Source organism: Flavobacterium sp. (assembly GCF_043756175.1).
GTDB lineage: Bacteria > Bacteroidota > Bacteroidia > Flavobacteriales > Flavobacteriaceae > Flavobacterium.
This window is the reverse complement of record NZ_JAYURN010000065.1, coordinates 1-45,861: the sequence shown is the minus strand read 5'-3', so window position 1 is coordinate 45,861 and position 45,861 is coordinate 1. Positions and strand designations below refer to the sequence as shown.

Below are 45,861 nucleotides of genomic sequence, written 5' to 3'. Positions count from 1 at the left end.
GTGGAAAGCCCACAGTCTCGTCTTTTGGGACGAGACGAGGACTTGTAACGAATAGCCCGACCCGAAGCTTTTCGCGGAGGGACACGCCATAATTTGACAATCCCAAACCGATGCCTTTAACTAAACTTAATGGCTTTTACTGGAGATATTTTAGTTATTATATAGGAAGGTATTAGTAAAACTAGTAGACATACTGTAATTGTCCCTAAATTTAATAACAAGATTGACCATAAATTTATATTGACAGGAGCTTGGTTTACATAATAATTTTCGGGATTAAGTTTGATTATACCCGTATATTTTTGAACAAGTAATAACCCTATTCCTATTATGTTCCCCCACAACAGCCCTTTTATAATTAAATGTGCTGCATTATAAAGGAATATTTTACGAACTGCCCAGTTATTTGCACCTAATGATTTTAATATCCCAACCATTTGTGTTCTTTCGAGAACTAAAACTAACAATGCTACAACCATATTAATAGTAGAAACAACTATCATGATAACGAGTATGACTATAATATTAAAATCGAATAGTTTGAGCCACTCGAATATGTAATAGTATTTTTGAACTATGGTTTGGGTATCTAAGGTTTTTGAAGCATCGGTTTTGTTTTGTGAGTTATTATATACTTCAGCTCCTTTTTCTTCTATCTTGTCAAAATCATTTATAAATACTTCGAAAGCGCCTACTTCGGTTGGCTTCCATTTGTTGATTCGTTGTATGTGTCGAATGTCTCCTATTATATAGGTAGCGTCGAATTCCTGAAATCCTGAATTATATATTCCAACAATTTTGAATACTCGAAGGTTTGGGAGTTTGTTTTCTCCTTCTTTCATAAAGAAAGTATTGCATTTGTCACCAAGTTTTAATTGAAGTCTGTTTGCTAAATATTCCGAGATCAGTATTTCGGAGTTAAGTTCCGATTTTAAGTTTGGAATTCGGCCTTGTACTAAATACTCAGTCATATTTTCCCAACGGTATTCTTTTCCTACGCCTTTGAAAACTATTCCTTCAAAAGCTTCTTCGGTTCTAATAATCCCTGCTTTGCTCGCTACGGCCTGAATATGCTGTATTCCTTCAACAGAAGTAAATTTGGGATAAAAATCTTGATTAGTCGATATTGGAGACAAACTAACTTGAGATTGATTATCATCGAAATTTGAAATAAGTATATGTCCGTTGAAGGCAGCTACTTTTTGGCGTATTTTTTGTTGTAATCCTGTTCCAGTGGCAATAGAAACAATCATCATAATCATACCAATGGCAATTGCGGTTATTGCAATTTTTATAATTGGTGCAGATATACTACTTTTATGATCTTTAGCGTTGGTTAATCTCTTTGCTATGAAATATTCTAAATTCAAACAGTTATGATTTATAAATTGATGTCCAAAAATACAGTTTTATTCCTTTTGATGGTTGTTTTTTCTTGCGGAAGTGCTAATAAATCGAAAGCCGAAAGTCAAAAGTCGAAAGAAAACGAAATAACAATTCAAAAACCAATTTTTGGCTTGACAATATTGACTGGAGCCGATAATTATAACACCTATTTACCTTTATTGAAAGACAAAAAAATAGGAATCGTTACGAATCAAACTGGAATTTTGACTGACAAAACCCATTTGGTCGATTTTCTTATTCAAACGAAAATCAATCTGACGAAAATATTCGCTCCAGAACACGGATTTCGTGGTACTGCCGATGCTGGCGAACATGTAATTGATGGAAAAGATGCTAAAACTAGCTTGCCTATTATTTCACTTTATGGTGATAACAAAAAACCAAAACCCGAACAATTAGCAGGAATAGATATTATGGTTTTCGATTTGCAAGATGTGGGTGCAAGATTTTATACCTATATATCATCATTACATTATATTATGGAAGCTTGTGCCGAAAACAATATTCAGCTTATCATTTTAGACAGACCCAATCCTAACGGAAGTATTGTAGACGGACCAATTCTTGAAAAAGAGTTTACCAGTTTTGTAGGAATGCATCAAATCCCAACGTTGCACGGCATGACGATTGGCGAATATGGCAAAATGATAAATGGTGAAAAATGGCTCAAAAACGGAATTCAATGCAAACTCACCGTCATTCCTTGTTTGAATTACAATAGAGAAATGACATATAGCTTACCTACAAAACCATCGCCAAATTTACCAAACGACCAATCGATAAATTTATATGCAAGTTTGTGCTTTTTTGAAGGAACTAATATAAGTGTAGGTCGAGGAACTGAAAAACAATTTCAGATTTATGGTTCCCCTTATTTACCAAAAAGTGGCTTTAGCTTTACTCCTATTCCGAATTTTGGAGCAAAAGAACCAGTATATAAAAATATTGAATGTTACGGAGACGATTTATCGGCTGTTGCCAAAGTAAAAAAATTGGAAATAAAATGGCTCATTGAAGCATACCAAACTACCTCAGACAAATCGAAGTTTTTCAATTCCTTTTTCACAAAACTTGCTGGGACTAAGAAGTTACAAGAACAAATTGAAGCTGGAATATCTGAAATAGAAATTAGAAAATCTTGGGAAAACGGATTGATTGCATTTAAAAAAATGAGAGCGGAATATTTGATATATTAGTCGAATGTCATAAAGTCGAATGTCATAAAGAAGTATCAGGCTTTATGACTTTAGACTTTAAAACTTTATGACTATAATGGCATTTTCAACTTCATTTTCTCAACAATATTAAAGGCTGCAGGACAAATCGCAACGTTTTTTAGGGTTAAATCTGTAATTTGATTAAACTTCTTTCTATCAGTATGCGGGAATTCTCGACAAGCTTTTGGGCGAACATCATATATAAAACAAGAATTGTCTTGGTCTAGAAAATTGCAAGGAACGGTTTGCAAAACATAATCCTGATCTTCGTCCATTCTTAAATACTGGTCGATAAACTGTTGTGGTTTCTGGCGTAGGTGTTTCGAAATACGTTCGATATCGGCACTGGTAAAAAGCGGCCCAGTTGTTTTACAACAATTAGCACAATCTAAACAATTGGTTTTTTTAAATTCGGCATCATGCAAATCTTGCATCACATAATCTAAGTTTTTGGGCGGCTTATTTTTTAGCTTTACAAAATACTTTTTGTTTTCGATATGCTTATCTTTGGCTTCTTTAGGAAGTTGTTGTAAAATTTGTTTCATAAGGAAGTTTAAAAGTTTATGTGTTTAGAAGTTTAGTTTCAAATGCTTCAACAATTGGCGAAATTACTAAACTTTTTAAACTTCTAAACATCCTAAACTCTAAATAATAAATTTTGTCCCGATAGTTATCGGGAAACGAATGTTGAATTTTGAAAGACAAAAAAATGTTAGACCTTTTCGGAAAAGCCATACTCGATTATCAAACAAATAATTCGCCAGAAGACCTTATCACTGAAACTTCTATTTCTGATGCTGACGAAATGAGTGTTGCTTATTTGTTTCGATCTTATATCGAAATGCCAAAATTGGAACAAAAAGCCTTACAATTAGCAAAAGGAAAAGTTCTCGACGTAGGATGTGGCGCAGGAAGTCATTCGTTATCGCTACAAAACGAACGAAATCTTACGGTTACTTCAGTAGATATTTCCGAAAAAGCAATTGAAGCTTGTCAACTTCGTGGTTTAAAAAATGCTCGTGTCGCTAATATTTTGGATATTGAAAATGAAAAATATGATACCATTATTTTATTAATGAACGGAACTGGAATTTTTGGAACATTAAAAGAAACAACTAAATATTTAAAGAAGCTAAAATCTCTTTTAAATCCAAACGGTCAAATATTAATTGATTCTTCCGATATTATTTATATGTTCGATGAAGACGAAGATGGAAGTTTTCTTATTCCTGCCGATGGTTATTATGGGGAACTTACTTTTACAGTTCAATATAAAGGAGAAACCGAAGATACATTTCCTTGGTTGTATTTAGATTACAACACGCTTCAAAATGCCGCAAATGCAAATGGTTTGCAATGCGAATTAGTTATGGAAGGTGAACATTTTGATTATTTAGCGAGACTTTTTTAGGAGCTAATCCCGTCTCGTCCTAAAAGACAAGATTACAATCTTTTGCTTTTTAAAGAAAAAATCAAAAAGATTTCCACTATAATCAGGGCTATTATCAAACTTACACTTCAATCAAATTTGTAGTTTTTATAATATCTTGTAATGCAGCATACAAAATATCTAAATCTTCTTGCGAGTTATACCCATTTATAGAATATCTGATATAAACATCTCCGTTTAGTGGCATTACTGGAATTTGAATTTTGTATTTATCAAACAACAAATCTTTCAATTCTTGCGGATTATTTGTTTTTACAGGAACACTCGCCATTTGCCCGAGAAATTCAGAAGTTATAGGACAAATAGGATTTGTTCCCAGCAAATCGCAAAAACGCTGATAATTATCTAAAACGATTTGTTTGCAATCCTCAGATTTTTGTTTCCAATTATTTTTTTCTAAAAAACTTACCACGGTTGGTGTACATAAAAAAGCAGAAATATCACGAGTTCCTTGGTATTCATGATAATCTAAAAATTGACTTTCTCCAGGAATCAAACTTTCATATCCCCAACTCACTACTAGCGGTTCTAAATCGTTTTGCAATTCTTTTTTTACATATAAAAACGAACTACCTTTTGGAGCAAGCATCCATTTATGCAAAGTTCCCGTATAATAATCTGGGTTTAATTCTTGAATATTTAAATCGATATGACCTGGGATATGCGCTCCATCTACAATTGTTATTAGTCCTAATTCTTGGGCTTTATCGCAAATTTCTTTTACTGGAAAAAGTAAAGCTGTTGCACTTGACATTTGATTTATGAAAACAATTTTAGTTTTACAGGAATATCCTTTCCAAAACTCTTCTATAATTTGTCTCTTGGAGACAATTGGTAAAGAGATTTTTTGTCTTATGTATTTAGCGCCTGATTTTTTACAATAAAAATGCCAAGTTCTATCCATAGCTCCATATTCGTGATTGGTAGTTAGAATTTCATCATCTTCTTTCAAATTTAAACTACGCATAATCGTGTTAATAGCAAATGTCGGATTTGGTGTAAAATACAGATCTTGAGCATCGCAACCTACATATTTTGCTAAACTTTCTCTTGCGGTTTTTAAATATCCTAGTTGCTTTTTCTGGATAAACTGTACAGGCTCACTTTCTAATTCTAATTGAAATCGTTGAAATTCTTCGAATATTGGTTTCGGACATGCTCCAAAAGAACCATGGTTTAAAAAAGTTATTTTGTTGTCGAGTAGAAATTGTGACTTCATTGTTTATATTTTAAAACTAATGTAAATAAAAAATCCCATTCACATAGCGAATGGGATTCTAAATTATACTTTTATTATTATTTAATTGTAATAGGAAAATTATAAACTACTGGGACATTTATCCCGTTTTGGCTACCTGGAGTCCATTTTGGGCATTTTGTTAATACTCTTTTTACTTCTTTTCCTGCATTACCAACTTCTTTAATGATATTAACTTTACTAATACTACCGTCGACATCTATAACTATACTCACTTCAAGTACACCAGTTGCAACTTCTTCTTCCTCTGTTACTGGCGCTTGATAATTTTTCATCACAAACTTCATAAACTCGTTAATTCCTCCCGGAAAAACAGGTTTCGTCTGTACCGTTTCATACAGAACCGGTATTTCACTTTTTTGCCTCGTAGCTGTTTGAGACAATAATATGTTTGTACACACGGTAAAAACAAATAAAATCAAAAATTTTTTCATAACTCATTGTATTTAATCAATTAACAAACATTACCGGGGCTAGTAATTTAAGTACAATTATATAATAACATCGCTGAAGTGCAAAATAAAATCGATGAAATGCATAAAAAAAAAATTTACATATAAATATTCCTACGTAAATAGTGCAAAAAACATATTGTTATTTTCAAAAATAAAATTAACTATTTGACTTTTAGAAACATAAAAAAACTCATTCGAAATCCACGAATGAGTTTTTTTATTATGACATGTAAGATAGAATTATTGCCCTCTTATGATAATTGGTAATTGAAATGCGACTCTTACTGGTTTTCCCCCTTGTTCTCCAGGTGACCAATTTGGTGATTTAGATACTACTCTTTTTGCTTCTTCTCCAGTTCCTGACCCTAAATCATTTAGTATTTTTATTTCAGTAATTTTTCCTGAAACTTCTACAACAAAGCTAACTTTTATAGTCCCAGCTAGCCCTTCCACTTCTGGAGTATTAAAATTTTGACCAATAAATTTCATGAATTCATTATATCCCCCTGGAAATTCAGGTTTAACTTCAGCATCTTCATAACTAATTGGAAGACTTTTAGCAACACTTAATGGTGCTTGTGCAAAAATAAATTGTGTCGCAAGCATAACCATTGCTAGGAGCAGAATTTTTTTCATAATTGCGTGGTATTTTAGGTTAAATTTTAAAAAAAAAATCCAAATACAGTTTTTAAGTTATTTTCATTGGGGCGAAAATAAATTTTAACATTTTGATTATTAAAACTTTAGCAAGTGTATTGTAAATATTTTTAATAGCGAAATAAAATCGACTAAACGCATATTTTATAGACGAAATACTCGGTGTGTAGTAAAAAACTTAATACTTTATATTTATTTTAAATTTATAGCAATTGGTAAAGAATACCTTACTCTAACAGGTTTGCCATCTTGAATTCCAGGCGACCATATTGGGCAATTCTTCATTAACCTTACAGCTTCTTCTCCCGTTCCGTATCCAATATCTCTAATTACTTTTATATCTCCAACACTTCCATCTTTTTCGATAACAAATTGTACAAAAACTCGTCCTTTTAAAAAGGGAATATTTGGGTATTTGTAATGTCGCTGAACATAATTTCCGAATTCTTTGAAACCTCCTGGGAATTCTGGTTGTTTTTCTATACCAGCCGAGCTATAAATTGTTTCAATATTTGATTCTTGTGCAAATCCTCTTGCTTGAAAGGTTAATATAAGAATTAAAACAACAAAATACTTTTTCATACTTAGGGAATATTCAAATATTTGTGTGTTTGTAAGGATACTCTCCATTTTGGGTTATTCATAACATAATCGACAATTAGTGGTGTCATTTCTTCCTTTTTACTCCATTCTGGTTGGAGAAAAAGTATGGCATTTTTATTTACTTTTGTGGCTTGTTCTTCAGCAAAAATAAAATCATGCTTGTTGTAAATAATTACTTTTAACTCATGGGCAATTTCATAAGCGTCTGCTACTGGGAGTTTGTTTTTTTTTGGTGAAAGACAAAACCAATCCCAATTTCCTGTTACAGGATACGCTCCAGATGTTTCGATGTGTACTTGTAGGTTTTCTGCTTTAAGTTTTTGGGTTAAAACTTTCATGTCCCAGGTAAGTGGTTCTCCACCAGTTACGACAATAGTTTTTGCGTATTTTTTTGCATTTTCGACAATCACATCAGTCTTTGTTGGTGGATGAAGTGTTGCGTTCCAGCTTTCCTTAACATCACACCAATGGCAACCCACATCGCAACCGCCTATTCGGATAAAATAAGCTGCTGTTCCTGTATGATATCCTTCTCCTTGTATGGTATAAAATTCTTCCATAAGCGGAAGCATTTCTCCTTTTTCAACTGCAATTTGTATTTCTTTTGTGAGCATTGTATATTATATAATTTACAAAGATAGTGTTTTCGGCAATTTGTTTATTCTGTAATTTGTTTATTATTTAGGGATTTAACCCCCGAGATAAAAACAAAAATCCTAAAATAGCCCCGATTACTATGACTTAAACAAGTAAAAAAGTCATTTTTTTTCAAAAAATGCCTTTAGGTTTTTTTAGGCATAGGAAGCATCTGAATAAGAATTAAAAGGAAGGATTTTACGCCTTCCTTTTTTGCTTTGACTTATTCGTCGGCACCAAAGGTTTATTCCTGATAGGTTACTCCTCAGCAGAGCCTGTTTCCGCTTCGCCTTGGTAAAACAAAGCTATAAAAAAAGAACTATTCTATGCCGCTTTTCTGATTTCAAACATTTTGTTTTCTCTAATTCATGCACAAACACGATGTATTAATTTGTTTCTTACATTATTGACTACTAACATTTTGTTTTTCCCTTGGGCAACCTTACGATTAAAATACAGCTTTGTTTCTGGGTCATGAGCAATTGCAGATAATGCACACATATGTAATTGCTTTTTTAGTTTTTTATTTGCCATGTGATGTACTTTTGGTTTGGCTCTAATACTTTTTCCAGAAGTGTATTCAAAGGGTACAACACCAGCATAACAAGCTAATTGACGTGGGGTTGAATACTTTTCAAATCCATTTGTAAAACAAATTAAAAATAGCGTTGTTACCTTTCCAATTCCTGGAACTGACATAGCTTTTTGATATACCATATCAAGTTTTTCATCTTGTTTAATCAACTCGTCTAATTGTTTTTCTATAGCTTTTAAATCTTTTTCTAAACCTTTAATTGAGTTTGTTTGATGTTTTACAACAAGTTTGCAAACTTCCGGCTCAAAAGATTTTAATTCATTAGAATTGCGTTTTAATGTCGATTTATACATTGTGAGTTTTTCTCGAAGCATCAACAAACCTTTAATTTTTTCGACACAAAGTTTTTTGGGTATATATAAGGTTGCTTCATCCTTATTTTTCATCGCATAAAATGCAATTCTTTCAGAATCAACTTTGTCATTTTTACCTCTCTGAATACCCATACTTCGGATGATTTTCAAGGACATTTCTAACCAAATCGAAAAGTCAAAAGCCATTAAATGTTTTAAAATCAGTTTACTATACATTCCAGTATGTTCAAGACAAACTAATGTATTCTCTGAGTTACCATCAAATGTTTTTAACCACTTACAAAGTAATTTTATGCCTTTTGAATCATTAATAAACTGATTGTGAACTAAATGTTCTTTTTTGCCTTCAACAATAATTGTTGCGTCAAAATATTCTTTAGACACATCAATTCCAAGAAAATGTTTAAATTTGCTCATAGGATAAGTTTTTAAAGATTAGCAACTAAACTACTGAAACAATCGAAACCTTGATAATAGGCCATTATGCCTGAATTACTATTCTGATGCTTTTCAGTAAAAACCGACAAAGTCCTAATCGGGGGATAAGTCGTTAGCTTTGATAGCGCGCTGGTTCACTTTGTCGGTTAAGTTGTTTAATCAAATTTAAAGAAATATTCTTTGATACAAATCTAAAGGATAGATGTGAAAATCCTATTATTGCGATTATTAAGATTCTGATTTGAAACAAAATACTCATCGCAAGAATAGATTGGAACGATAGCGGGAATATAATTGACAAAAGTACCCGTAACTTTCGCTCATAAAAAAACCGTCTCGTTTTTTAGAACTAGACGGTTTTTAGTAATTTTCAATGTACTATTTAAGTGCTTTTTGAATGTTTAAACTATCAGAGTTTGTTGGCTCAATCGCTAACGCTTTTGTAATATATTCGGTAGCTTTTACTTTATCCTTTTTGTTATGCAAAGCTAAATTTTGATAAGCTTCTACAAATTTTGTTTTGTTTGCTGGCTTGTCTAATTCGATAGCTCCTTTTTCGGTTACTACTCGAATATAGTCTGCGTAGCTTTTGGCCATTTGTTCTTCTGCTAATGCATCATTCTGCAATAAACTATTTACTCTTGCTCTATATATGTATGCATCTTGGGTTGTTGGTGAAGCGATTGATACATTATCGAATGCTTTGTCAGCCTTTTTTAGAGCTACAACATCAACTTTTGCTACATCTTTGTCTGAATTATCAAAATACAATGCATATCCTAAATAAAAATTATCATATAAATAATTTTTAGAGTTTGGGTTAGATGTTGCTACTTCGTATATAGCCGCTGCATATTTGTAAAGTTTTTGTTCAAAATATTTTTTCCCAATTTCGTTTAAATCGTTTGCCATTGGCTTGTCTAAATCTACCGCTTTACGAAAATTAGATACTGCTGTTTGAAATAAAACATCATTTATTACTGGTTTTGTTTCTGGTGTTGCTGGTACTGGTGTTGAATTTTTTAGTTGTGCTAAACCTAAATACAAATAATCACGACCAATAACTTTGTTTCTTGGGTTTGTTGTGTAATCCGTTAATGCTTGTATTGCTGCGTCAGAATTTCCATTTTCGTATAAAGCATAACCTAGATAACGGAAAATTCTTGGGTTTACTTTGTCTAACTTTTTCATTGCTTCAGCTTCTTTTTCAAGAGCTTTGTAATCTTTTGCAAGGATTAAAAACTCTGCGTGACGAAATCGTGATGCTAATGAATAATCTGTTAGACTCATATATTTTTCGTAATACTCTAATGCTTTTGCAGTGTATTCTTTGTATTTTGTTTTGTCGTTAGCTCCCCATTGATAATAAGTTTCAGCTAGTTCTCGGTACACTGGCCCGTAATTTGGATTGATAGCGACAACTCCGTCGAAAGCCGATTTTGCTTCAGCAAATGCTTTTGCTCCTTTTAATAAAACACCCAATTGCATTTTTGCTTTTAGCAAAGTTGGATCTGCTTCGAATGCATTTCTATAAGCTGCATAAGCATCATTTTGATTTCTATCTCCATAATAAGCATCACCCAAAGCCATTTGTGTTTGTGCATCATTAGGATTTATAGTTTTTGCTTTTGTTAAATTAGCAATTGCTTTCTTGAAATCTGGCTTTTCAGCATTTGTAAATGCTTTACCAATATAAACAAATTGCTCTATATCTTTCTTTTTGATGTCTTTTGTAGCTTGATCAAAGTTAAATTGGGCAGCATCAACATTACCAATATTTAAATCTAATTGACCTAAACCAATATAGTTAAAGTTTGCAAATTCTTTAGCGGTTAATCCTTTTTGAAAAAACATTTTAGCAGAATCTTGCTGACTTTGTTGTAAGTAAACGTTACCCAACAAAAAAGCGATTTTTCCATTATCTGGCTTTGCTTGAATACCAGCTTTTAAAATAGATTTTGCTTTTTCATACTGCTCAGCATCGATTGCTTTTTTAGCTAATTCAACTTCCTGTGCGTAAGTAGAAAAACCTAAGGCTACTATTGCTATGCTGAAAAATTTAACTTTATTCATTTTATATTTGTGTTTATTATTTTATATTTATCTCTTTTCGAATTTTTATATTTCTGTTTGGTATCTTAGCAGGAACAAGCCCTGATTTTAAAATAATACGTTGTCCTATATCTCCTGACACGAATGAAGCAAAACCCATGCCTAAACCTGGAAATGGTTGATAATTTAACATTTTAATTTCTCGAGTAAGGGGATACAAACCGCTTGCTATATTGTCTTGACTTGGTTTTACGAAAGTTTCGGTCATTAAAGATTTAACACTTAATACTTTAATTTTACTTACCGATTCTTGCATTGCTGGTGATGGTTGTGATAACCAATTTACTCCAACAATACCTATCAATCCTTTATTTTTAGATACAAACTGAATAACTTCATTATTGGTTTGAAAAGAATATATCTTGTCTTTTGGCAAATTATTAATTTTTGCTAATTCTTTAATATAACGAACAGTACTCGAATTCGGATTATCGAAAACCATCCCTTTGAAATCGTTTTGATTTTTTCCTTGCACAAAAGTAATCACTTTTTCTAAATCGATGATTGTATCGCTGTTATTTTTGTGTGAAATAAAAGCAATAGCATCCGTACCAAGTGATGTTATTCTGGGAGTTATTTTTTTAACTCTAAAGATTTCGGCTTCATTTTCTGTTAATTCTCTAGACAAAATGGCTAATTGCTGTTTGTTTTTTGACAATAATTGTACAATTTCTAATTCAGATTTTCCAACCAAAGAAATTGATGCATTGTATTGATTTTCGAAAACTTGTTTCTGATCTTCAATTACTGGAAGCAAAGTTTCATCAACAAGAATAGTCGCTTTCCCTTTTAGGATAGTTTCCTCTTCTTGACTTTTTGTCTTTTTATCACATGAAAACACAACGATAAACAAACAACTTATTAGAACTAATAAACTAGTTTTTCTCATAATTCTGATTTTTGAAAGAAACGAATGAATCGCAAAAATGCATATACAATAACTATGACACCTAACGCTATTCTGTAACCATTAGATATGTTAAGAGGCAAACCTTTCCAGAAGATCACCGCTAAGCCGAAGGCTAGATACAAAACAAAAAACAATATTCCTATAACGAGAAGAAACCGCTCTTTGAGCGATTTCTTCTTGGCATTATTTGAGTTATCAATATGCATTATTCCGTTGTTATACTAATATTTATTGGTAATGAAAAACTAGCTCTAACTGGTTTTCCGTTTTGGATACCTGGAGTCCATTTAGGCACTTTACGAAGCACTCTAATAGCTTCCTCCTTTGTCCCGTAACCTAAATCCCTAATAACTTGAATATCTGTTAAAGTTCCGTCTTTTTCTACGACAAATTTAACAAATACTTTTCCGCTAAGGTCTCTATCTAATTTTTCTCTGATACCATCGATATCATAATTTTTTTTGATAAAACCATAAAACTTTTCCATACCACCTGGGAAACCAGGTTGCACTTCGATACCTGCAGAGTTGTAAATAGTATTGTCTACAATTTCTGCTCCTTGGTCACCATCACCCGTTGGCTGATCGATTACAATTTTTGCGTTTGGATCTCCTTTTTGATCTTTTTCAGCAATAGTTTTATCTTTAAGCTCTTCGATAGTCTTAATTTCCTCTACTACTTTCTCTTTTGCAACAACTTTAGGAGCAACAAATTTCACTTCGTCAATCTTTGGTTTTGGCGGCTCTGGAGGCGGTGGCGGTGGTTTTATAATGTCTTTTGGTTTTTCCATATCAACCAAAACCACTTTTTCGTCGAGTGTGTTTTTTGCTTCGCTTTCAGGAATCATATCTAGAAGCATAGGCAAACCTAAAGCAAAGGCAAAAACAAAGGCACCGCCTAATAATGCTTTGATAGATGTTTTAGGATTCTCTTTTCGCAACTCATAAGCACCATACTTTTTGTTACGACCTTCGAAAACTAAATCTAACCATTGTGGTTTAAATAAATCTAATTTCATTTTCTTATTTTTTTGGTTAAAAAAAACCTATTCTTTATCTAATAAAGCGACCTCCTCTTTTGTAATATCTACAATCGCATAAGTTTTCACTTTACAAATAGCCATCTCGTCAAGAATATCAACTAAATTTCTGTAAGTTGATTTTTTACTTGGTTTGATTATTACAATTAATCCTTTTTTAGGATCTCCAGTTTCAGCAATTACAGATTTAACTCTGGCTAAAATTTCTTTACGAATTCCTTCTTTACCATAAGTTACTTGTTCAGGTCCAGCTAAGGGAGTTCCAAATTGACCCAAATACCATTTCACTTTATCATTTTCTCCTAAAAGGACAGTCAATGATCTGTTGTCAGCAACAAGCACCTCATCTTGCGGCTTATCTTTATCTTGCTTATCCGGCATACCCAAATCCATAGATTGAGGTTTATTCAGCGAAGTCGTAAGCATAAAGAAAGTGATTAACAAGAAAGCCAAATCTACCATTGCAGTTAAATCTACACGTGAGTTTCCTTTTTTACTTCTTACTTTTTTATCACCTTTTCCACCGCCGTCGCCAGTATTTAATTCTGCCATCGTTGTATTTTTTTAAATATTAAAAATCGTCGCCACGTAATCCAGTCACCAAATTGAAACTGTTTATTTTCTGGTCTTGTAAAATATCCATTACTTTTTTAATTTGAGGATATTCTTGTTTTGCATCACCTTTTATAGCCACTTTAAGTTGCGTACCTGCAATTTCTAAAGTAGCCGTTCTTGCGTTGAAAATCCAATCTTTCAATTGGTTGTCTAGAGAATCTTTAGGGATTCCTGGCTGCAAGTTTTTTTGGTTTCTTTCGGCACTACTCTTAGCAATTAAACTTTTTAGCTGCGTCATTGGCACACCAAAACCGTCCATTTGCGAGAATTTTTTCATTTCTTCTGGAGTAAATGTCATACCATATTTGGTACCCATTAGCTCTAGTGTTCTTTTTCTAACATCTTTTCCTGTTACTCCAAAAAAAACTTTACCGTTACCTACTGTTAACATGGCTAAATCTTTTTCAGGCAATTTTGTTTGCACTGTAGAACTTGGCGTATCAACTGGTAATGGCTCTGGTTGCTTTGCTGTAGCGGTCAAGATAAAGAAAGTTAGCAAAAGGAAGGCTACGTCACACATTGCTGTCATGTCGATAGCGGCTGCCTTTTTTTGCGATTTTGCTTTAGCCATAATTTTATTTTTATATATAACGAAGAAAGAAGATTATTCTTCTCTCTTCATTACACTATTTTGATATTATTTTACACTTCCTTTGAAACGTCTGTAAGTATTCACGATAGTATTTGCAGCTTCGTCGATAGAATAAGTTAACGTGTCAATTTTTGAAGTAAAGTAGTTGTAAACAACGATTGCTAATGCTGAAGTTGCGATACCTGTTGCAGTATTGATAAGTGCTTCAGAAATACCATTTGCTAATTCAGCAGAATCTGCTCCACCACCACCTGCTAATCCAGCAAATGCTTTAATCATACCTGTTACAGTTCCCAAAAGACCTGCAAGAGTTCCTAAAGATACTAACGTAGAAATGATTGTTAAATTTTTCTCTAACATTGGCATTTCAAGAGAAGTAACTTCTTCAATTTCTTTGTGAATAGTTTCTGTAGCATCTTCACTGTTAAAACCTTCTGCTTTTACTGCTTGGTATTTTACCAAACCTGCTTTTATTGTATTTGCAACCGATCCTTTTTGTTTGTCGCAAGCATCGATAGCTCCGTCAATATCTCCAGAAGTAACACTTGCTTGAACTTTTGTCATAAATTTATCTAAGTTACCTTTTCCAGCAGCTTTAGATATAACCATAAATCTTTCGATTCCGAAAACAACAACCATTAATAATAATCCCATCAAAACTGGTACAATAGGACCTCCATTATAAACCATTGCACGGTAGTTTCCTGGTAATGGCGTTCCTCCTGAAATTCCTCCAGCAAAATTTGCCCCAGAACCCATCACGAATTTCCAAACTAAAATTCCAACTACAATACATGATACGATAACTATTCCTGAGAACACATCTCCTCCATTTGAACTACTTTCTTTTTTAACGTTTGCCATTTTCTTAAAATTTAAATTTTCTTAATTGATTATAATTTCTTTTTAATTATTAAATAGTGAACGCAAATTTAATTTTTTAGTTCTAATAAAAAAACTTTTTTCAAACTTTATAACCATTTATAACAATAATAATATAATGAAAATATTTAAAAAAAAACATTAAACACAAAATACATTCAAAAACAAACTGATTACTAACTATTTAATACAAAAACCTCTTGTTTTGTATGATAATCACAAAATCCGCAGAAAAAGTATATATTATAGACAATTTACAGAAAAAGCCGATACTTTAAATACAATACCAAAAACTAAGCCATATTTAAAGAAAAAAATAAGAGTTTTATTAAATGAAAAATTAATAACTTGCAAATCTATAATTATATATAATGAGCACAATAGAAAAATTTAAAACCCAAATAACCCAAGGTTACACTTGTAAAGGCGAAAGTATTATTCTTGGCGGGGCCATGCTAGACGGCGAAGCTTTAGATCTGCATGTCACAATTCCATTAAAAACCTTAAACCGTCACGGATTAATAGCTGGTGCTACAGGAACTGGAAAGACAAAAACTATTCAGGTTTTATCTGAACAGTTATCTCAAAAAGGAATTCCAGTGTTAATGATGGACATAAAAGGTGATTTTTCGGGTGTGGCGAAAGCGGGCGAAGAAAAACCATTTATCACCGAAAGACATACTAAAATAAATATTCCTTTCTCACCAAAAGCATTTTCGGTCGAGCTATTATCCCTTTCGGAACAAGATGGCGTTCGTTTGCGTGCTACTGTTTCGGAATTTGGTCCTGTTTTGTTTTCTAGAATTTTAGATTTAAATGATACGCAATCTGGTGTAATATCGGTAATATTTAAATATTGTGATGACAAAAAAATGCCTCTTTTAGATCTGAAAGACATTAAAAAAGTCATGAATTATATTACCGAAGAAGGAAAAGACGAAATCTCCGAAGAATATGGTAAAATTTCGACTTCGACAACGGGAACTATTTTAAGAAAAATTATCGAACTCGAACAGCAAGGCGCTACTACTTTCTTTGGTGAAAAATCTTTCGAAATAGATGATTTGATGCGCATTGACGAAAATGGTCAAGGTTATATAAATATTGTTCGATTGACTGATATTCAAGACAAACCCAAATTATTTTCGACATTTATGTTGAATCTTTTGGCAGAAATATACCAACAAATGCCTGAAAAAGGCGATTTAGATCAGCCCGAATTAGTCATTTTTATAGATGAAGCCCATCTTATATTTAATGAAGCAAGCAAAACTTTGCTAGACCAGATAGAAACTATCATCAAACTAATTCGATCTAAAGGAGTTGGCGTTTATTTTATAACCCAAAATCCCATGGATATTCCCAAAGGCGTTTTGGCACAATTGGGATTAAAAATTCAACATGCTTTAAGAGCATTTACTGCTAATGACAGGCAAGCAATAAACCAAACTGCCGATAATTATCCGACTTCCGACTTTTATAAGACCGAAGAATTATTAACTTCGTTAGGAATTGGAGAAGCATTGGTAACAGCACTTAACGAAAAAGGAATTCCTACGCCGTTAGCCGCAACTATGATGCGTGCTCCAGAAAGTAGAATGGATATTTTGACCGAAGATGAAATTGCTACAATAAATTCGAAGTCAAAATTAGTAGCAAAATATGCCGAAGAGATTGATCGTGAAAGTGCTTACGAGATTCTGACTAAAAAAATTGAAGACATCTCGGAAGAAGTTGCAGAAAAAGAAGAAGAAAAACGAGAAAGTAAAGAGCCTGGAATGGGAGAAGTTGTTGGAAAATCAGTTTTGAAGGTTGTTACGAGTGCAAGTTTTATTCGTGGTGCTTTTAGCGTTTTAATGAAGGTGTTGAGAAAATAAATTAAGATTAAATCTCTCCTAATTAAATTAGATGTTCTTCTAACTCACAATAACAAAAAATAATGAAAAAATATACAATTCAAAAATCCCCTTTTGTAGTCCCTACAACTGACGGAAAATTCATTGAAGAACACCATGGAAAAGCCACAACTGGTAATTCTGAAATTTCAATCGCACATATGATTGCACCTTCTGGCTGGAGTGAACCTTTTCAAACACCGGAATTTGATGAATATACTTATATAATTTCAGGCAAAAAACAATTTATTATTGAAGATGAAATTGTAATCCTAGAAGCTGGACAATCTATAAAAATAGAAAAAAACACACGAGTTCAATATTCGAACCCTTTTGATGAAATTTGCGAATATATTGCAATTTGCACTCCTGCTTTCGATTTTACGAAAGTGCATCGAGAAGAATAATTTCAATATCAAGAATCAATAGCAGTGTCAAAAATTAAATTTAAAAATTGAAATTGTTATTGATTTTTTATTTTTGATAATGCTATTTCAAAAGTTCAATGATTTTATTTTCAACTTCATCTGTTTGCCAATTTGTTTCAATATTATTCATTTTCAAAACTTCTTGCATAATTGTTTCTTGAAAATCACCAATAGCAAGGGCTTCCGAATACGGGCGAGTAGAAAAAGTTACTCTGTCGTATAAAGGAATCCATTTCTCTGAGTGTTTTGAGGCAAACCATTTTTCGATTTTCTTTTGAAGCAAGAATTTTTCGTCGGCAGTTTTTGTACTCATTTCCATAAAATTACGATAAGAAAGTTCCGCAATAGCATCGGCATTAGGTTTTCTGGATTTTTCATATTCCGAGAAAATTGTTTTCCAATCGTTTCCGTATTGCTGCATCTTTTCGTGCAAAATGGTAATATCTTCGAAACCTGCATTCATTCCTTGTCCATAAAATGGAACTATAGCATGTGCTGCATCACCAATTAAGGCTACTTTATCACTATAAGTCCAAGGAAAGCATTTCATAGTAACCAATGTACTGGTTGGATTTTTAAAGAAATCTTCGGCTAAATCTGGAATTACATCTATTGTATCTGGTAAGTTTTCTGCAAAAAAAGCTTCTACTTTTGGACGATCATTTAGGGATGCAAAAGAATTTTCACCTTCAAAAGGCATAAAAAGTGTGCAAGTAAAACTTCCGTCGAGATTAGGCAATGCGATGAGCATATATTTTCCTCGTGGCCAAATATGTAAAGAATGTTTGTCTAGTTTGTAACTACCATCGGCATTCGCTGGAATATGTAATTCTTTGTAACCTGTATTTAAGAAATTTTGCGAATAGTTAAACATGCTTTGGCGTTGCATACGATGACGGATTCTAGAAAAAGCACCATCGGCACCAAAAACCATATCATATTTTACGTCAGTCCATTCACCACGTTCGGTTTCTCCCATTTGTAGTGTGGCATCGGTAAGATTTACGTCCCAAATTTTTTGTTCGAAAAAGAATTCGGCACCAGCTTCTTCCGCCAAATCAATCATTTTACGATTTAAAACACCTCTAGAAATAGAATAAATACATTCTCCTTGCAAGCCGTAATGTTGAAAATTTAATTGATTACCAACGTGAATTGCTCGTTTTTCCATGGCAATGGCGATATGGCGTACTTTGTCACCAACACCAGCACCATCGAGCGCTTTCCAACCACGATTAGACATCGCCAAATTGATAGAACGTCCAGAAAACTGAATGGTTCTAATATCCGGACTTCGATCATAAACATGAACCGTGTGACCTTCTTTTTTAAGATATATTGCTAGTAATGAGCCAACTAAACCAGATCCTACAATTGCAATTTTTTGAGATTTCTGCATTAAATAATTACGAATTACGAATTAAAAATTACGACCCGAGCGATAGCGAACGGATGAAGCAATGAAAGCTGTAATATTAATCATAGTTTTAAGTCTGCAAAGATGCGGCTATTTATTTAGCTTTGAAAACCAATTTGGTAGAAGTTTTTATGATTTCTTCTTTATTAAGTTTCATTTTTCTGAATTTTCCTTGCAAATACATTTCGGCTTGATCGTTATAATGAGCGCTCATCGGATTCCCAGATTGCCCAGTCGGCAAGATACTCCAGCTATTTTCTACATCAGAAAAATCGATAATTCGTCGGGTTGATGGACCAGCTTTTACAATATGTTCTATTTCGTCCGAGTAATCGAACATCGTGTTATTTATAACTTCATTTGTTCCCGAAATTTCAAATTTTCCAACATTAAAAAATGGTTTAAATAAAGCCACACTTCCTAGTGGATGTTTGTATTCTACTTTGTGAACTTTGTTCCAAGTCCAAGAATTCACATCGGCTCCTAGTTGGGTATTTAAACTCGAAATGGCTTGTTTGAATGACAAATTTAATATCTCGCTTCGGGTTTCTTTTTTGTTATTTGTATCAATATTGTCCCACCAAGGCGAATTTATATTTTTGGTTTGAAAAGCTATACTTTGTTTCATAATATGGGTTTTCAGAAATTGTTTGAATGAAATTTCGCCCATTTCGTCTTGATATGTGTTTTTTAAATAAAAATAAATCAATTTGGTGTAAATAGTTGGCGCAACATCGGTCAAATTGTTTGTTCCTTTCCAGTTTTTTAATAGATTAATTGCTATTTTTTCTTGGTTTGAAAGATTTTCATTATCGATTATTGGTAACATTCCATTTACAATTTCTACCGAAACTGGCGACGTATTATCGGTAAGCATTTTGCTTACATCGTCTTTACTCCAATCACTTTTATTATCTAATAAATTTGTTATTCTTCTGGCTCTATCTTCTGGCAAATAATAACCCGGATAATTGTAACCATCAATCGCTTCGGGCATATTGTTTGAAGAATATACATAATTCCAACTTGGATTTATAGCCGATGGATTTTTGGAATAATCTAAAAACTGTTTTTTATCATCGATGCCATTGGTGCCATTCAAAATAAGATTTGCATTGACACCTTTTTCTAATTTGTATAATTTTCCAGAAGTAAACCAAGCAATATTATTTTTAGCATCGCCATACATAATATTAAGTCCTGGTGCCACAATGTAGGAAACGCCTTTTTGAAATTCAGCTATGTTTTTTGCTCTACTTAAGCTATAAACTGCATCGAGGATTTGGTTGGGTTGTTGCGTGTAAATCCAAGAGAAAGAAACAGGTTTTTGGGTTTTAAAATCGGCAATTAAGTCATTTATTATTGGTCCGTGTTGTGTTTCTTTTATTTTTAAAATTACTGATGTAGAATCTTTAACTTTAATGGTTTTGGTTCTGATTTTATAATTTTCGAAACCATTAGCCGATTTGTATTGATTTTCGTTTTTTGGATTGTTTTCTTCTTGAAACAAATCGGCATCATCGTTTTCGAACATGGTTAATCCGTAAGCATAATCACGATTATGACCTAACAACGGGAATGGAGTTCCCGCAAGATAATAACCATACATTTCATATTCTGGGGAAGTAACATGTGCTTCATACCACGTTCCTGGCTGCGAATATTCGATGTGCGGATCGTTACAAAAAAGCACTTTCCCTGTTTTACTTTTCTTTGGCGAAAGCACCCAACTATTACTTCCAATAAATGGTGGTACTGGAGAATTTTCTAATAATGCAGTTATCGATTTTGAAATTTCGGCATATTGTTGTGTTTGTTCTTTAGAAATTTTTAGTCTTGTTGGGTTTAATGAATAATCGATTCCTAAATCTTTTAAATATTCATCACCATATTGATTTTTAATATCTGTCAATAACGGATCTGTTTTTTGAGCCATAGCAAAACTAAAAGCCATGTATCCAAAAGTATTGTATACATCCTTTAAGGTAAATTTTTCTTTTTTAATCCCCAAAATAGTGAACTCGATTGGTGTTTTTCCGTTTTCCAAATATTGATTTACGCCATCTAAATAAGCCATTGCCATTTTGTATGGTTTCCCGTTTTTGTCTAACTCTGCTATTGCTTTTTCAGAGTTTTCTTCGATTCCTAAACCAATAAAAAACTTATCGTTTTTAAGCGCTCTGGTTCCAAATATTTCAGATAATTTTCCAGGTGCAATACGACGAATAAGTTCCATTTGCCATAACCTGTCTTGTGCATGAACATAACCTAATACTATCATCGCATCTTTTTGATTTGCGGCATAAATATGAGGCACACCATAATCATCAAAATACACAGTTGTTTCTTTTGATATGTTTTTTATAGAAATTTCACCTTCGTAGTTAGGTTTTGTATATAATAAACAACCTGTAATCATTATCCCTACAATGATTAAAAGAGAAGCTACAACTAAAAATAATTTTTTAAGTTTTTTCATTTTAGATAAATCAATATCCAAATCTAATTAATTATTTACAGTTTTAAATAAAAAAGAGGTGTTTAAATAAATTCAAACACCTCTTTCCCTTAAAAATAATTTATTATTTCACCTTACTATCATCAATTATGGCTCCAGTTCCTGCTCCTACTCCTGCCCCTGCTAATCCGCCTATAATTGCACCTGTTCCTTTTTTCTTACTAATAATAGCTCCAGTAACAGCGCCAACACCAGCTCCAATTACAGCTCCTTTTGCTGCACCACTCCATTTTTTCTTCTTCGTTGTTTTGGCATCAGATACAGCTGTGTGATTTACTACAACCACTTCTTTTTGTTTTTCAATTTGAGCCATTTCCACCTTCATCGAATCGATAATTCTTTGCTTTTCTATTACAACTTTCATCGAATCAATACTCTCTTGCTTCTCTTTTTGAATATCTAGTTTAACTTGATTTTGACAAGAAAAAAAAACCACAGATACAACCATTAAACTTATCATTTTCATAACTAAAATATTTAAATTAATATGTTACAAAGAAACGTCAAAAACCCATTAGGATTATAATAATTTAATTTTTATTAAACATTATTTTATTCCCCACTTCCATTCCGTTATTTTTTGCTAACATTCCGCACATATGATACAACATCCTTGCACCTACGTTTCCGTCCCAGTCATCATTTTCTCCCGGCGCTACTTCAACTAAATCGAAACCAATTATTTCTTTACCTGAATTGGCTAATTTACTTAACAGATAGGTCGCTTGTTCGAAAGAAAAACCTCCCGGAACTGGTGTACCTGTGTTTGGACAATACCAAGAATACATTCCATCGATATCAAAAGAAACAGTTACTTTTTGTGGTAAGGCAGCAATGATATCGTCGCATTGTTGTTTCCACGTTTTACCTTCAAAAGTTTCGGACTTCATATCCATATCGGTATGCACAACGACTTTATTTGATTGCGCAACTTGAACTTCTTGTTCACAAAAATCACGAATTCCTACTTGCACAATTTTTGAAATTTGGGGAATTTGCAAAGCATTATACATGATTGATGCGTGCGAATAAGTAAACCCTTCGTAGGCAATACGCAAATCCATATGGGCATCAAGATGCAAAATCCCGTATTCGTCGTGAATAGTTGCCAATGCTTGATAATATCCTAATGGAGTAGAATGATCGCCTCCTAATAAGACAACTTTTTTACCTTTTTTCATCCAATGCAGAACGCGCTCTTTTACTTCGGCATGTAATTCAGCACAAACTTTATTTATTTTATCTAAATCAGCTTTTAATACTGGGAAATTTTCTATTATTTCACCGTTTTCTAAAGCTTCGATAATAGGTTGCGCAAAGCTTTTGTATTTATCTGAATTTTTTTTCCAATGTGTTGGTGCTTCGTCATAATACATGCCTAGTTTCCATAATTCAGGAAATTCTTGGTGTTGCAAATCGACTTGAAAAGAAGCTTCTAAAATGGCCTCTGGGCCTTCCGATGCTCCCGCACCATAACTTACGGTTACTTCCCAAGGCACAGGAATAATAATTATTTCACTTTCTTCGGCTGTAAATGGCAATCCAAAAATGGTAGCGTCTGCTAATCCTGGCTGTGATGGGTCGAAAGATTCTATTTTTTGTTGTTTGTTCATTTTTTAGATATTCTAAGGTTCTAAAACTATAAAAAGCTCAATTAATTTTCTAAAATTCCTTTTTTCAATATTTGACCAAAATTATACATGTCTTCAAAAGAGCAATACAAAGGAACTGGTGCTAAGCGAATTACATTAGGTTCGCGCCAATCAGTTATTACTCCATTTTTCATTAAATAATCAAATAAAGGTCTACCTTCTCCATGTAAAAAAACAGAAAGTTGGCAAGCTCTTTCTTCTTGATTACTTGGTGTTAAAATTTCGAAATGACCTTTTACTTCTTTGTCAATTTCATGAAGAATAAACTCGAGATAAGCCGTGATTTGATTTCTTTTTGTGATTAATTTATCCATTCCAACTTCATCAAACATTTCGACTGATGCTAAATAGGGAGCTAATGATAAAATAGGCAAATTGCTTATTTGCCAACCATCGGCGCCATGAACTGGGTCAAAATTTGGTTCCATTTTAAAACGCCTCTCTTTGTTGTGTCCCCACCATCCAGCAAATCTTGACAAGTCTGAATCATTGTGGTGCTTTTCATGTACAAAACAACCTGAAGCATTTCCTGGTCCTGAATTCATGTATTTATAAGAACACCAAGCGGCAAAATCGACATTCCAATCGTGTAATTCTAATTTGATATTTCCTGCGGCGTGAGCTAAATCGAAACCAACTTTAGCGCCTTGTTTATGTCCTGCATCGGTAATGGTTTTCATATCAAAAACTTGTCCTGTATAGTAATTTACGCCTCCAAACAAAACCAACGCCAACTCATCTCCTACTTCTTCTATTTTTGCGAGAATATCCTCTAATCGGATATTGTGTTCACCTTCTCTTCTTTTTATTTCGACAATCGCATCTTCAGGTTTATAACCATGAAAATTAACTTGACTCTGGAACATATATTGATCTGATGGAAAAGCTTTTTCTTCGCAGATAATCTTATAGCGTGTTTTTGTAGGACGATAAAAGGAAACCATTAGTAAATGAAGATTTACCGTAAGTGTGTTCATCACAGTTACTTCACTTGGTTTTGCTCCTACAATTTTACTTAACGGATTAGCAAAACGCTCGTGGTAATCCCACCATGGTTTATCAGCATAAAAATGACCTTCTACAGCAAGATTTGCCCAATCGTTCATCACTTCATCAACATAAGTCTTGGCTGATTTGGGTTGCAATCCTAATGAATTTCCCGTAAAATAAATTACATTTTTGTTTTCATGTTGTGGAAAAATAAATTCGTTTCTATATTTTTTTAGTTCGTCTTGCGAGTCAAGCTGTTGTGCAAATTGTAATGTATTTTGAAAAGTCATGATTTGGTTTTTGATTTTGTAAAAATAAGGAAAATTATTTCACGAAGATGCACAAAGTAAACACATAGATTTAAGAAATTTTTTTGAACCCGATAAGGTATTTAAGTTAGAATATTCTAAATCGAAAATATTGAATTTTTAAATACTGCCCGCGTGAGGGATTGAAGTGGAAATCCTTTTTGAGGCACGAAAAAAAGATTATAACAAAAAGCCCGACCCTTTTCGGGTCACGCCATAAAAAAACCTTTCATTACTGAAAGGTTTTATATTTAAGTCTGAAATAAATTATGTTTAGATAATTAACATCGCATCACCATAAGAATAGAATTTATACTTTTCTTTGATAGCTTGCGCATAAGCTTCTTTCATTAAATCGTGTCCGCAAAATGCTGATATCATCATCATTAGCGTCGATTTTGGCGTATGAAAATTGGTAATCATACAAGTTGCCAAACTAAAATCATGTGGTGGAAAAATAAATTTATTTGTCCAACCATCATAAGGATTTAGCGTTCTTGCTGAAGAAACTGAACTTTCGATTGCTCTCATTGAAGTTGTTCCCACTGCACAAATTCTGCTTTTTCTTACTTTGGCAGCATTTACAATATCGCAAGCTTCTTGTGTGATTTTTAACTCTTCAGAATCCATTTTGTGTTTAGATAAATCTTCTACTTCTACTGGATTGAAAGTTCCTAAACCTACGTGAAGTGTTACTTCAGCAAACTGAACTCCTTTTATTTCCAAACGCTTCATTAAGTGTTTAGAGAAGTGTAATCCTGCTGTTGGAGCCGCTACTGCTCCTTCTTCTTTTGCATAAATAGTTTGGTAACGATCCGCATCTTCTGGTGTTACTTCTCTATTTATGTATTTTGGAATTGGCGTTTCACCTAGTTCTGTTAGTTTTGCTCTAAACTCTTCGTATGAACCATCGTAAAGAAAACGTAATGTTCTCCCGCGTGAGGTTGTATTATCTATTACTTCAGCTACTAACGAGTCATCATCTCCAAAATATAATTTATTCCCAATACGAATTTTTCTTGCAGGATCTACTAAAACATCCCAAAGTCGTTGTTCTGCATTTAGTTCTCTTAATAAAAAAACTTCGATTCTTGCGCCTGTTTTTTCTTTGTTTCCGTATAAACGTGCTGGAAAAACTTTAGTGTTATTTAAAACCAAAACATCTCCTTCGTCGAAATAATCTAAAACGTCTTTGAACATTTTGTGTTCGATAGTTCCTTTTTGTCTATCAACAACCATTAAACGTGATTCATCACGATTTTCGGCTGGATATTCGGCTAATAATTCGGCTGGCAAATTGAATTGGAAATGAGATAACTTCATAGTAAAAGTTTAAATGTTTATGAGTTTAGAAAGTTTAGTTTGTGTACTTTCTTAATTCGTGTGCAAATATACGATTGTGAGATAGGCGTTGTCAAGTGTTTTGGTGTTTATTTTTAACGAACGCGGATATTACGGGTGTTCCAACGCAGTTTTACAGGGATTTTTGAAAAAATTATATCTTATCAATTTGAAAACCTATGCTTTGCAAATCATTCCAAAAATTAGGATATGATTTTGAAACTACCTTAGCATCTTCAATAATGATCGAAGTTTTTAAGGCTAATGGCGCAAATGCCATTGCCATACGATGGTCTTGATAGGTTTTAATTTTTATATTAGAATTAATTTTAGAAGAATTTTCTAAAGTTAAACTATCATTGGTAACAGAAATTGTTGCCCCTAATTTTGTTAATTCAATTTGTAAAGCTTCTAACCTGTCAGTTTCTTTTATTTTTAAAGTATGTAAACCTGTAAGATGACAACTTAGTCCTAGTCCGAAGCAGGTCACGGCAATGGTTTGGGCAATATCTGGAGAATTATTCAATTGATAATTGACAGTTGATAATTGCTCCGCCTGTTCACTATCGTTCGAGTGACAATCACTGACTTTTTGAATTGTAATTAAATTATTTTCAAAAATTGTTTGAACTCCAAAATCTCTGTAAATTGTTGCCAATACGGAATCTCCTTGTAAACTATTTTGTTTGTAGCTTGACAATGTGATTTGTGTTCCTATTTCTGACAATGCAATTATTGAATAAAAATAAGACGCTGAAGACCAATCACTTTCAATTAATAATTGATAATTGACAATTGATAATTTTGGTTTTACTGTGACAACATTTTCCAAGAAAGAAGTTTCGACTCCGACTTCGTTGAGTAAAGCCAAAGTCATTTTTATATACGGAATAGATGTTATTTCACCTATTAATGTCAATTCCAATCCATTTTCTAGTTTTGGCGCAATGAGTAATAATGCCGAAATGTATTGGCTACTTACATTGGCCGGAAGTGATACTTTATTTTGAGTAATTCTTTTTCCTATTATTTTTATAGGTGGAAAACCTTCGTTTTCTTCGTATGAAATTTCTGCTCCAAGTTGTTTCAAAGCTTCGACTAGAATTTTTATTGGTCGCTCTTTCATACGAGAGGAACCAGTAAGAATAACTTCTTTACCTTCTCGAATTGAAAAATAAGCCGTTAGAAATCGCATGGCGGTTCCTGCATGATGAATGTCGATTACAGTTTCATTTGAAATTAAAGCTTTAATCATGACTTCAGAATCGTCTGAATTTGATGTGTTTTCTAATGAAATATTTGAATACAAAGCCTGTAACAATAACAATCTATTGGTTTCCGATTTGGAACCAGAAATTTTGATTGACGATTGCAAATTGCAAATTGATTGATTGAGTTTTAGATTCATGTTTTTTTATTTCACAGAGATGCACGAAGAAGACACGAAGATGCACAAAGTTTTTAGACTATTTTAACTTGTCATTGTCTTTATGACGATTTTTGTCACGAATTGATTTTAAATCTAGTTTTTTATCAAATGCTTCTTGCAAATCGATTCCTGTTTGATTGGCTAAACACAATACCACAAAAACCACATCGGCTAATTCTTCGCCTAAATCTTTGTTTTTATCTGATTCTTTTTCGGATTGTTCGCCATAACGACGCGCAATAATTCTGGCCACTTCTCCTACTTCTTCGGTAAGTTGTGCCATATTTGTGAGTTCGTTAAAATACCGAACACCGTGGTTTTTTATCCAATTATCTACTTCGAGTTGGGAGGTTTTTAGGTTCATTTATTCCTTATTTTTACTATCAATAATTATTGTTACTGGTCCGTCATTGATTAAAGAAACCTTCATATCTTCCCCAAAAATACCAGTTTGCACTTTTTTACCTAATTCAATTTCTAATTGTGAAACGAAACTTTCGTACAATGGAATGGCGGTTTCTGGTTTGGAGGCTTTAATATAACTTGGTCGGTTTCCTTTTTTGGTCGAAGCATGAAGTGTAAATTGAGAAACCACAATAATTTCTCCCTTTATATCTTTTACCGAAAGGTTCATCACCTCATTTTCATCAGCAAAAATGCGAAGATTAATTATTTTTGATGTTAGCCAACTAATGTCTTCTTGATTGTCTGAATCTTCAATACCAACTAAAACTAACAACCCTTTTTGAATTTCGGCGACAATTTTAGAATCGATTGTAACTGATGCTTGAGAAACTCTTTGGATTACTGCTTTCACAATTAATTTTTATTTCTCGTTTCATCACTCGCAATTCGGTCATCATTATAAATATCCGTGCGATACGTTTCGTCGTCACCTTCTAGTATTTTTAAGTAACTATTGTATCGTGAATAGGAAATTTCGTCTTTCTCTAAAGCATCTTTTACAGCACATTTTGGTTCGTCTTTATGTAAGCAATTATTAAACTTACATTGGTCTTTGAGTTTGAAAAATTCCGGAAAATAACCTGAAATTTCTTCCTTTTCCATATCTACAATTCCGAAACCTTTTATTCCTGGTGTGTCTATAATTTGTGCTCCAAAAGACAAATCGTACATTTCTGCAAAAGTCGTTGTGTGTTGTCCTTGCTTACTTTGCTCAGAAATAGTTTTTGTTTTTAAATGTAAACTAGGCTCCATTGCATTGACTAAAGTTGACTTTCCAACGCCTGAATGTCCCGAAAACATGGTTACTTTGCCTTTCATAATGTCTTTTAGTTCTTCGATTCCTTTTCCTTCGGTCGATGAAACTCTCAAACATTTATAACCAATTTGCTGATAAATATATTGCATAAACAATTGCTCGTCGAGCATCGCTTCGTCGTAAGTATCTATTTTATTAAAAACCAAAATTGTTTCTATTCCGTAAGCTTCAGCTGTAACAAGAAAACGGTCGATAAAATTGGTTGTTGTAGGTGGATTATTTATCGTAATTAACAAAAAAACATAATCTAAATTGGAGGCAATTATATGCATTTGATGCGATAAATTGACCGATTTACGAACTATGTAATTTTTCCTTTCATGAATATTATTTATCGTTCCAGTTATAACATCGGAATTTTCATCTAAATCATAATCGACAACATCACCCACCGCAATTGGATTGGTACTTTTTATGCCTTTCATTCGGAATTTTCCTTTTATACGACATTCCATAAAATCTCCTTGCAAAGATTTTACGGTGTACCAACTTCCTGTAGATTTATAAACGATTCCTGTCATTTAATTTATTATGAATTTTGAATTATAAATTTTGAATGACAAAATTACAATTAATTCTAATTTAGAATTTATAATTCAACATTTAAAATTATTTATTTATAATCTTCTCTTGGTGTGTAATACTTTCTTGGTGAATGGCTTTAAACATTTTTAATATAAATTCTTCACTTAATCCTTTTTCTTCACCATCTAGAATCATTTTTCCTAAAATTTCGTTCCATCGTTTGTTTTGTAAAACTGCAACATTATTTGCTTTTTTAAGCGCTCCAATTTGTTCAGAAACTTTCATTCTGTTACCTAAAACTTCTAAAATTTTGCTATCATAAACATCGATATTAGCTCGTAATTTTATCATTTCGGTGTTATAGCCATCTTCTTCAACGGTAATTTTTTTAACTTTCAAATCCTCAAAAATTTGCTTCAAAACAGTTGGCGTTACTTGTTGTGCAGCATCGCTCCATGCATTATCTGGATCGGTATGGGTTTCAATTATTAATCCATCATAATTTAAATCGAGTGCTTGTTGTGACACTTCCTGAATCATATCTCGTCTTCCTGTTATGTGAGACGGATCGATTATTAATGGTAAATCTGGAAAACGACTTTGTAGTTCGATTGCAATTTGCCATTCGGGAATGTTTCTATATTTTGTTTTTTCGTAAGTAGAAAATCCTCTATGGATAACTCCTAATTTTTTGATTCCTGCGTTATACAAACGTTCTACACCACCAATCCATAAAGCTAAGTCTGGATTTACAGGGTTTTTTACCAATACAATTTTGTCAGTATTTTGTAAAGCATCGGCGATTTCTTGAACTGCAAAAGGGTTTACAGTTGTTCGAGCTCCAATCCACAAAACATCAATCCCATATTCTAATGCTAATTTTACATGAGTGGCATTGGCTACTTCGGTCGCCATAAGCAAACCTGTTTCGGTTTTGGCTTTTTGCAACCATTTGAGTCCAATTTCCCCAACTCCTTCAAATCCGCCTGGACGTGTTCTTGGCTTCCAGATTCCAGCACGAAAAATACTTACATCGGAATTTTTTAATTCGTGTGCAATTTTCAAGACTTGTTCTTCTGTTTCTGCGCTACATGGTCCCGCTATTACTAACGGATGTGATAATTTGAAATCGTCTAACCAAGTGCGTAATGAGATACTATTTTCCATAGTTTTTTTGTTTTTTTTAACCACAAGGTGTTCGCAAAGTTCATGAAGAAATTTTAGAATTTTGAAGTTTTTATTGTTTTTTTATTGTTTTTTGAATGATTTAGGTCTTTTCTATTTAGAAAACGGATTTAAGAAATTTGAAAAATCTTGAAGTTTTTTTTATTGTTATTGATTTTTGAAATTGTCGTTGGTTTTTGAAAACGATTTAATACTTCTTTAATTTTTTCTTCGGAAATACATAAGGAAAATCTAACATACCCTTCTCCTTTATTTCCGAAAACTGTTCCTGGTGTGATAAATAAATCTTTTTGATATAATAATTCATCTACAAAATCTTCAGAATTAGTTATTCCTATTGGTAATTTTGCCCAAACAAATAACCCAACTGAATTCTTATCATATGTGCATTTTAGTTTATCAGCTAGTTGAAAAACTAAATTTCTACGTTTATAATAAATTTTATTTTGTTCCTCAAACCAAGATTTATCTAGTTTCAGTGCTTCTATGGCTCCTTTCTGAATTCCATAAAACATACCACTATCCATATTGCTTTTTACTTTAAGGATAGCATCAATATATTTTGAATTTCCAGAAACCATTCCCACTCGCCAGCCTGACATATTATAGGTTTTAGATAATGAGTTTAATTCTAATACAACTTCTTTTGCTCCATTTACTTGCAAAATCGAAATTGGATTGTCATTTAAAACAAAACTATACGGATTATCATTAATAACTAAAATGTGATTTTTTTTAGCAAAATTTATTAATCTTTCAAACAAATATAAGCTTCCTCTTGCTCCCGTTGGCATATGTGGATAATTTACCCACATTAGTTTTACTTTGGTTAAATCCTGTTTCTCTAAAGCTTCAAAATCGGGTTCCCAATCATTCTCCGCTATCAAATCATAAAAAACAGGTTTTGCTCCTACTAAATTTGTTACCGAAGTATACGTTGGATAACCTGGATTTGGAATTAAAACTTCGTCTCCTTCATTTAAAAAAGCGAGTGAAATATGCATAATTCCTTCTTTAGAACCCATTAACGGTAAAATCTCATTATTGAAATTTAAATCGATCTGAAAATTATTTCTATAAAAATTTGCCATTTCTTGTCTCAATTCCGGCAAACCTTGATATGATTGATATTGATGCGCAATAGTATCACACATAGCATTTTGCATTGCTTGAGTAACTAATTTTGATGGCTGTAAATCTGGGCTTCCAATTCCCATATTTATAATAGGTTTCCCTTGATTAATTAGTTCCCGTACTTCTCTCAATTTTGATGAAAAGTAATATTCTTCGACAGTTTTTAATCTATTTGCTATTGTTATCATTGCTCTCCTTTTTTGTATTCGCCCAAAACTTTAAAGTGCGTCGTCATTAATTCTAATATTTTCTTTGCTTTTTCATAATGTTTGTATTTCGCAAAAACAACATCAACAAAAAATGAATATTGAAAAGGTGTTTCAATAATGGGCATTGATTGAATTTTGGTTAAATTTAATTTACAGTTATTCATCACATTGAGAACCGTAGCCAAGTTTCCTGGCGTATCATCTAATTTAAATTTTATAGAAGCTTTATTAATTTCTTCTTTATCTCTTATTGCATTTTGAGTTTTTACAATAACAAATCTCGTTTTGTTACTTTTTACGGTATGAATCCCTGAAGCTAAAATCTCTAAATCGTATAATTGAGCCGCAATTGGACTGGCAACTGCTCCAATTCCTATTAGTTTTTGCTGTTGAATTCTTCTTGCAGTTTCCGCAGTATCGCCACTTTCTACAAGTTTAATATGTGGATATTTATTAAAAAAAACGGCACATTGTAACAAGGCAATTGGGTGTGAATGCACTTCGGTAATATCTTCGATTTTTTGGCCTTTTAGCACCATAAGATTCATGCTAATATCTAAATAATGTTCGCCAACAATATGCAAATCATTACTATCTATAAGTGCATAATTTGGAATTATCGAGCCCGCAATAGAGTTTTCTAAAGCCATAATTCCTTTTTGTGAAGTGTTTTCTTTAAGGCTTTTTACTAAAAGTTCAAACGACATACATTCATCTAAAGAAAGATTTTTGTCGAACAACGTCGCTGCAACCTGATGGTGAAACGAACCTTCTATCCCTTGAATTGCTATTTTTTTTATTTCTATTTCCATAATGAGCAAAAAAAAATCCCGCCTAAAAGACGGGATTGTATATTTATATTTTTAATTTAATTTTCTAATCAAATAACCATATAACAATCCCTTCCTATGTTCCAATAGAAATAAAAAGAATTGTTGCTAAAAAATGTATTATTTGTATTCATTGCTTTTATGAGCGATTTGAAAGACAAACTTAGTGAAAAAATGTTTCAAATGTTTGTTTTTCTTTATTATTTATAAAAACCTATAATTTTTCTACTCTTGATGGTGTATCCATTCCGCTGATTATACTTTTGGAACTAATTGCAATTGATTTTATAATTTCGGACATGTTATCTAAATCGAGTGTTGAAATCTCATCACTTAATTGATGATAATTAGGCTCCGAATCCATTTTAGAGGTAGAAATGGTATGCGCCGGAACACCAACTGCTGCTAATCTAGCATTATCAGATCTATAAAAAAGTTGCTCTGTCGGATATGGATCTGGATTAAATGAAAAATTAGAGTCTTTAAGATTTTTTTGCAAAATTTTTCCAAAATCTGACTTTTCAAAACCAGTGATATAAGCAGAATTTTTGCCCCATTTACTTTCAGTACCAATCATTTCAATATTAAACATAGCAATAACAGTATCCGGATTTATGCCTTGGGTGAAATATTTAGAGCCAAAACCGCCAACTTCTTCTCCTGTAAATGCAACAAAAATGATAGTTCTCTCATTTTCATTTAACTCTTTGAAGTATTTAGCTAATGTAATAACCGCCGTGACACCTGAAGCATCATCATTTGCGCCATTATAGACTTTATCATCTCCCGAATTTTTTAATCCTAAATGATCGTAATGCGCTGAAAAAACAACAAATTCATTTGGTTTCGATTTTCCGAGCAAAACACCTATTACATTATTTGCTTGTTTTCCTTTTACAACAAATTCCTGCCTGTAATTCTTTAAATCTCCATAATTAGTAAGCCCTATTTTCTTGAACTCCTTTTCTATAAAAATAGAGGCTGAGTCTATACCTGAGGTAAAAATTTCTCTTCCCATCATTTTATCAGATGACAACTCTGATTCAATTCTCTTAACTTCTTCTTTTTGAATATTAAATTTCTCTTGTCCAAAAACAATTTGTCCGAGAAGTAAAAAAACAGAAACACTTTTCTTCATAATTTTAATTTTTTTAATGAATCCGATTTAAAAATTTGAATCCATTTTTAGTAAAAATAAGGTTATCTGTTATTATTTACCAAAAATTATTTAATTAATTTATTTTCTGTTTACTTTTGCTACAAATCTCGAATTATGTCAATTGAAGTTCAAAATATTTCTAAAAATTACGGAACGCAAAAAGCGTTAGATAATGTTTCTTTCTCAGTAAAAAAAGGAGAAATCGTAGGCTTTCTTGGTCCAAATGGCGCAGGAAAATCGACTTTAATGAAAATTTTAACGACATATATCAATGCTGATGAAGGTTCGGCGGTGGTAAATGGATTTGATGTAAACACAAATCAATTAGATGTTCAGAAATCGGTTGGGTATTTGCCAGAACACAATCCGTTGTATTTAGATTTGTATATTCGAGAATATTTGGCTTTTAATGCAGATGTTTATAAAGTTGCAAAATCTCGAATTGAAGAAGTGATTGTTTTAACTGGTTTATCGCCAGAAAGTCATAAAAAAATAGGGCAATTATCTAAAGGTTATCGTCAGCGTGTAGGATTAGCAACTGCTCTTTTGCACAATCCTGATGTTTTAATTTTGGATGAACCAACGACTGGATTAGACCCAAACCAACTGGTTGAAATTCGTGAATTGATAAAAAATATTGGTAAAGATAAAACGGTTTTCTTATCGACACACATTATGCAAGAAGTGGAAGCGATTTGCGATAGAGTTATCATCATCAATCACGGAAAGATTGTAACTGATAAGAATCTTGACTTATTAGTTTCTGAAAAAACAGAACAAATTATTGAAGTTGAATTTGACAAAGTTATTGACGAAAAACTATTTGATAATTTACCAAATATTCAATCCTATAAAAAATTACATGATTTGGTTTGGGAGCTTTCTTTTGCTACCGAAACCGATATGCGTCCCGTTGTTTTCGATTTTGCTCACGAAAATGGACTAAAAACTTTACAATTGAATTTGAAAAATAAAAATTTAGAAAGTATTTTTAGAGAAATGACGAAGTAATGCTTTTATCATATTTATGAAAACAACGATACCGCTTTTATTTTTATCCTTACTATCCTTATTATTATTTGAATGCCATTCTAATACAGTCAAAAAAGCTGATGATTATGGTAAAGTAATGATTTCTCCTAAAGATCTTAATCATTATGCAAACGAAACTATTAAGTTTACATGCAAAAATAGTATAGAAGATTTTGATCTCAGGTATTCAAAAATTGAAATCAAGAATGATACCTTGCAAATATTCAACTCCTACAATGATGGATATGAAGGAGCTAAGATTACTTTTCACATACTAAAAGACCTTACTATAAAAGAGATAGCGTATGAGGATTGGGATGATGTTGAAGATGGTACAACAGACACCATTGAAGTGATGGAAGCCCAATTTAACATGAACAGCAACCCGTTTACGAAAGGATTGAATGGACTGAAAGGCAACTATTATTTAAAAATTAAAAAGGTAAATTCCAACCTGGAACGTTCGATTGAAGAAAGAACGACTTTCTTAACTTTGAATGGAGTTATTTCATGCAGTTAGTAGATGAATATTGAGGGGCTTAGCCTACATGTAAAGACATCCTTTGTTTGCTTTCTTTAAGCAAACAAAGATTAGTGAAAAGCTGGAAATAGCTCCTAAAAAATAGCCTTTGCAATTTCCTTAATATTTTCGGCTTTTCCCATCGAATAATAATGTAAAACTGGGATTCCTGCCGCAACCAATTCTTTACTTTGTTGGGTACACCACTCGATTCCTATTTGTTTTACGGCATCGTTATCGTTGGCTTTTACTACCGCCATAATTAAATCGTCTGGCAATTGCACACTAAATCGGTGCGGAATAAGGTTTAATTGTTTCTTGGTCGCAATAGGTTTTAGTCCTGGAATAATAGGAACTGTAATCCCTGCTACTCGACATTTTGCTACAAAATCGAAGAATTTCTTATTATCGAAAAACATTTGCGTGATGATATATTGCGCTCCGTTTTTTATCTTTTGTTTTAAGAAATGAATATCGCTATCTACACTTGGGGCTTCCATATGTTTTTCGGGATAACCCGCAATTCCTATGCAAAAATTAGTCGATGATGAGTTTTGTAAATCTTCATCGAGATAAATTCCTTTGTTTAGGTTGGCTATTTGTGTAACCAATTCTGATGCGTATTGGTTTCCTGCTTTTTCTGCCTTAAAATAAATTTCATTTTTTAAAGCATCGCCTCTCAAAGCCACAACATTATCTATACCTAAAAAATCTAAATCTATTAGCAAATTCTCAGTGTCTTCTCTATTAAAACCTCCACATAGAATATGGGGAATCGCATCTACATGGTATTTATTTTGTATAGCTGCACAAATTCCGACTGTTCCTGGTCGTTTTTTTACAATCTTTTTTTCTAACAATCCGCTAGGTAATTCCTTGTATTCGTATTCTTCTCGATGATAGGTTACATCTATAAATGGTGGATTAAATTCCATTAATGGATCGATACTATCAAAAATAGATTGTATGTTTTGTCCTTTTAGCGGTGGTAATATTTCGAAAGAAAAAAGTGGTTTTCCTTGAGCGTTTTCTATATGTTGTGTTACTTTCATTTTATTTAAGTCTTAAGGTCTTAAGGTCTTAAAGTCGAAAGTCGAAAGTCCTTGATAGACTTTATGACATTTGACTTTATGACTAATTTAATCTGCTATATTTGGATTTAGCCACTTCGTGGCTTTATCAGTCGAAATATTTCTTCGTTTTGCGTAATCGATGACTTGGTCTTCTTTTATTTTTCCAAGACCAAAATACTTGCTTTCTGGATTTCCGAAATAATATCCAGAAACCGACGAAGCAGGCCACATTGCCATACTCTCGGTCAAGGTTACTCCTATTTCTTTTTCTACGTTTAAAAGTTTCCAAATTGTTGGTTTTTCCAAGTGATCTGGACAAGCAGGATAACCCGGTGCTGGACGAATTCCTTTGTAACCTTCTTCAATAAGTGCTTCCTTGCTTAAAACCTCATCGGTGGCATAACCCCAAATTTCTTTACGGATTTTTTCGTGAAGAAATTCAGCAAATGCTTCAGCGAAACGATCTGCTAAAGCTTTGACCATAATCGAGTTGTAATCGTCTAAATCCTTTTCAAACTCAGCAGCCCATTCATCGACACCAAAACCGGTAGTTACACAAAATGCTCCCATATAATCTACTTTTCCACTTTCTTTTGGAGCAATAAAATCGGCTAAGGCAATATTTGGTGCTCCTTTAGTTTTTTGTGATTGCTGACGTAATGTTAAGAATGTTTGTAATGGTTTTCCGTTTTCATCTGTTAATTCGATATCATCATCATTAACTTGATTGGCAGGGAAAATTCCATAAATTCCTTTGGCTGTTAATTTTTTTTCTTTCAAAATTACTTTCAACATTTCTTGTGCATCTGCAAAAACAGAAGTCGCTTCTTCTCCAACAACATTGTCTTTTAATATAGCTGGATATTTTCCGAACAATTCCCAGGTTCTAAAAAACGGAGTCCAATCGATATATGGAACCAAAACATCCAAATCGACTTCTATAACATGTTCTCCAATTATATTTGGTTTTACCGGAGTAAAATTCTCCCAATCCAATTGCAATTTATTTTTACGAGATTGCTCAATGTTCAAGAAATTTTTGTCTCGTGAACGATTCAAAAACGTCTCTCTAAATGCATCATATTCCGCACGAATATCACTTGCATATATTTTTTTATCCTTGTTTAATAAACTTCCAGCTACCGTTACGGCTCTCGATGCGTCATTTACGTGAATAACCGTTTCTCTATATTGAGGTGCAATTTTCACGGCTGTGTGCGCACGCGAAGTCGTAGCTCCACCAATCATTATTGGGATTTTAAGTCCTCGTTTATCTAGTTCCTTGGCGAGATAAACCATTTCGTCTAGTGATGGCGTGATTAATCCACTCAATCCAATAATATCTACATTGTGTTCTATAGCCGCTGCTATAATTTTTTCTGGAGGAACCATAACCCCTAAGTCTACAATCTCATAATTATTACAAGCCAGAACAACGCTCACAATGTTTTTACCAATATCGTGCACATCTCCTTTTACAGTTGCCATCAGGATTTTTCCGTTTCCTTGTTTGTCTCCAACTTGTTTGCTTGCTTCGATAAATGGTAATAAATAAGCTACCGCCTTCTTCATTACACGGGCTGATTTAACCACTTGCGGCAAAAACATTTTACCGGAACCAAACAAATCACCAACGACATTCATTCCTGTCATCAAGTTGATTTCGATAACTTCGATGGGTTTTGTAGCTGATTGACGCGCTTCTTCGACATCAATTTCAATAAATTCATCGACTCCTTTTACTAAGGAATGTGTAATTCGTTCTTGAACTGTTCCCGAACGCCATTCTTGAACTGCTTTTTCATTGTTTTTTACATCCCCTTTCACATTCTCGGCAAAGTCTAACAGTCTTTCGGTTGCATCATCTCGTCGATTCAGAATTACATCTTCTACATATTCTAACAAATCCTTTGGAATTTCATCGTAAATCGACAGCATTTCTGGGTTTACAATTCCCATGGTCATTCCATTTTGGATTGCGTGGTATAAGAAAACTGAGTGCATCGCTTCTCTCACCGTGTCATTTCCTCTAAACGAAAAAGAAACATTACTCACACCACCGCTTATGTGTGCATGAGGAAGATTTTCTCTAACCCATTTCGTTCCTCTAAAGAAATCCAATGCGTTTAGTCGGTGCTCTTCCATTCCTGTTGCTACTGGAAATATATTCAAATCGAAAATAATATCTTGAGGAGGAAAACCAACTTTATTGACCAAAATATCATACGAACGCTGACAAATTTCTATTCGACGTTCGTAATTATCTGCTTGCCCTACCTCATCAAAAGCCATAATAATTGCCGCAGCTCCGTAGCGTTTAATCAATTTAGCATGATGAATAAATTGTTCTTCACCTTCTTTTAATGAAATAGAATTTACGACACATTTTCCTTGTACTACTTTTAGACCTGCTTCAATGATTTCCCATTTCGAGCTGTCAATCATTATTGGAACTCTGGAAATATCTGGTTCTGCAGCGATAAGATTTAGGAATTTTGTCATGGCATACACACCATCTAGCATTCCTTCGTCCATATTAATATCTATGATTTGCGCCCCGCCTTCTACTTGCTCTTTGGCAATACTGAGTGCTTCTTCGTATTTTTCTTCCTTGATTAATCGAAGGAATTTTCTAGAACCTGTTACATTGGTTCGTTCGCCAATGTTAACAAATACACTTTCGGGTGTAATGATTAAAGGTTCTAATCCTGATAATACTAGATTTCTTCTTTTCTGATTCACTTTCATTAGGCAAGTATTTCTGCTTTTCTTGGTTTGTATTCTTTTGCTATATCTGCTATCAATTTGATATGATTTGGCGTTGTTCCGCAACAGCCACCAATAATATTTATTAAATTATCGTCTAAATATTCTTTGATAAATATTTGCATTTGCTCAGGTGTTTCATCATATTCTCCAAAAGCGTTAGGCAATCCCGCATTTGGGTGTGCCGAAACGTTAAAAGATGTGTTTTGTGACAAAGTTTGCAAATACGGTTTTAATAAATCGGCTCCCAAAGCACAATTGAATCCTACACTCAATAATGGAATATGTGAAACAGAAATTAAAAATGCTTCTACGGTTTGACCCGAAAGAGTTCTTCCTGAAGCATCGGTAATTGTTCCTGAAACCATGACTGGAATATTAATATTTCGTTCTTCTTTTACTTCTTCAATGGCGAAAAGTGCTGCTTTTGCGTTTAGTGTATCGAAAATAGTTTCTACTAAAAGCACATCGCAACCTCCGTCGATTAAGGCTTCTGCTTGTTGTTTATATGCTATTCGTAAATCGTCGAAAGTTACGGCACGAAATCCTGGATCGTTTACGTCTGGAGACATGGAAGCTGTTCGGTTTGTTGGTCCGATTGCTCCTGCTACAAATCGTGGTCGATCAGTAAACTCATTTGCCACTTCACGAGCTATTTTTGCGGATTGATAATTTAGCTCGTACACTAAATCTTCGAGATGGTAGTCGGCCATTCCGATGGTTGTTCCCGAAAATGTATTGGTTTCGACAATATCGGCTCCTGCTTGAAAATATTGCCTGTGTACTTCTTTTACCGCTTGGGGTTGTGTAATGGATAATAAATCGTTGTTCCCTTTTAATGGATGTGGGAAATCTTTAAATCGTTCGCCACGAAAATCTTCTTCGGAGAAGTTATTGCGTTGCAGCATCGTTCCCATAGCTCCGTCGAGGACAAGGATTCTTTCTTTTATGGCTTGTAGTATTGTTGACATATAATTATTTCACAAAGGTTCTCAGAGTAAACCACAAAGATTCACAAAGTTTTTTACTAAAATGTTTCATAAATAGCCCTGATAGGAACGACATCCTTTTTCTTGCTTCTTTAGCAAGGAAAAGATATAGTGTACAGCAGAAAATAGCTCCTAATGACTTAGAAATTAGTTCTTAGAAATATAAAATGTTATGGGAAAGTGAGGAGGGAATTCTCGTGGTTATCTGTTTCCGATAAATCGAAATAGAATGTAGCACCTTCTTTATGGTAAAGGGTTGCTAAGCTTTCGTTGGGTCAAATCCCTCCAGCTTTCGTGATAACAATCAATAAGTATATGAACAATGCAAATGTAGTAATAATATTTTATTTTGAAAAATTTTCCGTTAAATGATTTTATTTATTTATAAAATAGAAAATAAATCTATTTTATTCGTTTTGACTGGATTTATTTTCCGCATTAATTTAATGCTTGATTTAAATCATTTATTACATCGGCTACTGTTTCTAATCCTACAGAAACTCGAACTAAACCGTCGGTGATACTTACAGCTAATCGTTCGTCGACAGTCAATTTGCTATGTGTTGTAGAAGCGGGATGAGTGACGATTGTTCGTGTGTCTCCGAGATTGGCAGAAAGGGAACACAATTGAATTTTGTTTAAAAATTCTCGTCCTGCTTCTATTCCACCATCAATTTCGAAAGCCACAATATTGCCACCTAATCGCATTTGTTTTTTTGCGATTTCGTATTGCGGATGTGATTTAAGAAACGGATATTTTACTTTTTTTACCTTGTGATGGTTTTCTAAAAACTGAGCAACTTTTAAGGCATTTTCACAATGTTTTTCCACTCTTACGGCTAATGTCTCTAAACTTTTAGATAAAATCCAAGCGTTGAACGGTGATAATGACGGTCCTGTATTTCTAGAAAATAAATAAATTTCTCTGATTAAATCTTCACGTCCTACAGTTATACCGCCGAGTACACGTCCTTGACCATCAATTAGTTTTGTAGCAGAATGCACTACTAAATGCGCTCCAAATTGTATTGGATTTTGAATATATGGTGTTGCAAAACAATTGTCGATAATTAAAATCAGGTTATGCTTTTTAGCAATTTTTCCTAATAATTCTAAATCGATAATATCTACGGCAGGATTGGTTGGCGATTCTGCGAAAAGGATTTTAGTATTTGGTTTGATAAAACCTTCAATTATTTCGGGTTTATTAATATCAAAATACGAAGTTTCGATATTCCATTTTGGAAAATACTTAGTAAATAAAGTATGAGTTGAACCAAAAACACTACTTGCTGAAACAATATGATCGCCTGAATTAAGCAAAGCTGCAAAAGTTGAATATACCGCAGCCATTCCTGTTGCAAAAGCATAACCCGACTCCGCCCCTTCCATTTTGCATATTTTTTCGACAAACTCTGTGGTGTTAGGATTACTAAAACGGCTATAAATATTCCTGTCTTTTTCCTCAGCAAAGGAAGCTCGCATATCTTCGGCATCTTCAAAAACGAAACTGGAAGATAGGTATAAAGGAACTGAATGCTCTAAATATTGCGTTCGTTCTAATTGTGTTCGTATGGCTTGGGTTTCGAAACCGAAATTTTCTTGACTCATAATGGTTTACTATTTAAAACTACTTTATAGTTGATTTTTGCTGTTGGTTCTAGTGTTTTAGAAACAGAACAATATTTTTCGAAAGAAAGTTGAGCTGCTTTTAGCGCTTTCTCTTCATTGATATTTCCTTCTAAAAAAATAGTAACTGTAATCTCTTTAAAAGGTTTTGCTTCTTCGATTTGTTCCCGAATACCTTCTACTTCTGTTTTATAAGACGTAATTTCTTGTCGTTGTTTTTTGAGTATTGATATTACATCAATCGCACTACATCCTGCAACTCCCATCAATAAAAGTTCCATTGGACTTGGTGCCAAATCGTTGCCACCAAATTCAGTTCTATTGTCTAATTCTACGATGTGACCTCTTTCATTTTTTAGTTGAAAATGATAATTTTCATTGATTCTGTTTAGTGTAATTTTCATATTTTTTTATTTGAACGCAGATGAAACGGATTTTCAAACGCGGATTTGAACGGATTTTTTTCTACTCTGAAATCTAGAATTCACTATAGATAGCTATAATACGAATAATTATCCTTTATCAGACAATCTCAAAATATCTCCAAAAACACCTCTTGCTGTTACTGCCGATCCGGCTCCTGCACCCTGAATCACAATAGGTCTGTCGCCATAAGATTCTGTATAAATTTCAAAAAAGGAATCAGAACCTTTTAGTTGTCCCAAAGCAGTATCGAGTGGAACAGAAATTAATTTCACTTCTAGATTTCCTTTCTCTTTTTGCAAATCGCCCGACAGTTCTCCCACATATCGCAAAACGTGATTTGGTTTTTGATCAGCTTTTATTTTAGCAAAAGCAACATCTAATTCAGTCAATCGGCTTAAAAAGTTGGCCTTATCACCTTGTCTTAAATTCTCTGGAATTAAGTTTTGAATATTAATTTCTTCAAATTCATTTTGCAAATCTAATTCTCTGGCTAAAATGAGAACTTTTCTCGCCACATCGTTTCCACATAAATCTTCCCTAGGATCTGGCTCGGTATAACCTTTATCGATAGCTTGCTTCAATGCTTCACTAAAAGGAATGTCATTTGCCGAAAAAGTATTAAATAAAAAGCTTAATGAACCTGATAAAACACCTTTTATTTTAGTAACATTTTCCCCAGAATGATGCAATAGTTTTATCGTATCTATAACTGGTAATCCAGCACCTACATTAGTTTCGTACAAATAATTCTTCTGATTATCAGCCAATGCTTTTCTTGTTTTTTTGTAGAAATCATAACTCAACGTATTGGCTACTTTATTTGAAGATACTAAGTCGAAACTATGCTCTGCTAATGAGATATAATTTTCGACAAATTTACTACTTGCCGTATTGTCTATCGCTATTAAATTCTCGAGATGATGTTCATTGGCGTAAGCAATAACCCCTTGAATAGTGTAAGGAATCCCGTTGTTTTCGATTTCATTTTTCCAATCTTGAGTGATTCCGTTTTTGTTTAGTATTATTTTTTTTGAATTGGCAATAGCAAAAATATTAAGTTTAATATCTTTCCGTTTTTCTATGGTTGAAGCCGAATTTAAAATTTGATTGATTAGTGTTCCTCCAACCAAACCATGACCAAAAATAGCAATATTTATTTTCTTTGAAACCCCAAAAATCTCACCATGAATAACATTTAAAGCTTTGTTTAATTGCGATTTATTAACCACTAAACTCACATTTTTTCCCGTAACCGTATTATTAAAAAGGATCGGGACAATTTTATTTTTTATAAGTGCCGAATATGGTTTGTGGAAAGTACTTAAATCTTGTCCAATAATAGAAATTACCGAAACATCATCTATTGCAGAAATTTTATTGACATCTTTAGAATAAAAATCGTTTTCAAATTCTTTTTCTAATTCGATAATCGCTTTCGAAGCTTTATCGGCAGCAACAACAATTCCAATTCCTCGCTCGGAAGAACCTTGAGAAATGATACTCACACTAATGTTGTGGTCGCCCATTACTTTAAAAATACGTGCATCGACACCTGTTTTCCCAAGAAGTCCTCTTCCTTCAAGATTTACTAAAGCTACATTTTCTAAAACCGAAAGTGATTTTATTCCTTCTTTATCGACAGTAGAAGTGATTAATGTTCCTTTATTTTCGTGATTGAAAGTATTTAAAACCCGAAGTGGAATATTTTTTTCTAACAAGGGATCAATCGTTTTAGCGTGAAGAATTGTAGCCCCAAAGTTTGCTAACTCATTGGCTTCATTAAAAGAAAGAAAATCAATTTTTTTGGCATCGGAAACTAAATCTGGATTGGCAGTATAAATTCCGTCAACATGTGTATAATTTTGTAATTCTTCAGCATCAAGGTAATTTGCAATTAACGAAGCGGTGTAATTACTACCATTTCTACCTAAAGTCGTTGTGTCATTATTGTTGTTTGAACCTATAAATCCCGTAATAACATTTACCGTTGTTCCGTTATTTTGTTTGAAATGATTAATGACATTTTTTTTCGACAAACTATCTAAAGGTTGTGCATTTCCGTAATTTTCATCGGTCTTTATAAGCAAACGAGCATCCGAAAAATGAGCATTTACTCCTTTTTCTTTCAATGCTTGTGTAACCACTTTGGCAGAAATAACTTCGCCTTGAGCCAAAACATTGTCTTTTATTTTCTTGCTATAATCTCCCAACAAAGTAACTCCTTCAAATGTTTTTTCTAAAAGCTGAAATTCTTCAGTTAAGTCTAATTTAAAATTAGCTTGTTGGTATTTTTTAAAAGCTAAAAACTGCTCTAAATACGCTTCCTTTTTTACTGCTTTTTCTAAAATTTCTTCTAATACATCAGTAGCATTCGCAATTGCCGAAACTACAACAGCAATTTTCTTGTTATTATTTACTTTGTCTAAAATAATTTCAATTGTTTTCTCAAATCCGTTTCCGTGAGTGAGTGATTTTCCTCCAAATTTTAATATTTTCATATGTATATTTTTATTCTTTTTTATTCTTTTTTAATGGTCATATGTAATTCGCATAGTGTCGTTTACTGTTAATTCACGATTTCGTAATGCTCATTTCATTATGCTGTTTGTTTATTTGTTATAAAAATCTTGTTTAAAATGACGTTTAATTGTTCGTATTCTATCAGAAATGCGTCGTGTCCATGTATGGATTTAATTTCGTGATAAAACACATTTTGCTTTACTTTTTTCAAATCTTCATAGGTTTCTCGATTTTCATCGGCGGTAAAAAAATAATCGGTATCGACTGCTATAATGTGAATATTAGATTGAATGACTTTGGCAACCGTCACAAAATCTTTTCTATTTCTAGTAATATCGATTGTTTTTATAAGATGGTTCATTATTTTGTAAGAAGCCAATTGAAATCTTTTTTGCAATTTTTCTCCGTGATGAATTAGCCAACTTTCTATTTGAAATATATTTTTTAATTCGTTTTTCTCCCTGTTAAATTTTTGCTTTAATGATTGTGGCGTTCTGTACAAAAGCATGGCGTGTGATCTCGCATCAGGAATTGGATAATTAGAATTATTCAGGATTTCATCTTGTATTAGTGTATTAGCAATAACCCAATCCGAAGCTTTCCAATCTGAAGCAATAGGAATTAAATTTTCGATTGCAATGGGATTAATAACTGCCATTTCCCAAGCAATTCCGCCACCCAAGCTTCCACCAATAACCGAAAAAATGTTTTCTACTTGCAGTTGTACTAATCCTTTCCAAAATATTTTAGCAATATCTCTAGCTGTAAAATGAGTATAATTATGAATTAGATTTTCTTTTAATCCGTCATATCCGTTTCCAGGAATGTTAAAAGCTAAAATGGTAAAATGGTTTGTATCTATCGATTTATTTTTACCAACTAAATCTTTCCACCAACCATTCTCATCGGTCACTTGAGAGTTTCCGGTAAGAGCATGATTAACCAAAACTATAGGTGCTTTTCCGATAGGTTTACCAAAAACTTGATAAAAAAGAGGTAAATTCTTTTGAATTTTTCCACTTTCAGTAATAAAATCTGATATAATTATTTTTTTTAATTTTTCCATTTTAAACAACTTAATTGAAAACTGCATCTGACGAATTCAGGTTATCAAAGACAGTTTTACAAACAAAAAACAAACGAATATTTTATACTAACTGAGGATTTTTAATGTTTTCAAAAACTGCTTTTAAATCAGCTTTTAAATCTTCGATATCTTCTAAACCAACCGAAAGACGAATTAAATCTTTAGAAACCCCAGTTGCAACTTGCTCTTCGTCTGTAAGTTGCTGGTGCGTTGTGCTTGTAGGATGGATAATTAGTGATTTTGTATCTCCAATATTTGCCAATAGGGAGAATAATTTAGTTTGATCCGCTACTTTTTTGGCCGCTTCAAATCCTCCTTTTAGACCAAAAGTTACGAC

43 protein-coding genes and 1 riboswitch are annotated in these 45,861 nt (G+C 33.0%); of the genes, 6 read left to right on the top strand and 37 right to left on the bottom strand.

Going from position 1 to position 45,861, the window contains the following annotated elements:
- Window positions 1–116: 116 nt before the first annotated feature.
- The gene (locus ACH2BP_RS04440) at window positions 117–1,370 is read right to left on the bottom strand and encodes an ABC transporter permease (protein WP_395057412.1); all 1,254 of its coding nucleotides are present in this window, start codon (window positions 1,368–1,370) and stop codon (window positions 117–119) included.
- Between the two features lie 6 nt (window positions 1,371–1,376).
- On the opposite strand from ACH2BP_RS04440, the gene ACH2BP_RS04435 reads away from it, so the two are divergent.
- On the top strand, window positions 1,377–2,603 hold the full coding sequence (locus ACH2BP_RS04435; protein WP_395057410.1) for an exo-beta-N-acetylmuramidase NamZ domain-containing protein: 1,227 nt from the start codon (window positions 1,377–1,379) through the stop codon (window positions 2,601–2,603).
- Window positions 2,604–2,674: 71 nt separating this feature from the next.
- Here ACH2BP_RS04435 and ACH2BP_RS04430 read toward each other — a convergent pair whose 3' ends face one another.
- Window positions 2,675–3,169, bottom strand: coding sequence for a YkgJ family cysteine cluster protein (locus ACH2BP_RS04430; RefSeq protein WP_395057408.1), 495 nt, complete (start codon window positions 3,167–3,169; stop codon window positions 2,675–2,677).
- A 164-nt stretch (window positions 3,170–3,333) separates the two neighbouring features.
- Here ACH2BP_RS04430 and ACH2BP_RS04425 point away from each other — a divergent pair, with 164 nt between their 5' ends.
- Window positions 3,334–4,035: a class I SAM-dependent methyltransferase gene (locus tag ACH2BP_RS04425; RefSeq protein WP_395057406.1), complete on the top strand. Its 702-nt coding sequence runs from the start codon at window positions 3,334–3,336 to the stop codon at window positions 4,033–4,035.
- Between the two features lie 100 nt (window positions 4,036–4,135).
- Here the strand turns inward: ACH2BP_RS04425 and ACH2BP_RS04420 are convergent, their stop codons facing one another.
- The 12 genes from ACH2BP_RS04420 to ACH2BP_RS04365 all read right to left on the bottom strand — a co-directional run bounded on the left by ACH2BP_RS04420 (window position 4,136) and on the right by ACH2BP_RS04365 (window position 15,162).
- Complete coding sequence (locus ACH2BP_RS04420; protein WP_395057404.1) at window positions 4,136–5,293, bottom strand: aminotransferase class V-fold PLP-dependent enzyme; 1,158 nt, start codon at window positions 5,291–5,293, stop codon at window positions 4,136–4,138.
- 77 nt (window positions 5,294–5,370) lie between these two features.
- Window positions 5,371–5,715, bottom strand: coding sequence for an energy transducer TonB (locus tag ACH2BP_RS04415; protein WP_395057402.1), 345 nt, complete (start codon window positions 5,713–5,715; stop codon window positions 5,371–5,373).
- A 312-nt stretch (window positions 5,716–6,027) separates the two neighbouring features.
- Window positions 6,028–6,423 carry an energy transducer TonB gene (locus ACH2BP_RS04410; RefSeq protein ID WP_395057400.1) on the bottom strand — a complete coding sequence of 132 codons (396 nt, stop codon included), beginning with the start codon at window positions 6,421–6,423 and terminating at the stop codon, window positions 6,028–6,030.
- Window positions 6,424–6,636: 213 nt separating this feature from the next.
- The gene (locus ACH2BP_RS04405; protein WP_395057398.1) at window positions 6,637–7,026 is read right to left on the bottom strand and encodes an energy transducer TonB; all 390 of its coding nucleotides are present in this window, start codon (window positions 7,024–7,026) and stop codon (window positions 6,637–6,639) included.
- Window positions 7,027–7,028: 2 nt separating this feature from the next.
- Window positions 7,029–7,661 (bottom strand): 7-carboxy-7-deazaguanine synthase QueE, encoded by a 633-nt coding sequence (locus tag ACH2BP_RS04400; RefSeq protein ID WP_395057396.1) that lies wholly within the window; start codon window positions 7,659–7,661, stop codon window positions 7,029–7,031.
- A gap of 388 nt (window positions 7,662–8,049) precedes the next feature.
- Window positions 8,050–9,009: an IS110 family transposase gene (locus tag ACH2BP_RS04395; protein WP_395057394.1), complete on the bottom strand. Its 960-nt coding sequence runs from the start codon at window positions 9,007–9,009 to the stop codon at window positions 8,050–8,052.
- Window positions 9,010–9,408: 399 nt separating this feature from the next.
- Window positions 9,409–11,103 carry a tetratricopeptide repeat protein gene (locus ACH2BP_RS04390; RefSeq protein ID WP_395057392.1) on the bottom strand — a complete coding sequence of 565 codons (1,695 nt, stop codon included), beginning with the start codon at window positions 11,101–11,103 and terminating at the stop codon, window positions 9,409–9,411.
- A 16-nt stretch (window positions 11,104–11,119) separates the two neighbouring features.
- Window positions 11,120–12,031, bottom strand: a complete 912-nt coding sequence (locus ACH2BP_RS04385) for a PstS family phosphate ABC transporter substrate-binding protein (RefSeq protein WP_395057390.1) — start codon at window positions 12,029–12,031, stop codon at window positions 11,120–11,122.
- Between the two features lie 226 nt (window positions 12,032–12,257).
- Window positions 12,258–13,070 carry an energy transducer TonB gene (locus ACH2BP_RS04380; RefSeq protein ID WP_395057388.1) on the bottom strand — a complete coding sequence of 271 codons (813 nt, stop codon included), beginning with the start codon at window positions 13,068–13,070 and terminating at the stop codon, window positions 12,258–12,260.
- 27 nt (window positions 13,071–13,097) lie between these two features.
- Entirely contained in the window at window positions 13,098–13,643 is a 546-nt protein-coding gene (locus ACH2BP_RS04375) for an ExbD/TolR family protein (RefSeq protein WP_395057386.1), read from the bottom strand.
- A 19-nt stretch (window positions 13,644–13,662) separates the two neighbouring features.
- Complete coding sequence (locus tag ACH2BP_RS04370) at window positions 13,663–14,277, bottom strand: ExbD/TolR family protein (RefSeq protein ID WP_395057384.1); 615 nt, start codon at window positions 14,275–14,277, stop codon at window positions 13,663–13,665.
- 66 nt (window positions 14,278–14,343) lie between these two features.
- Window positions 14,344–15,162 carry a MotA/TolQ/ExbB proton channel family protein gene (locus ACH2BP_RS04365; protein WP_395047755.1) on the bottom strand — a complete coding sequence of 273 codons (819 nt, stop codon included), beginning with the start codon at window positions 15,160–15,162 and terminating at the stop codon, window positions 14,344–14,346.
- Between the two features lie 389 nt (window positions 15,163–15,551).
- Between ACH2BP_RS04365 and ACH2BP_RS04360 the strand changes: the two genes are divergently transcribed.
- On the top strand, window positions 15,552–17,057 hold the full coding sequence (locus tag ACH2BP_RS04360; protein WP_395057382.1) for a helicase HerA-like domain-containing protein: 1,506 nt from the start codon (window positions 15,552–15,554) through the stop codon (window positions 17,055–17,057).
- A gap of 79 nt (window positions 17,058–17,136) precedes the next feature.
- Here ACH2BP_RS04360 and ACH2BP_RS04355 read toward each other — a convergent pair whose 3' ends face one another.
- The gene (locus ACH2BP_RS04355) at window positions 17,137–17,205 is read right to left on the bottom strand and encodes a hypothetical protein (RefSeq protein WP_395057416.1); all 69 of its coding nucleotides are present in this window, start codon (window positions 17,203–17,205) and stop codon (window positions 17,137–17,139) included.
- Between ACH2BP_RS04355 and ACH2BP_RS04350 the strand changes: the two genes are divergently transcribed.
- Window positions 17,180–17,482, top strand: coding sequence for a cupin domain-containing protein (locus ACH2BP_RS04350; protein WP_395057414.1), 303 nt, complete (start codon window positions 17,180–17,182; stop codon window positions 17,480–17,482). The two genes, ACH2BP_RS04355 and ACH2BP_RS04350, sit on opposite strands and share 26 nt — an antisense overlap.
- 82 nt (window positions 17,483–17,564) lie before the next feature.
- On the opposite strand, the gene ACH2BP_RS04345 is transcribed toward ACH2BP_RS04350, so the two are convergent.
- The 14 genes from ACH2BP_RS04345 to ACH2BP_RS04280 form a co-directional block, all read right to left on the bottom strand.
- Window positions 17,565–18,902 (bottom strand): FAD-dependent oxidoreductase, encoded by a 1,338-nt coding sequence (locus tag ACH2BP_RS04345; RefSeq protein WP_395057380.1) that lies wholly within the window; start codon window positions 18,900–18,902, stop codon window positions 17,565–17,567.
- 112 nt (window positions 18,903–19,014) lie between these two features.
- A complete protein-coding gene (locus tag ACH2BP_RS04340) occupies window positions 19,015–21,399 on the bottom strand; it encodes a penicillin acylase family protein (RefSeq protein WP_395057378.1) in 2,385 nt (794 codons plus the stop codon).
- Window positions 21,400–21,502: 103 nt separating this feature from the next.
- Entirely contained in the window at window positions 21,503–21,904 is a 402-nt protein-coding gene (locus ACH2BP_RS04335) for a glycine zipper family protein (RefSeq protein ID WP_395057376.1), read from the bottom strand.
- Between the two features lie 64 nt (window positions 21,905–21,968).
- On the bottom strand, window positions 21,969–23,051 hold the full coding sequence (locus ACH2BP_RS04330; RefSeq protein ID WP_395057374.1) for an agmatinase family protein: 1,083 nt from the start codon (window positions 23,049–23,051) through the stop codon (window positions 21,969–21,971).
- A 41-nt stretch (window positions 23,052–23,092) separates the two neighbouring features.
- Window positions 23,093–24,370, bottom strand: coding sequence for a kynureninase (gene kynU / locus ACH2BP_RS04325; protein ID WP_395057372.1), 1,278 nt, complete (start codon window positions 24,368–24,370; stop codon window positions 23,093–23,095).
- Between the two features lie 291 nt (window positions 24,371–24,661).
- On the bottom strand, window positions 24,662–25,711 hold the full coding sequence (queA, locus tag ACH2BP_RS04320; protein WP_395057370.1) for a tRNA preQ1(34) S-adenosylmethionine ribosyltransferase-isomerase QueA: 1,050 nt from the start codon (window positions 25,709–25,711) through the stop codon (window positions 24,662–24,664).
- Between the two features lie 172 nt (window positions 25,712–25,883).
- Complete coding sequence (locus tag ACH2BP_RS04315) at window positions 25,884–27,137, bottom strand: 3-phosphoshikimate 1-carboxyvinyltransferase (RefSeq protein ID WP_395057368.1); 1,254 nt, start codon at window positions 27,135–27,137, stop codon at window positions 25,884–25,886.
- Between the two features lie 58 nt (window positions 27,138–27,195).
- Window positions 27,196–27,522 (bottom strand): nucleotide pyrophosphohydrolase, encoded by a 327-nt coding sequence (locus ACH2BP_RS04310; RefSeq protein ID WP_395057366.1) that lies wholly within the window; start codon window positions 27,520–27,522, stop codon window positions 27,196–27,198.
- On the bottom strand, window positions 27,523–27,975 hold the full coding sequence (gene dtd / locus ACH2BP_RS04305; protein ID WP_395057364.1) for a D-aminoacyl-tRNA deacylase: 453 nt from the start codon (window positions 27,973–27,975) through the stop codon (window positions 27,523–27,525).
- A 2-nt stretch (window positions 27,976–27,977) separates the two neighbouring features.
- Entirely contained in the window at window positions 27,978–28,961 is a 984-nt protein-coding gene (gene rsgA, locus ACH2BP_RS04300) for a ribosome small subunit-dependent GTPase A (protein ID WP_395057362.1), read from the bottom strand.
- A gap of 88 nt (window positions 28,962–29,049) precedes the next feature.
- Window positions 29,050–30,132, bottom strand: a complete 1,083-nt coding sequence (locus ACH2BP_RS04295) for a chorismate mutase (RefSeq protein ID WP_395057360.1) — start codon at window positions 30,130–30,132, stop codon at window positions 29,050–29,052.
- A gap of 128 nt (window positions 30,133–30,260) precedes the next feature.
- The gene (locus tag ACH2BP_RS04290; protein WP_395057358.1) at window positions 30,261–31,472 is read right to left on the bottom strand and encodes a pyridoxal phosphate-dependent aminotransferase; all 1,212 of its coding nucleotides are present in this window, start codon (window positions 31,470–31,472) and stop codon (window positions 30,261–30,263) included.
- Entirely contained in the window at window positions 31,469–32,305 is an 837-nt protein-coding gene (locus ACH2BP_RS04285) for a prephenate dehydratase (RefSeq protein ID WP_395057356.1), read from the bottom strand. The genes ACH2BP_RS04290 and ACH2BP_RS04285 overlap by 4 nt, the downstream gene beginning before the upstream one ends.
- A gap of 232 nt (window positions 32,306–32,537) precedes the next feature.
- Window positions 32,538–33,461 carry a M28 family metallopeptidase gene (locus tag ACH2BP_RS04280; protein WP_395057354.1) on the bottom strand — a complete coding sequence of 308 codons (924 nt, stop codon included), beginning with the start codon at window positions 33,459–33,461 and terminating at the stop codon, window positions 32,538–32,540.
- A 135-nt stretch (window positions 33,462–33,596) separates the two neighbouring features.
- Between ACH2BP_RS04280 and gldA the strand changes: the two genes are divergently transcribed.
- Window positions 33,597–34,493: a gliding motility-associated ABC transporter ATP-binding subunit GldA gene (gene gldA / locus ACH2BP_RS04275; RefSeq protein ID WP_395057352.1), complete on the top strand. Its 897-nt coding sequence runs from the start codon at window positions 33,597–33,599 to the stop codon at window positions 34,491–34,493.
- A 16-nt stretch (window positions 34,494–34,509) separates the two neighbouring features.
- Window positions 34,510–35,034 (top strand): hypothetical protein, encoded by a 525-nt coding sequence (locus ACH2BP_RS04270; RefSeq protein WP_395057350.1) that lies wholly within the window; start codon window positions 34,510–34,512, stop codon window positions 35,032–35,034.
- A gap of 95 nt (window positions 35,035–35,129) precedes the next feature.
- Here the strand turns inward: ACH2BP_RS04270 and metF are convergent, their stop codons facing one another.
- From metF to ACH2BP_RS04230, 8 genes are all read right to left on the bottom strand, one after another.
- On the bottom strand, window positions 35,130–36,086 hold the full coding sequence (gene metF / locus ACH2BP_RS04265) for a methylenetetrahydrofolate reductase [NAD(P)H] (protein WP_395057348.1): 957 nt from the start codon (window positions 36,084–36,086) through the stop codon (window positions 35,130–35,132).
- 87 nt (window positions 36,087–36,173) lie between these two features.
- A complete protein-coding gene (gene metH / locus ACH2BP_RS04260; RefSeq protein ID WP_395057346.1) occupies window positions 36,174–38,855 on the bottom strand; it encodes a methionine synthase in 2,682 nt (893 codons plus the stop codon).
- On the bottom strand, window positions 38,855–39,844 hold the full coding sequence (locus ACH2BP_RS04255; protein WP_395057344.1) for a homocysteine S-methyltransferase family protein: 990 nt from the start codon (window positions 39,842–39,844) through the stop codon (window positions 38,855–38,857). Before ACH2BP_RS04255 ends, metH begins: the two co-directional genes overlap by 1 nt.
- 216 nt (window positions 39,845–40,060) lie before the next feature.
- Window positions 40,061–40,166, bottom strand: a riboswitch (SAM riboswitch).
- 134 nt (window positions 40,167–40,300) lie between these two features.
- On the bottom strand, window positions 40,301–41,473 hold the full coding sequence (locus ACH2BP_RS04250; protein WP_395057342.1) for a trans-sulfuration enzyme family protein: 1,173 nt from the start codon (window positions 41,471–41,473) through the stop codon (window positions 40,301–40,303).
- On the bottom strand, window positions 41,470–41,895 hold the full coding sequence (locus ACH2BP_RS04245) for an OsmC family protein (RefSeq protein ID WP_395057340.1): 426 nt from the start codon (window positions 41,893–41,895) through the stop codon (window positions 41,470–41,472). The genes ACH2BP_RS04250 and ACH2BP_RS04245 overlap by 4 nt, the downstream gene beginning before the upstream one ends.
- Window positions 41,896–42,003: 108 nt before the next feature.
- Window positions 42,004–44,415, bottom strand: a complete 2,412-nt coding sequence (gene thrA / locus ACH2BP_RS04240) for a bifunctional aspartate kinase/homoserine dehydrogenase I (protein WP_395057338.1) — start codon at window positions 44,413–44,415, stop codon at window positions 42,004–42,006.
- A gap of 98 nt (window positions 44,416–44,513) precedes the next feature.
- Window positions 44,514–45,503 carry an alpha/beta fold hydrolase gene (locus tag ACH2BP_RS04235; protein WP_395057336.1) on the bottom strand — a complete coding sequence of 330 codons (990 nt, stop codon included), beginning with the start codon at window positions 45,501–45,503 and terminating at the stop codon, window positions 44,514–44,516.
- An 82-nt stretch (window positions 45,504–45,585) separates the two neighbouring features.
- Window positions 45,586–45,861, bottom strand: a 276-nt coding sequence (locus ACH2BP_RS04230) for a PLP-dependent transferase (protein WP_395057334.1), incomplete at its 5' end; no start/stop codon positions are given.

Bases quoted from the DNA above. Each gene is read 5' to 3' on its own strand.
- ACH2BP_RS04435 (WP_395057410.1), top strand. From the start codon at position 1,377: ATGATTTATAAATTGATGTCCAAAAATACAGTTTTATTCCTTTTGATG.
- ACH2BP_RS04430 (WP_395057408.1), bottom strand. From the start codon at position 3,169: ATGAAACAAATTTTACAACAACTTCCTAAAGAAGCCAAAGATAAGCAT.
- ACH2BP_RS04425 (WP_395057406.1), top strand. From the start codon at position 3,334: ATGTTAGACCTTTTCGGAAAAGCCATACTCGATTATCAAACAAATAAT.
- ACH2BP_RS04420 (WP_395057404.1), bottom strand. From the start codon at position 5,293: ATGAAGTCACAATTTCTACTCGACAACAAAATAACTTTTTTAAACCAT.
- ACH2BP_RS04410 (WP_395057400.1), bottom strand. From the start codon at position 6,423: ATGAAAAAAATTCTGCTCCTAGCAATGGTTATGCTTGCGACACAATTT.
- ACH2BP_RS04405 (WP_395057398.1), bottom strand. From the start codon at position 7,026: ATGAAAAAGTATTTTGTTGTTTTAATTCTTATATTAACCTTTCAAGCA.
- ACH2BP_RS04400 (WP_395057396.1), bottom strand. From the start codon at position 7,661: ATGCTCACAAAAGAAATACAAATTGCAGTTGAAAAAGGAGAAATGCTT.
- ACH2BP_RS04395 (WP_395057394.1), bottom strand. From the start codon at position 9,009: ATGAGCAAATTTAAACATTTTCTTGGAATTGATGTGTCTAAAGAATAT.
- ACH2BP_RS04390 (WP_395057392.1), bottom strand. From the start codon at position 11,103: ATGAATAAAGTTAAATTTTTCAGCATAGCAATAGTAGCCTTAGGTTTT.
- ACH2BP_RS04385 (WP_395057390.1), bottom strand. From the start codon at position 12,031: ATGAGAAAAACTAGTTTATTAGTTCTAATAAGTTGTTTGTTTATCGTT.
- ACH2BP_RS04380 (WP_395057388.1), bottom strand. From the start codon at position 13,070: ATGAAATTAGATTTATTTAAACCACAATGGTTAGATTTAGTTTTCGAA.
- ACH2BP_RS04375 (WP_395057386.1), bottom strand. From the start codon at position 13,643: ATGGCAGAATTAAATACTGGCGACGGCGGTGGAAAAGGTGATAAAAAA.
- ACH2BP_RS04370 (WP_395057384.1), bottom strand. From the start codon at position 14,277: ATGGCTAAAGCAAAATCGCAAAAAAAGGCAGCCGCTATCGACATGACA.
- ACH2BP_RS04365 (WP_395047755.1), bottom strand. From the start codon at position 15,162: ATGGCAAACGTTAAAAAAGAAAGTAGTTCAAATGGAGGAGATGTGTTC.
- ACH2BP_RS04360 (WP_395057382.1), top strand. From the start codon at position 15,552: ATGAGCACAATAGAAAAATTTAAAACCCAAATAACCCAAGGTTACACT.
- ACH2BP_RS04345 (WP_395057380.1), bottom strand. From the start codon at position 18,902: ATGCAGAAATCTCAAAAAATTGCAATTGTAGGATCTGGTTTAGTTGGC.
- ACH2BP_RS04340 (WP_395057378.1), bottom strand. From the start codon at position 21,399: ATGAAAAAACTTAAAAAATTATTTTTAGTTGTAGCTTCTCTTTTAATC.
- ACH2BP_RS04335 (WP_395057376.1), bottom strand. From the start codon at position 21,904: ATGAAAATGATAAGTTTAATGGTTGTATCTGTGGTTTTTTTTTCTTGT.
- ACH2BP_RS04330 (WP_395057374.1), bottom strand. From the start codon at position 23,051: ATGAACAAACAACAAAAAATAGAATCTTTCGACCCATCACAGCCAGGA.
- kynU (WP_395057372.1), bottom strand. From the start codon at position 24,370: ATGACTTTTCAAAATACATTACAATTTGCACAACAGCTTGACTCGCAA.
- queA (WP_395057370.1), bottom strand. From the start codon at position 25,711: ATGAAGTTATCTCATTTCCAATTCAATTTGCCAGCCGAATTATTAGCC.
- ACH2BP_RS04315 (WP_395057368.1), bottom strand. From the start codon at position 27,137: ATGAATCTAAAACTCAATCAATCAATTTGCAATTTGCAATCGTCAATC.
- ACH2BP_RS04310 (WP_395057366.1), bottom strand. From the start codon at position 27,522: ATGAACCTAAAAACCTCCCAACTCGAAGTAGATAATTGGATAAAAAAC.
- rsgA (WP_395057362.1), bottom strand. From the start codon at position 28,961: ATGACAGGAATCGTTTATAAATCTACAGGAAGTTGGTACACCGTAAAA.
- ACH2BP_RS04295 (WP_395057360.1), bottom strand. From the start codon at position 30,132: ATGGAAAATAGTATCTCATTACGCACTTGGTTAGACGATTTCAAATTA.
- ACH2BP_RS04290 (WP_395057358.1), bottom strand. From the start codon at position 31,472: ATGATAACAATAGCAAATAGATTAAAAACTGTCGAAGAATATTACTTT.
- ACH2BP_RS04285 (WP_395057356.1), bottom strand. From the start codon at position 32,305: ATGGAAATAGAAATAAAAAAAATAGCAATTCAAGGGATAGAAGGTTCG.
- ACH2BP_RS04280 (WP_395057354.1), bottom strand. From the start codon at position 33,461: ATGAAGAAAAGTGTTTCTGTTTTTTTACTTCTCGGACAAATTGTTTTT.
- gldA (WP_395057352.1), top strand. From the start codon at position 33,597: ATGTCAATTGAAGTTCAAAATATTTCTAAAAATTACGGAACGCAAAAA.
- ACH2BP_RS04270 (WP_395057350.1), top strand. From the start codon at position 34,510: ATGAAAACAACGATACCGCTTTTATTTTTATCCTTACTATCCTTATTA.
- metF (WP_395057348.1), bottom strand. From the start codon at position 36,086: ATGAAAGTAACACAACATATAGAAAACGCTCAAGGAAAACCACTTTTT.
- metH (WP_395057346.1), bottom strand. From the start codon at position 38,855: ATGAAAGTGAATCAGAAAAGAAGAAATCTAGTATTATCAGGATTAGAA.
- ACH2BP_RS04255 (WP_395057344.1), bottom strand. From the start codon at position 39,844: ATGTCAACAATACTACAAGCCATAAAAGAAAGAATCCTTGTCCTCGAC.
- ACH2BP_RS04250 (WP_395057342.1), bottom strand. From the start codon at position 41,473: ATGAGTCAAGAAAATTTCGGTTTCGAAACCCAAGCCATACGAACACAA.
- ACH2BP_RS04245 (WP_395057340.1), bottom strand. From the start codon at position 41,895: ATGAAAATTACACTAAACAGAATCAATGAAAATTATCATTTTCAACTA.
- thrA (WP_395057338.1), bottom strand. From the start codon at position 44,415: ATGAAAATATTAAAATTTGGAGGAAAATCACTCACTCACGGAAACGGA.
- ACH2BP_RS04235 (WP_395057336.1), bottom strand. From the start codon at position 45,503: ATGGAAAAATTAAAAAAAATAATTATATCAGATTTTATTACTGAAAGT.